50 protein-coding genes and 1 pseudogene are annotated in these 56,445 nt (G+C 66.6%); 15 read left to right on the top strand and 36 right to left on the bottom strand.

Annotation, left to right across the window (positions count from 1 at the left end; genetic code table 11):
• Positions 1-102 precede the first annotated feature (102 nt).
• On the bottom strand, positions 103-1,551 hold the full coding sequence (locus AC6LJY_RS22165; protein WP_498136778.1) for an AlkA N-terminal domain-containing protein: 1,449 nt from the start codon (positions 1,549-1,551) through the stop codon (positions 103-105).
• A 276-nt stretch (positions 1,552-1,827) separates the two neighbouring features.
• Here AC6LJY_RS22165 and AC6LJY_RS22160 point away from each other — a divergent pair, with 276 nt between their 5' ends.
• The 3 genes from AC6LJY_RS22160 to AC6LJY_RS22150 all read left to right on the top strand — a co-directional run bounded on the left by AC6LJY_RS22160 (position 1,828) and on the right by AC6LJY_RS22150 (position 5,099).
• Positions 1,828-2,769, top strand: coding sequence for a DUF3829 domain-containing protein (locus AC6LJY_RS22160; RefSeq protein ID WP_240433956.1), 942 nt, complete (start codon positions 1,828-1,830; stop codon positions 2,767-2,769).
• A 131-nt stretch (positions 2,770-2,900) separates the two neighbouring features.
• Positions 2,901-3,986, top strand: a complete 1,086-nt coding sequence (locus AC6LJY_RS22155; protein WP_104145592.1) for a tartrate dehydrogenase — start codon at positions 2,901-2,903, stop codon at positions 3,984-3,986.
• Positions 3,987-4,115: 129 nt separating this feature from the next.
• Entirely contained in the window at positions 4,116-5,099 is a 984-nt protein-coding gene (locus tag AC6LJY_RS22150; RefSeq protein WP_046805189.1) for a Bug family tripartite tricarboxylate transporter substrate binding protein, read from the top strand.
• 75 nt (positions 5,100-5,174) lie between these two features.
• On the opposite strand, the gene AC6LJY_RS22145 is transcribed toward AC6LJY_RS22150, so the two are convergent.
• From AC6LJY_RS22145 to urtA, 9 genes are all read right to left on the bottom strand, one after another.
• Entirely contained in the window at positions 5,175-5,780 is a 606-nt protein-coding gene (locus AC6LJY_RS22145; protein WP_498136777.1) for a phosphatase PAP2 family protein, read from the bottom strand.
• 137 nt (positions 5,781-5,917) lie between these two features.
• Positions 5,918-7,450, bottom strand: coding sequence for a PepSY domain-containing protein (locus AC6LJY_RS22140; protein ID WP_498136776.1), 1,533 nt, complete (start codon positions 7,448-7,450; stop codon positions 5,918-5,920).
• A gap of 25 nt (positions 7,451-7,475) precedes the next feature.
• On the bottom strand, positions 7,476-9,677 hold the full coding sequence (locus tag AC6LJY_RS22135; protein ID WP_498136775.1) for a TonB-dependent receptor: 2,202 nt from the start codon (positions 9,675-9,677) through the stop codon (positions 7,476-7,478).
• Between the two features lie 266 nt (positions 9,678-9,943).
• Positions 9,944-10,372, bottom strand: a complete 429-nt coding sequence (locus AC6LJY_RS22130) for a DUF2946 family protein (RefSeq protein WP_485858213.1) — start codon at positions 10,370-10,372, stop codon at positions 9,944-9,946.
• A 146-nt stretch (positions 10,373-10,518) separates the two neighbouring features.
• Entirely contained in the window at positions 10,519-11,217 is a 699-nt protein-coding gene (urtE, locus tag AC6LJY_RS22125) for an urea ABC transporter ATP-binding subunit UrtE (protein WP_314365005.1), read from the bottom strand.
• Positions 11,218-11,219: 2 nt separating this feature from the next.
• On the bottom strand, positions 11,220-12,059 hold the full coding sequence (gene urtD, locus AC6LJY_RS22120; RefSeq protein ID WP_498136774.1) for an urea ABC transporter ATP-binding protein UrtD: 840 nt from the start codon (positions 12,057-12,059) through the stop codon (positions 11,220-11,222).
• A complete protein-coding gene (urtC, locus tag AC6LJY_RS22115) occupies positions 12,056-13,183 on the bottom strand; it encodes an urea ABC transporter permease subunit UrtC (protein ID WP_046805196.1) in 1,128 nt (375 codons plus the stop codon). The genes urtD and urtC overlap by 4 nt, the downstream gene beginning before the upstream one ends.
• Positions 13,180-14,811, bottom strand: a complete 1,632-nt coding sequence (gene urtB, locus AC6LJY_RS22110; protein ID WP_498136773.1) for an urea ABC transporter permease subunit UrtB — start codon at positions 14,809-14,811, stop codon at positions 13,180-13,182. The genes urtC and urtB overlap by 4 nt, the downstream gene beginning before the upstream one ends.
• 14 nt (positions 14,812-14,825) lie before the next feature.
• On the bottom strand, positions 14,826-16,079 hold the full coding sequence (urtA, locus tag AC6LJY_RS22105; RefSeq protein ID WP_046805198.1) for an urea ABC transporter substrate-binding protein: 1,254 nt from the start codon (positions 16,077-16,079) through the stop codon (positions 14,826-14,828).
• A gap of 372 nt (positions 16,080-16,451) precedes the next feature.
• On the opposite strand from urtA, the gene atzF reads away from it, so the two are divergent.
• Genes atzF through AC6LJY_RS22090 form a run of 3 tightly spaced genes read left to right on the top strand, consistent with a single transcriptional unit; the run spans position 16,452 to position 22,690 of the window.
• Entirely contained in the window at positions 16,452-18,296 is a 1,845-nt protein-coding gene (gene atzF / locus AC6LJY_RS22100) for an allophanate hydrolase (protein ID WP_498136772.1), read from the top strand.
• A 27-nt stretch (positions 18,297-18,323) separates the two neighbouring features.
• Entirely contained in the window at positions 18,324-21,965 is a 3,642-nt protein-coding gene (uca, locus tag AC6LJY_RS22095; RefSeq protein ID WP_498136771.1) for an urea carboxylase, read from the top strand.
• Entirely contained in the window at positions 21,962-22,690 is a 729-nt protein-coding gene (locus AC6LJY_RS22090; RefSeq protein WP_046805201.1) for a GntR family transcriptional regulator, read from the top strand. The genes uca and AC6LJY_RS22090 overlap by 4 nt, the downstream gene beginning before the upstream one ends.
• Here the strand turns inward: AC6LJY_RS22090 and AC6LJY_RS22085 are convergent.
• From AC6LJY_RS22085 to AC6LJY_RS22065, 5 genes are all read right to left on the bottom strand, one after another.
• On the bottom strand, positions 22,687-23,502 hold the full coding sequence (locus tag AC6LJY_RS22085) for an anti-sigma factor family protein (RefSeq protein ID WP_120156771.1): 816 nt from the start codon (positions 23,500-23,502) through the stop codon (positions 22,687-22,689). The two genes, AC6LJY_RS22090 and AC6LJY_RS22085, sit on opposite strands and share 4 nt — an antisense overlap.
• Position 23,503: 1 nt before the next feature.
• Entirely contained in the window at positions 23,504-24,016 is a 513-nt protein-coding gene (locus tag AC6LJY_RS22080; RefSeq protein ID WP_498136770.1) for an RNA polymerase sigma factor, read from the bottom strand.
• A gap of 29 nt (positions 24,017-24,045) precedes the next feature.
• A complete protein-coding gene (locus AC6LJY_RS22075; protein ID WP_046805203.1) occupies positions 24,046-24,414 on the bottom strand; it encodes a COG4315 family predicted lipoprotein in 369 nt (122 codons plus the stop codon).
• A gap of 112 nt (positions 24,415-24,526) precedes the next feature.
• Positions 24,527-25,012, bottom strand: a complete 486-nt coding sequence (locus tag AC6LJY_RS22070; protein ID WP_314365015.1) for a GNAT family N-acetyltransferase — start codon at positions 25,010-25,012, stop codon at positions 24,527-24,529.
• A 17-nt stretch (positions 25,013-25,029) separates the two neighbouring features.
• Positions 25,030-25,956 (bottom strand): LysR family transcriptional regulator, encoded by a 927-nt coding sequence (locus AC6LJY_RS22065; protein ID WP_104145583.1) that lies wholly within the window; start codon positions 25,954-25,956, stop codon positions 25,030-25,032.
• Between the two features lie 61 nt (positions 25,957-26,017).
• Here AC6LJY_RS22065 and AC6LJY_RS22060 point away from each other — a divergent pair, with 61 nt between their 5' ends.
• Positions 26,018-27,139, top strand: a complete 1,122-nt coding sequence (locus AC6LJY_RS22060) for a 4-oxalomesaconate tautomerase (RefSeq protein ID WP_498136769.1) — start codon at positions 26,018-26,020, stop codon at positions 27,137-27,139.
• 143 nt (positions 27,140-27,282) lie between these two features.
• A complete protein-coding gene (locus tag AC6LJY_RS22055; protein ID WP_104145581.1) occupies positions 27,283-28,251 on the top strand; it encodes a Bug family tripartite tricarboxylate transporter substrate binding protein in 969 nt (322 codons plus the stop codon).
• 6 nt (positions 28,252-28,257) lie between these two features.
• On the opposite strand, the gene AC6LJY_RS22050 is transcribed toward AC6LJY_RS22055, so the two are convergent.
• The 9 genes and pseudogenes from AC6LJY_RS22050 to AC6LJY_RS22010 all read right to left on the bottom strand — a co-directional run.
• On the bottom strand, positions 28,258-29,664 hold the full coding sequence (locus tag AC6LJY_RS22050) for a DUF1501 domain-containing protein (protein WP_498136768.1): 1,407 nt from the start codon (positions 29,662-29,664) through the stop codon (positions 28,258-28,260).
• Entirely contained in the window at positions 29,661-31,175 is a 1,515-nt protein-coding gene (locus AC6LJY_RS22045) for a DUF1800 domain-containing protein (protein WP_120156766.1), read from the bottom strand. The genes AC6LJY_RS22050 and AC6LJY_RS22045 overlap by 4 nt, the downstream gene beginning before the upstream one ends.
• A 112-nt stretch (positions 31,176-31,287) precedes the next feature.
• Positions 31,288-31,992: an SDR family oxidoreductase gene (locus AC6LJY_RS22040; protein WP_219990937.1), complete on the bottom strand. Its 705-nt coding sequence runs from the start codon at positions 31,990-31,992 to the stop codon at positions 31,288-31,290.
• Between the two features lie 124 nt (positions 31,993-32,116).
• On the bottom strand, positions 32,117-32,566 hold the full coding sequence (azu, locus tag AC6LJY_RS22035) for an azurin (RefSeq protein ID WP_046805249.1): 450 nt from the start codon (positions 32,564-32,566) through the stop codon (positions 32,117-32,119).
• A gap of 171 nt (positions 32,567-32,737) precedes the next feature.
• On the bottom strand, positions 32,738-34,081 hold the full coding sequence (locus tag AC6LJY_RS22030) for a PQQ-dependent sugar dehydrogenase (protein WP_498136767.1): 1,344 nt from the start codon (positions 34,079-34,081) through the stop codon (positions 32,738-32,740).
• Positions 34,082-34,207: 126 nt separating this feature from the next.
• Positions 34,208-34,636, bottom strand: coding sequence for a universal stress protein (locus AC6LJY_RS22025; protein WP_498136766.1), 429 nt, complete (start codon positions 34,634-34,636; stop codon positions 34,208-34,210).
• A gap of 17 nt (positions 34,637-34,653) precedes the next feature.
• Positions 34,654-35,079, bottom strand: coding sequence for a universal stress protein (locus tag AC6LJY_RS22020; protein WP_046805212.1), 426 nt, complete (start codon positions 35,077-35,079; stop codon positions 34,654-34,656).
• 187 nt (positions 35,080-35,266) lie between these two features.
• Positions 35,267-36,301: a glutamate racemase gene (gene murI, locus AC6LJY_RS22015; RefSeq protein WP_498136765.1), complete on the bottom strand. Its 1,035-nt coding sequence runs from the start codon at positions 36,299-36,301 to the stop codon at positions 35,267-35,269.
• A 350-nt stretch (positions 36,302-36,651) separates the two neighbouring features.
• Positions 36,652-37,557, bottom strand: a pseudogene (locus AC6LJY_RS22010) (LysR family transcriptional regulator); the annotation flags it as partial.
• 161 nt (positions 37,558-37,718) lie between these two features.
• Here AC6LJY_RS22010 and AC6LJY_RS22005 point away from each other — a divergent pair.
• From AC6LJY_RS22005 to AC6LJY_RS21995, 3 genes are read left to right on the top strand one after another with little or no spacing between them, the layout of a single operon-like run.
• Complete coding sequence (locus AC6LJY_RS22005) at positions 37,719-38,294, top strand: chromate transporter (RefSeq protein WP_219990934.1); 576 nt, start codon at positions 37,719-37,721, stop codon at positions 38,292-38,294.
• Positions 38,291-38,815 carry a chromate transporter gene (locus AC6LJY_RS22000; RefSeq protein ID WP_046805214.1) on the top strand — a complete coding sequence of 175 codons (525 nt, stop codon included), beginning with the start codon at positions 38,291-38,293 and terminating at the stop codon, positions 38,813-38,815. The genes AC6LJY_RS22005 and AC6LJY_RS22000 overlap by 4 nt, the downstream gene beginning before the upstream one ends.
• Before the next feature lie 30 nt (positions 38,816-38,845).
• The gene (locus AC6LJY_RS21995) at positions 38,846-39,691 is read left to right on the top strand and encodes a DUF1345 domain-containing protein (RefSeq protein ID WP_498136764.1); all 846 of its coding nucleotides are present in this window, start codon (positions 38,846-38,848) and stop codon (positions 39,689-39,691) included.
• A 136-nt stretch (positions 39,692-39,827) separates the two neighbouring features.
• On the opposite strand, the gene AC6LJY_RS21990 is transcribed toward AC6LJY_RS21995, so the two are convergent.
• The 7 genes from AC6LJY_RS21990 to AC6LJY_RS21960 form a co-directional block, all read right to left on the bottom strand.
• Positions 39,828-40,949: a methyltransferase gene (locus tag AC6LJY_RS21990; protein WP_046805215.1), complete on the bottom strand. Its 1,122-nt coding sequence runs from the start codon at positions 40,947-40,949 to the stop codon at positions 39,828-39,830.
• Positions 40,950-41,088: 139 nt separating this feature from the next.
• Entirely contained in the window at positions 41,089-42,756 is a 1,668-nt protein-coding gene (locus AC6LJY_RS21985; protein ID WP_046805216.1) for an OFA family MFS transporter, read from the bottom strand.
• A gap of 74 nt (positions 42,757-42,830) precedes the next feature.
• A complete protein-coding gene (locus AC6LJY_RS21980) occupies positions 42,831-43,088 on the bottom strand; it encodes a formate dehydrogenase subunit delta (RefSeq protein ID WP_046805217.1) in 258 nt (85 codons plus the stop codon).
• 77 nt (positions 43,089-43,165) lie between these two features.
• A complete protein-coding gene (gene fdhD / locus AC6LJY_RS21975) occupies positions 43,166-43,996 on the bottom strand; it encodes a formate dehydrogenase accessory sulfurtransferase FdhD (protein WP_498136763.1) in 831 nt (276 codons plus the stop codon).
• Positions 43,997-44,024: 28 nt separating this feature from the next.
• A complete protein-coding gene (fdhF, locus tag AC6LJY_RS21970; protein WP_498136762.1) occupies positions 44,025-46,901 on the bottom strand; it encodes a formate dehydrogenase subunit alpha in 2,877 nt (958 codons plus the stop codon).
• Positions 46,902-46,916: 15 nt separating this feature from the next.
• Complete coding sequence (locus tag AC6LJY_RS21965) at positions 46,917-48,521, bottom strand: formate dehydrogenase beta subunit (protein WP_498136761.1); 1,605 nt, start codon at positions 48,519-48,521, stop codon at positions 46,917-46,919.
• Positions 48,518-49,087: a formate dehydrogenase subunit gamma gene (locus AC6LJY_RS21960; RefSeq protein ID WP_314365046.1), complete on the bottom strand. Its 570-nt coding sequence runs from the start codon at positions 49,085-49,087 to the stop codon at positions 48,518-48,520. The genes AC6LJY_RS21965 and AC6LJY_RS21960 overlap by 4 nt, the downstream gene beginning before the upstream one ends.
• Before the next feature lie 181 nt (positions 49,088-49,268).
• Between AC6LJY_RS21960 and AC6LJY_RS21955 the strand changes: the two genes are divergently transcribed.
• The 3 genes from AC6LJY_RS21955 to mobA are packed head-to-tail and all read left to right on the top strand — an operon-like array spanning position 49,269 to position 52,131.
• Positions 49,269-50,348: a substrate-binding domain-containing protein gene (locus AC6LJY_RS21955; protein WP_498136760.1), complete on the top strand. Its 1,080-nt coding sequence runs from the start codon at positions 49,269-49,271 to the stop codon at positions 50,346-50,348.
• 42 nt (positions 50,349-50,390) lie between these two features.
• Entirely contained in the window at positions 50,391-51,506 is a 1,116-nt protein-coding gene (gene moaA, locus AC6LJY_RS21950) for a GTP 3',8-cyclase MoaA (protein ID WP_046805222.1), read from the top strand.
• Positions 51,499-52,131, top strand: a complete 633-nt coding sequence (gene mobA / locus AC6LJY_RS21945) for a molybdenum cofactor guanylyltransferase MobA (protein ID WP_498136759.1) — start codon at positions 51,499-51,501, stop codon at positions 52,129-52,131. The genes moaA and mobA overlap by 8 nt, the downstream gene beginning before the upstream one ends.
• Before the next feature lie 18 nt (positions 52,132-52,149).
• On the opposite strand, the gene AC6LJY_RS21940 is transcribed toward mobA, so the two are convergent.
• Genes AC6LJY_RS21940 through moaC form a run of 5 tightly spaced genes read right to left on the bottom strand, consistent with a single transcriptional unit; the run spans position 52,150 to position 55,087 of the window.
• Positions 52,150-53,355: a molybdopterin molybdotransferase MoeA gene (locus AC6LJY_RS21940; protein ID WP_046805223.1), complete on the bottom strand. Its 1,206-nt coding sequence runs from the start codon at positions 53,353-53,355 to the stop codon at positions 52,150-52,152.
• 3 nt (positions 53,356-53,358) lie between these two features.
• Positions 53,359-53,880: a molybdenum cofactor biosynthesis protein B gene (gene moaB / locus AC6LJY_RS21935; protein ID WP_120156757.1), complete on the bottom strand. Its 522-nt coding sequence runs from the start codon at positions 53,878-53,880 to the stop codon at positions 53,359-53,361.
• Entirely contained in the window at positions 53,877-54,359 is a 483-nt protein-coding gene (locus tag AC6LJY_RS21930) for a molybdenum cofactor biosynthesis protein MoaE (protein WP_314365055.1), read from the bottom strand. The genes moaB and AC6LJY_RS21930 overlap by 4 nt, the downstream gene beginning before the upstream one ends.
• A gap of 7 nt (positions 54,360-54,366) precedes the next feature.
• Positions 54,367-54,618 (bottom strand): MoaD/ThiS family protein, encoded by a 252-nt coding sequence (locus AC6LJY_RS21925; RefSeq protein WP_104145566.1) that lies wholly within the window; start codon positions 54,616-54,618, stop codon positions 54,367-54,369.
• Positions 54,599-55,087 carry a cyclic pyranopterin monophosphate synthase MoaC gene (moaC, locus tag AC6LJY_RS21920; protein ID WP_046805227.1) on the bottom strand — a complete coding sequence of 163 codons (489 nt, stop codon included), beginning with the start codon at positions 55,085-55,087 and terminating at the stop codon, positions 54,599-54,601. Before moaC ends, AC6LJY_RS21925 begins: the two co-directional genes overlap by 20 nt.
• Positions 55,088-55,224: 137 nt before the next feature.
• On the opposite strand from moaC, the gene AC6LJY_RS21915 reads away from it, so the two are divergent.
• Positions 55,225-56,445, top strand: a 1,221-nt coding sequence (locus tag AC6LJY_RS21915; RefSeq protein ID WP_498136758.1) for an AsmA family protein, incomplete at its 3' end; no start/stop codon positions are given.

Here is a 56,445-nt window from a genome sequence, read left to right as displayed (position 1 = left end):
ACGCAGCACGCAGCACGCAGCAGACAGCACGCACGCAGCAGACAGCACGCAGCAGACAGCACGCCCCAGACAGCAGGCCGCCCGGTCCTCAACCCGCCGCGCTCAACCCGCCGACCACAGATGCTGCGCGGCATACGCGCGCCATGGCCGCCATGAGTCGGACCGCGCCAGCAACTGCGCGGGCGTGTAGGGCCGCGCTTCCAATTTCTCCAACGCACGGATCAAGCCGATGTCCGCGCTGGGAAACGCATCCGGTTCACGCAACTGGCGCAACGCAATGTACTGCGCCGTCCACTCTCCGATGCCGCGTATTGCGCGCAGCCGCTTGACCGCGTGTTCCAGACTGCTGCCCGGATCGAACAAACGTGGGTCCGCCACCGCCGCAGCCGCCACCGCCGACAGCGTGGCCGCGCGGCTGCGCGGCATGCCCAGACCGGCAAGCTCCGCGTGGGCCAACGCTGGCGGCTCGGGAAAACAATGGGTCAGGCCGTCCTCGGGCTGCGTCAGCCATGCGCCATGCGCGGCCACCAGCTTGCCCGCCAGCCGGATAGCCGCCGACACGGTGATCTGCTGGCCCAGCACCGCGCGCATCGCCAATTCAAAACCGTCCCAGGCGCCCGGCACGCGCAAGCCTGGGCGCGCCGCGATCAACGCCGCCATCACCGGGTCATGCGCGAACTGCGCCGCCAGCGCAACGGGGTCGCTGCCCAGGTCGAACAGCCGCCGGATCCGCGCAATGATCGTCGGCAATGCATTCACGCGCGCCACGCGCACCGTGGCCTGCAACGCGTTGCCCGTGCCCGGCCGCACGCTGATCGTGCCCTGCATGCCATCCACGCTGACCGTGCGCGCATAGCTATCGCCATCCACGCGCTCCATGCCGGGTATGGCCCGCATCCGCAGAAAATCCAGCATGGCCGCCCAGTCGTAAGGCGGCCGGTAGCGCAGCAACAGCTTGATTTCGCCTTGCGCGGCATAGGGCACATCGGGCCGGGCCGAACGCCGCAGCGCGCCGGGCGCTCGGCCGAATAGCGCCAGGAAGGTTTCATTGAAGCGGCGAATGCTGCCAAAGCCGGAAGCGAAGGCAATGTCGGCCATGGGCAGCTGGGTTTCGTGGATCAGTTGCTTGGCCAGCAGCACACGCCGGGTTTGCGCCACGGCCACCGCCGACGCACCCAGATGCTGGCGAAACAGCCGGCGTAGTTGCCGGTCGCCCACGCCCAGCCTGGCGGCCAGCGCGTCCACGCCGGCATCGTCCAAGGCGCCCGCCTCGATCAGCGCCAGCGCGCGCGCCACGCTGTCCGGTAGTTCACGCGGGGGGCCAAGGTCGGGCGCGGTTTCCGGGCGGCAACGCAGGCAAGGGTGAAACCCCGCTTCTTGCGCGGCGGCGGCGCTGCCGAAAAACGTGACGTTGCGAGATAGCGGCGTGCGCGCCGGGCACACCGGGCGGCAATAAATGCGCGTGGTCTTCACCGCTGTGAAGAAGCGCCCGTCGTAACGGGCGTCGCGCACGCTGATGGCGCGGTAGCAGGCGTCGTGATCCAGATTCATGCCGCCATGCTAGCGCCGCCGGCAGGCGGGCATCTAGCGGTTTTCGGACAGTGTTGTGCCGATGATATTGCTGTCCGAAAACCGCCGGCGCATGCGCCGCGCGGCACGCCTGCGCTTGGCCAAAAGCGCGGGCATGAGCGGGCGTGTAAAGAAGTCGTCGTGCTTTGCAAAGGCTTGTGACAGCTCTGAATGACTTTGTAGCGTGTTAAGCAACACGGCGGCATATGATGCGTTCCCTTTTTCGGAGAACAGATTTTTATGTCGCGCCCCTTGTGCATGTCCGCTATTTTGGCCGCCACGTTGATGCTCGCCGCGTGCGGTGACGACAACGCCAAGCCGCAAGCAAAAGCCGCTGAAGCCAGCACCGCCCAGGCCGAGATCGTCAAGTACAACCAGTACGTTGACGCGGCCAACAGCATCAGCCAGTCGTTTGATGAAACGCTGGACCAGTACAACAAGTACATGGTGCCCAAGATGGCCGACAAGAAGCCCGTGAAGGACTACGTCATCGGCAACGACATCATGGTGCTGCGCACCAAGGAAAAGCTGGAAAAGGCCCTGGCCATGAAGCCGGCCATCCCCGAGATCGACGCGCCCGCCAAGAACTTTGCCGACGCGCTGGGCAAGCTGGCCCCGCTGTCCACCGAGCTGCAAAACTACGCTGCCGCCAAGACCTTCCTGTCGGACAACGGCGCGCTGGCACGCGAGAAAAGCCCGGCCTACGTGGCCGCGCTGACCGAAGTGGCCAAGGCCGAAAGCGCCTTCTACCATGGCATTTCCGTGAAGGACACGGCCAACACCAAGGAAGCGTTCGAGAAGGCCAAGAAGGACACCGTGGCCTACTACCGCGCGGGCATGGTCTATTACGGCAAGTCCACGCTGGACCAGGCCACCGGCATTTTCGAAGGTACCGGCCTGGGCGACAAGAAGGACGCGTTCAAGCAGCAGCTGGACAAGCTGAACGAGATGACGCTGGGCTTTGACAAGAAGACCCGCGAGGCCGATCCCAAGGGCTGCGCCAGCACGATGATGCAGGCCAACGCCTTCCTGGCCGCCGGCCGCAAGGTGCTGGAAAACACGGACAGCGGCCGCTACAAGCAGGACGCCGAACGCACCGGCGCCTTCAAGATGATGCGCCCCACCATCGTCGATGACGCCTACAGCCTGCGCCAGACGTTCAACAACCTGATCAACAACCTGAACGTCAACCGCTGCTGATCATCGCTGCGGATCACCGCCGCGCCATCTTCAACTTCAGGTTGAAGATGTTGTGAACGGCGCTGCGCGCACGGCGCGCAGCGCTCGGTACATTGCCGACAGACCCTTACCCGCAAGGAGCCTGTCGGCTTATGAAGACCTACCGCATCGCAACCATCCCCGGCGACGGCATCGGCAAGGAAGTGATTCCGGCCGGCCAGCGCGTCATGCAGGCCATTGCCGACGAAGGCGGCCTGCAATTCGAATTTCAGAACTTCGATTGGGGCGGCGACTATTACCGCCAGCACGGCGTGATGATGCCCGCCGATGGCCTGGACGCCTTGCGCGACAAGGACGCCATCCTGTTCGGCTCGGCCGGCGACCCCGACATTGCCGACCACATCACCCTGTGGGGCCTGCGCCTGAAGATCTGCCAGGGCTTTGACCAGTACGCCAACGTGCGCCCCACGCGCATCCTGCCCGGCATCGACGCGCCGCTAAAGCGCTGCACGCCCGAGCAACTGAACTGGGTCATCGTGCGCGAAAATTCCGAAGGCGAATATTCCGGCGTGGGGGGGCGCGTGCATCAGGGCCATCCCATCGAGGCCGCTACCGACGTGTCCATCATGACGCGGGCCGGCGTTGAACGCATCCTGCGCTTTGCCTTCAAGCTGGCGCAATCGCGCCCGCGCAAGCTGTTGACCGTCATCACCAAATCCAACGCGCAGCGCCACGCCATGGTCATGTGGGACGAGATCGCGCTACAAGTCAGCCGCGAGTTTCCCGACGTCACGTGGGACAAGGAACTGGTCGACGCCGCCACCGCGCGCATGGTCAACCGGCCCGCGTCGCTGGACACCATCGTGGCCACCAACCTGCATGCCGACATCCTCAGCGACCTGGCCGCCGCGCTGGCCGGCAGCCTGGGCATCGCGCCCACCGGCAACATCGACCCGGAACGCCGCTACCCCTCCATGTTCGAACCCATCCACGGTTCGGCCTTCGACATCATGGGGCAAGGCCTGGCCAACCCGGTGGGCACGTTCTGGTCGGTGGTCATGCTGCTGGAACACCTGGGCGAGACGGACGCGGCGGCGCGTTTGATGCAAGCCATCGAACGCGTCACGGCCACCCCGGCGCTGCATACTCGCGACCTGGGCGGGCAGGCGCGTACCGATGACGTCACCGAGGCCGTCTGCGCGCAGCTGGCGCAGGGCAGACAGGTCAAGGCGGCGTAGCGGCACGCGCCGCCCGCAGCGATACCCGGACACCGCGACAGGGCGCAAGACCCCGAGGCAGCAAGCTTCACGCGGTGACCCGGCAATACAACAAGAAGCGAAGTCCATTCGTATTCCAAGGAGACAAGCATGTTCAAGCAACGATTCCGCGTGCGCGCGTTGGCGCTCGCCTGCGCGATGGGCCTGCCCTTGATGGGCGGGGCCGCCATGGCGCAGACGTATCCGGCCCGGCCGATCAGCCTGGTGGTGCCATTTCCGGCGGGCGGCACCACCGACGTGTTGGCGCGCGCCCTGGGGCAGGAACTGTCCAAGAGCCTGGGCCAGCCCGTGGTGGTGGAAAACAAGCCGGGCGCGGGTTCGACGCTGGGCGCCGACTACGTGGCCAAGGCAGCGCCCGACGGCTACACGCTGCTGATGGGCGCGGTGCATCACACCATCGCCACCAGCGTCTACAAGAGCCTGCACTACGACTTTCAGAAGGACTTCGCGCCGGTGACGACGGTGGCGCTGGTGCCCAACGTGCTGGTCGTCAACCCCAAGCTGGACGCCACCACCGTGCAAGGCCTGCTCAAGCTGGCGCAGGCTGCGCCGGGCAAGCTGACGTATGGGTCCAACGGCATGGGCACGGGGCAACACCTGATCGGTGCGCAGTTCGAGCAGCAGGGCCACGTCAAGCTGTTGCACGTGCCGTACAAGGGCAGCGGGCCGTTGACCACCGATTTGCTGGGCGGCCAGATCGATATGTCGTTCGACACCATCACGCCCGTGCTGGCGCACATTCAAAGCGGCAAGCTGCGCGCGCTGGCTGTCACTACCGATCAGCGCTCGGCCGCGTTGCCGAATGTGCCGACGATGCAAGAGGCGGGCATCAAGCCCTTCAACATGGGGACGTGGTTTGGCGTGTTGGCGCCGGCCGCCGCGCCCGCCGAGGTGGTGACGCGGCTGAACGCCGAGATGGTGAAGATCATCCATTCGCCCGACTTCTCGCGCCGGATGGCCGAGATCGGGGCGGTGCCGATTGGCGACACGCCTGAGCAGATGCGCGCCCGTATCGGCGCGGACACCACCAACTACGCCAAGCTGGTCAAAGACGCGAACGTTGCGATCAACTGAGCGATCCGCCTCACGCGGGCGCCAGGGGAAGCGGACCCCGGCAGGCGCGCTGCGCCGGGTTGATCCGCCGACCGCCTACGCGCGGAACCAGCCGCGTGCAATCGGCAAGGCCAACAGCTTGCGGTAAATGCCTTGCGTGGCCAGCGTCAGCGGTGCGCCGACGCGATTCCACACCGCCGCGGTAATCGCCGCGGCGATGGGCGCCAGCACCAGGCCGCCCGCGATGTCCAAGGGGAAATGCACGCCCAGATAGACGCGCGCCGTACCGACGACGGCGGCGCCCAGCAACGCAAGCCAGCCCCAGGCCGCCCAGCGCCGGTCCAGGATCAACGCGAACGCAAAGGTGGCAATGATGATGGTGTGGTTGCTGGGAAAGGACGAGGTCGCCTTGTGCGCAAAGAACGCATGGCCCAGCCCCAGCACGAACGGACGTGGCTGCGGCCACAGCGCCCCGCACAGATAGCTGATGAACAGCGCGGCGCCGATGCTGGCCAGCACCTTCAGCGCCAGGCTGCGTTGCGGCTGCCCGCCCCACAACCACAGCGCGGCCAGCGCGCCGGGCACCAGCAGGATCAGCCGGTTGGCGATCAGCATGGCGGCGTGGATGCGCCAGGCGGGCGAAGCCGGGTCGGCGTTGATCGAAAGAAACAGGGAATGGTTCAGGCTGTCCAGGAAATCCATGACACGTCATCGCAGCGTAATAAACAATAGCCGCGATGGTAATGGGGTTTCCCGCCAGTCCGCTTACAAAGTGCGTCGCCGTGCTGGGTTTTACTTCTGGACACGCGAGGCCGGCCGCAGCCTGATTCGGCCAAACCTCATCCTTTCAGCTTCTTGCCCAAGCGCCGCCAACCGATTACCACGCCGGTCAGGCTCAACGCCGCGCCGCCCAGGCTCAACACAATCAGCAGCACGTCCCACACCGGCCGGCGCGACAACAGGCCGGTCCAGTCCCAGCTATGCAAGAAGGCGAACAGCCAGCGGCTGACGCGATTGCTGCGGTCTTGCCGGCCCACGATCTGGCTGGTGGCCGGGTCCAGATACACCCAGGTCGCCTGCGGGTTGTCGTAGACGACGCGCCACATCGGCAGCGGCTTTTCGACGTGGCCCAGCATCGCGTGCGCGTCTCGCGCGTAGTAGTAGAAATCGTAGTCGTGCAGAACCTGAACCTCGCGTATCGCCGCGTCGGGCAACAGGCGCGCGGCCGACTCGCGCAGGTCTGCTTCGGCAAACGCGGTGGGCGTGGCGGCCGTGGCCGACAGCACGCGCGGCGCGCTCACGCTGCTGCGGGCCAACGCCACGTCCTGGCCGGCGGCGCGCGTCCAGGTCAGTTCGCGCGGGGCGGCAGGCAGCGCGGCAATCAGCTCGCGCGGTGAGGCCAGCGGCGTCTCGGCGGCGGGGCCGGCGTACGCGCTGTGCGCCAGCGGCGCGGCCGTGCTGGTGAACAACTTCCACGGGTTCATCGACATCAGGCCGCTGAAGATCCATGTGATGGTGATGGCGGCAAACAGCAGCCCGCTGATGTGATGCCATCGCATCATGCGTTCGCGGTAGGGCGAACGGCTGCCCGTGGCGTACGGGCGCGAAAAGCGCCAGCGCAGGATGCCCACCACCGTGCCCGTCAGCGCCACCAGCACGCCCGCCACCGACAGCCACACCACCACGTCATGCCACCAGCGGTCCAGCACGTTGCCGCGCAGCGGGTACAGCCAGTGGATCCACGCTCCCGCGTAGTTCCAGGCGCGCTCGTTGCGCGTGGCGTCCAGCACCACCGCGCCCGTGGCCGACGACACGTACAAGCGCGTGCGCGCCGGGTCGTCCATGTCCACCCGATGCAGCGGACGGTGCACGTCCAGCGAACCCGAATGCGTGTAGACGTCTTCGTCCACGGTTTCCTGATGGCGCGCGGCGTACTGCCCGCCGAACCATGCCAGCGCCGAGGCCTTCGCCACCGACGCATCGGCGGGCGGCAGCAGCGCGCCGGTGGCCGCATCCACCACCTTGGGCGGCTTGCGCGGCGCGCCGGGCACCAGATAGACCGGCGCGCCGGCACGTGTGGCGGCCAGGCTCAGGCCGATGGCATCGCTTGCCCCGGCCGCCGCCAGCGCCTGGCCGGGCGTGACGGCAAGCGTGGCCGCGTCCAGCGGGGCCAGATGCGTCAGCCGCTCGTGCGGCGTCAGCTTGGGGTAGCCCACGTACATCATCACCACGCCGGAAATAAACCACATGGCGAAGAACAGGCACAGCACAATGCCGGCCCAGCGATGGATCAGGTACAGCCAACGCTTGGCGCGCGTGGACAGTGGCGGCCCGGCGTGGCGCGCGGGCGCGCGGCTGGATGTGGTGCTCATGGCATCCCCCTTGGTCGCGCGTTCGTCAAAACCGCATTTGCAGCGTCAGTTCCACCGAACGCGGCGCGCCCAGGTAGAACATGGTCGGGCTGGCGTTGGCGGCGTAGACCTTGTCGGTCAGGTTGCGCACGCGCACGGTGGCGTTCACGTTGCGGTTGATCCGGTGCGACAGGGCCGCATCGAACACGGTGTAGGACGGCGCCCACACGGTGTTGGCCGCGTCCGCGTAGGAACGGCCCACGTAGCGCGCGGCGACGCTGGCATTCCAGTCGGGCACGAAGGCGTAATCGACCCATACGTTGGCCAACCGGCGTGGCGTGTTGGTCGGCACGTTGCCATTGCGCGATACCGGCACGCCACCCGCGGATTGCGAGAAGTCGTCGTAACGCGGGTCGACAAAGGCCACGTTGCCTTGCACGGACAGCTTGGGCGTCAATTGCAGGCCGCCCGCCAGTTCCACGCCGCGCGCGGACTGCGCGCCCACCGGCACGCTGACGCCGGGGTTGTCGGGGTCGGACGTTGCCATGTTCTTGCGCTTGATCTCGTAGACCGCCACGGTGGCCGCGCCGCGCCCGTCCCAGAAGCTGAACTTGCCGCCCACTTCGGCCTGCGTGCCGGTGGTGAGCTTGTCGTTGTTCAGCACGTCGGCGAAGGATGCGGTGGCCAGCAAGCCGGAAGGGGGGTCCGCCGCCGTCGCGTACTGCGCGTACAACGCGGCTTCAGGGCTGACTTCCCAGTTCACGCCCAAGCGCCCGGTCAAGGGCGAATAGCTGCGCTGCGCGCCAGCGGGCGACGTGGCGGTCACCGCGCGGCGGTTGGTCAGGTCCAGGTCGATAAAGTCCTTGCGCAGCGCCGACACAATGGCCACGCCGGGCAGCACCTGCGTGCGGTTTTCCACCGTCAGGGCAAAGGTGCGGATGCGGTTCTCGCGGTCGGGCTTGTGGCCGCGCGTCATGCCGGGAATATCGTAGAAGTCACCGGGCGAAAAGTCGTACGGGTCCACGGCATCGACCTGGCCGTTGATGCTGGTCGGAAAGCGCGTGACCTTGTTCTGGCTGATGTCGGCGCCAAACGACCAGTCGCTGGGCAGCCCGGCAAGCGTCGAGCGGTACAGCCCTTCGATGCGGTTGCCGGTCAGCGTCTGCTCGTGCCGTTGCAGCAACGCGCCCGAGCGCAGCACCAGGCTGTTGCCGGCATTGAAGCGATAGCTTTCCAGGTTACGAAAATCGCGTTCAGCACGATAGTGGTACAGCGTGTTCTTCAGCGTGAGGTTCGAGCCCGCGCGCCATTCGGTGATCGACCGCGCCCAAAGAATGGATTGCTCGTACAGGCCGTCGTTGACGTTGTAGTTCTTGAAACGCGTGCCATCCATGATCTGGCCTTCGCCTTGCACCACGCCGTTGGCGTTGGTTTTTAGCGGCGTGCCCCAGTAGGGGCGGTCGACCTGTTCGCGCTGGTATTCAAAGGCGAAGGTCTGGGTCAGGTCCGCGCCCAGGTCGGACAGCAGCGATGCCGCCACTTGCGTGGCGCGGCTATGGTTGCCGTCCACCCAACCGTGGCTGGAGCCGGTGTTGGCGTCGATGCGCAGGTAGTGGCCCTGGCCGCCGGCGTCACCCGCCAATTGCTGGTTCAGGCCGATGGAATATTGGCGGCTGTCGAACGAGCCCAGGCGGAATTGGCTGTCGTAGAAGGTGTCGCGTTCGGGCAGCTTGGTGACAACGTTGATGGCGCCGCCGACCGCGCCCGCGCCGAACAGAAACGTGGACGGGCCGCCGATGGCTTCGACGCGATCGTAGATCCAGCTGTCCACCGGGCGCCCGGCAATGGCGTCGTACTGCACCGAGATGCCGTTGAACAATTGCGATACCTGGCCACCGGCGAAGCCGCGATAGCTGACCGCGCCGGCATTGCCGGGGGGCGAGGCGTTGTCCACGCCCGGAATGCCGCGCGCGATGTCCTGCGTGTTGAGCGAGCCACGCGCTTCGATCTGCTCGCGCGTGATGACGGTGACGCTGGCCGGCGTTTCGCGCAGGGTCAGCCCCAGGCGGCTGCCGGTGCTGTCCTTGATGTCCAGGTCGATGGGGCCGTTGGGCGCCGGCTCAACATGGCCCGCGCCGTAAATGGTGGTGGGCGCCAGGGTCGTGACGGCGGGTTCGGCGGCCAGGGACAGGGCGGGAGCGCTGGCCATGACGCCCAGCAGCAAGGTGTACAGAGAAGTGTGTTTCATGAAGCATGCCTGCAAACGGGCGAGCGCGTCCGGCACGCCGCCGGAATGCAGGCGGTGCGCGGGGAAGGCTCAAGGTCTGGATGACGACGTCGCCATGCCTCGCGCATCAAGGCGCGAAGACGGTGGGTCGGCTAAAGACGGCAAGCTGGGCGATGGGTCGTGCTGCGCACTCAGCGGGCCACGAGGGGCCACGACGGGACACCAAGGGGCCAAGAAGGGACCACCAAGGAAGCTGCGAACGTGTGGGCGGTTGACTCAGCGCCAGCTTAGTTGGCGGGCGGTGCGCGCGGCTGAACCGCGCTCCAGGCATGAAGGGGGTTTGCCGCCAGGAAGAACAGCGGCGGGTAGGTCGTGGCGCGGCCCACGGGAACGGGCAGCACCGGCACGGGCGTGGGCAGGATGCCGACGTCGGCATGGGGGTTACGGCACAGCGGACAATGGTGGTTGTCACCATGGCCGTCGCCGGCATGACTGTCTTGCGAAGCGTCGTGCGGGCCATCGTGCACGACGTCCAGCGTCATCGTGGCGCTGTCATCCGCGCCACCGGCGCAGACATCGACCTGGATGCGATGGATGTGATGGCCGTCGGGAGACAGGCTCAGGGCATGGGCTAGCGACGGCGCCAACGACGCCCACAGGATCGCGGCAAGCGCGATCCACACGGTGGGGCGGGTCAGGAAAGTAGCGAAGCACATGGAGCCGGATTATATCGGAGCAGTTTTCCGATGCGCGCGCAAAATCAAAAGAATCTCAACGCGCTTTGCTCCGGCGCTTTGCCTGCGGCGCGGCCAGGTGCACGGCCGGGAGGATGGCCCGCCGCATGGCCCGGCGCGGGGCCGGTTCAAACCGACAGATGCCGCCGCACGTCGTCGCCGTCGATGGCGCTACGGTCGCCGCTGGCCACCACTTCACCGCGCGACAGCACCACGAATTGATCCGCCAGCTCGCGCGCGAAATCGAAGTACTGCTCGCATAGCAGGATGGCGATGTCGCCGCGCTGGCGCAGCATGTGGATCACCCGCGCGATGTCCTTGATGATGGACGGCTGGATGCCTTCGGTGGGCTCGTCCAGGATGATGAGCTTGGGCTCGGCCACCAACGCCCGCGCAATGGCCAGCTGTTGCTGCTGGCCGCCCGACAGGTCGCCTCCGCGCCGCGACAGCATGCTTTTGAGCACGGGAAAAAGTTCAAACACCTCTTCCTTGATGCGACGCGCGCGCGCGGCGGGCTTGGTGGCCATGCCCATCAGGATGTTCTCTTCCACCGTCAGCCGCGCAAAGATGTCGCGGCCCTGCGGCACATAGGCCATGCCGCGCGCGGCGCGCTGGTGCGGCGCCAGCCGTGTGATGTCCGCACCGTCGAAAGCGATGTTGCCGCTGGCCACGGGCAACACGCCCATCACGCATTTCAGCAAGGTGGTCTTGCCCACGCCGTTGCGGCCCAGCAGCGCCAGGCATTCGCCCTGGCGCACCGACATCGATACGCCGCGCAGCGTGTGGCTGCCGCCGTAGTATTGGTTGATCGTGCTTACGTCCAGCATCTTTAGCGCCCCAGGTAGACTTCGATCACGCGCGGGTCGGCCTGCACCTTGCTCATCGGCCCTTCGGCCAGCACCGAGCCTTCGTGCAGCACCGTCACCTTGCCCGTGCCCGCGATCTGGTTGACGAAGTCCATGTCGTGTTCCACCACCATCAAGGAATGGCGGCCCCGCAGCTCGTTCAGCAGTTCGCCGGTGCGTTCGGTTTCGGCATCGGTCATGCCCGCCACGGGTTCGTCCAGCAACAGCAGCTGCGGCTCTTGCATCAGCAGCATGCCGATTTCCAGCCACTGCTTCTGCCCGTGCGACAGCAGGCCGGCCGGGCGCCGCACTTCCGTGCGCAGGCGGATCAGGTCCAGCGTTTCGCCGATCTTGTCGGCCTGCTCGCTGCTCAGGCGCGAGAACAGCGTGGGCCGTACGCGCTTGTCCGTCTTCATCGCCAGCTCCAGGTTTTCAAACACGCTGTGCTGTTCGAAGACCGTGGGGCGCTGGAACTTGCGGCCGATGCCCGCGTGCGCAATCTGCGCTTCGTTCAAGGTTGTCAGGTCTATGCTCTGGCCAAAAAACGCGGTGCCCGCCGTGGGCCCCGTCTTGCCGGTGATGACGTCCATCATCGTGGTTTTGCCCGCGCCGTTGGGGCCGATGATGCAGCGCAGTTCGCCCACGCCGATGTCCAGCGTCAGGTCGTTCAGCGCCTTGAAGCCGTCGAAGCTGACGGTGATGCCTTCCAGGTACAGGATGGCGCCGTGGCTGGTGTCCAGGCCCTTGGGGCTGACGCGGCCGTAGCCGGCATCGCCGCTGGGGCCGCCGTCCAGCATGGCCTGTTCGGTGTGCGTGCTGGTCATGCCTTCTTCTCCTGCAAGCGTGCCATGATGCGGCGGGCCAGGCCCACGATGCCGGTGGGCAGGAACAGCGTCACCAGCACGAAGATCAGGCCCAGCGCATACAGCCAGAATTCCGGCAGCACGCTGGTGAACCAGGTCTTCAAGCCATTGACCGCGCCCGCGCCGATGATGGGGCCGATCAAGGTGCCGCGCCCGCCGGTGGCCACCCAGATCACCATTTCAATCGAGGTCTCGGTCGACATTTCGCTGGGGTTGATGATGCCCACCTGCGGCACGTACAGCGCGCCGGCGATGCCGCACAACACGGCCGACAAGGTCCACACGAACAGCTTGAATCCCAAGGGGTCGTAGCCGATGAAACGCAGCCGGCTTTCGGCATCGCGCACGGCGGTCAGCACGCGGCCCAGCTTGGATTGCGTGACCACGCGTGCCAGGATCAACGCGCCCGCCAACGCGGCCAGCGTGATCCAGTACAACGCGGCGCGCGTACCCGGCGCGGTGATGTCAAAACCCAGGATGCGCTTGAAATCGGTAAACCCGTTATTGCCGCCAAAGCCCGTGTCGTTGCGAAAGAACAGCAGCATGGCGGCGAACGTCAGCGCCTGCGTGATGATGGAAAAGTACACGCCCTTGATGCGTGAGCGGAAGGCGAAGTAGCCGAACACAAAGGCCAGCACGCCGGGCACCAGCACCACCAGCAGCATCGCGTACCAGAAGTGCTCGGTGAAGGACCAGTACCAGGGGTAGCTCTTCCAATCCAGGAACACCATGAAGTCGGGCAGGTTGCTTTGGTAGACGCCGTCTCGGCCGATGGCGCGCATCAAATACATGCCGTGCGCGTAGCCGCCCAGTGCAAAGAACAGGCCGTGGCCCAGCGACAGGATGCCGGCGTAGCCCCACACCAGGTCCAGCGCCAGCGCCGCCATCGCGTAGCACATGAACTTGCCCAGCAGCGCCACGGCATACGCGGACACGTGCAGCGCATGGCCGGGCGGAAACACCAGGTTCAGCAGCGGCAGCAGCGCCAGCAGTGCGGCCGCCACGGCCAGGGCCGTCCACGCGCGGCCCGAGAACAGGGGGCGGCGGGTCAGCAGGGTCAGATCGGTCAGCGCGGTCTGTTTCATTCAACGCTCCGGCCGCGAGGGGCGAACAGGCCTTGCGGCCGCTTTTGGACAAACAGCACGATGAGCACCAGGATGGTGATCTTGGCCATGACGGCGCCCGCATAGGGCTCCAGGAATTTGTTGACGCCGCCCAGCCCCATGGCCGCGATGACGGTGCCGGCCAACTGGCCCACGCCGCCCAGCACCACCACCATGAAAGAGTCGACGATGTAGCCGCGCCCCAGGTCGGGCCCCACGTTGCCCAGCTGCGACAAGGCCACGCCGGCAAGGCCCGCAATGCCCGAGCCCAGGCCGAAGGCCAGCATGTCCACGCGTCCGGTCGGCACGCCCACGCAATCGGCCATGCGCCGGTTCTGCGTGATGGCGCGCACGAACAGCCCCAGGCGCGTGTGGTTCAGCAGCACCCACACCAGGAACACCACAAAGAAGGCAAAGCCGATGATGACCAGCCGGTTGTAGGTCAGCACCAGGCCGCCCAGCACCGTGATGCCGCCGGACATCCAGCTGGGGTTGCCCACTTCCACGTTCTGCGCGCCGAACAGCGTGCGCACGCCTTGCATCAGCATCAGGCTGATGCCCCACGTGGCCAGCAGCGTTTCCAGCGGCCGGCCGTACAGCCAGCGGATCACGGTGCGTTCCAGCGCCATCCCGACCAGCGCCGTCACGACGAAAGCCAGCGGCAGCGCCGCCACCACGTACCAGTCCAGCCAGCCCGGCAGCCAGGCGCGAAACAGCGACTGCACCACGTAGGTCACATACGCGCCGATCATCAGCAATTCGCCGTGCGCCATGTTGATGACGCCCATCAGACCGAAGGTGATGGCAAGCCCCAACGCCGCCAGCAGCAACACGCTGCCCAGGCTGATGCCGTAGAACAGGTTGCCCGCCCATTCAATCGTGGCCAGGTGGCGGTCGATCTGTTTAAGCGCGGTGGCCGCGGCCTCGCGCACGCCGGCATCCGGCTCGGTGTATGCGCCGTCGCGCTCTTGCATCAGCGCGGCAAGCGTCGGGCGGAACGCGGCGTTGCGCGTGTTGCCCAGCAGTTCCACGGCATGGCGGCGCTTGGCCGGGTCGGCGCTTTTCAATTCCAGGTTGGCCTGCGCGATCAACAGCGCGTCGCGCACGGCGTCGTTCTTTTCGGAGGCCAGCGCCTTTTCAAGCATGGGCAGGCGGGCGGGGTCGCCGGTCTGCTGCAAGCGGCGCGCGGCGTCCAGCCGTTCATCGGGCTTGTCTGAAAACAAGCGGGAACCCGCCAGCGCGGCCTCGATGGCGCGGCGCAGGCGGTTGTTGATGCTGACGGTGCCGGAACCCGAAGGCAGGTCCACGGCCGCGCCGGTTGTCGGATCGGTGGCGCGCGCGCTGTCGATGCCGATCAGCACGCGTCCATCCGGCGTGGCATAAAGCTGGTCATTGCCCAGCGCCTGCAAGACGGCCGCGGCGCCGGGTTCGGGCAGCTGGCCCAGCGCGGCAATCGCTTGCAGCTTGGCGTCCGTGTCGTCGCCGGCCAGCGGCGCAAGCAGGGCCGGGTCCACGCCCGCTGCCGCCGCGGGGGCGGCCAGCAGCGGCATGGCAAGCAGCCACGCAAGAAGAAGACGACGCAAAACGTGTGCGATTGCCGCGATGTGCATGGCTGCTGTTTCCCTTAGAGGCCTTGCTTGCCTTCGTTACCCGGGATGTACGGGCTCCAGGGTTGAGCGCGGATCGGACCCTTGCTCTTCCACACCACGTTGAACTGGCCGTCCGCCTTGATCTCGCCGATGTAGACGGGCTTGTGCAGGTGGTGGTTGGTCTTGTCCATTTCGATGGTGTAGCCGTCGGGCGCGTTGAACTTCTGGCCGCCCATTGCCGCAATCACCTTGTCCACATCGGTGGTCTTGGCCTGTTCCACGGCCTGCTTCCACATGTGGATGCCGACGTAGGTGGCTTCCATCGGGTCATTGGTCACGACCGTGCTGGCGTTGGGCAGGTTCTTGGCCTTGGCGTAGGCCTTCCACTTCTTGATGAATTCCTCGTTGACCGGGTTCTTCACCGATTGGAAGTAGTTCCACGCGGCCAGGTGGCCGACCAGCGGCTTGGTGTCCACGCCGCGCAGTTCTTCTTCACCCACCGAGAACGCCACGACCGGCACGTCGGTAGCCTTCAGGCCGGCGTTGCCAAGCTCCTTGTAGAAGGGCACGTTGGAATCGCCGTTGATGGTCGAGATGACGGCCGTCTTGCCGCCGGTGGCGAACTTCTTGATGTTGGCCACGATGGTCTGGTAGTCGGAATGGCCGAACGGCGTGTAGACCTCGTCGATGTCGCTGTCCTTGACGCCCTTGGAGTGCAGGAAGGCGCGCAGGATTTTGTTGGTGGTGCGCGGATAGACGTAGTCGGTGCCCAGCAGCACGAAGCGCTTCGCGCCGCCGCCGTCTTCGCTCATCAGGTATTCCACGGCCGGAATCGCTTGCTGGTTGGGCGCGGCGCCGGTGTAGAACACGTTCTTCTCAAGCTCTTCGCCTTCGTACTGCACCGGGTAGAACAACAGGCCGTTCAGTTCCTTGAAGACCGGCAGCACCGACTTGCGCGACACCGACGTCCAGCAGCCAAACACCACTGCCACCTTGTCCTGCGACAGCAGCTGGCGCGACTTCTCGGCGAACAGCGGCCAGTTCGACGCGGGGTCCACCACCACGGCTTCCAGCTTCTTGCCCATCACGCCGCCGTTGGCATTGATTTCGTCGATGGTCATCAGCGCGACGTCTTTGAGCGACGTCTCCGAGATGGCCATGGTGCCCGACAGGGAATGCAAGATGCCGACCTTGATGGTGTCTTCGGCGGCGAATACCTGCGGCATCCAACCGGACATGGCCAACAGGCTCATGGCGGTCAGTTGCTTCAAGGCTAGTCTGCGTTTCATGGTGACTCCTGGATGGAATGTGCCGGACGCACCGGCAGGAACGATCTCTAACAACACCTGACAACAAGGACCTCAAAGCAAAAGGCATGCCAAGTGCGTGGCGCGCGTCGGGCCGCTGTATGAAGAGGGGGTGTTTACGCGAATGCCGGCGTGCGTGGCTCGGCGGTCGCGGCCGGATCAAAACAGTGCCGCGTGCACAAAACAGGTGCGTGTCCTGCCCGCTTGCGGTGCGCGTGATGCGAGCGCAGTGGGTGCGCGACGGCCATTGCGTGGGGCCATGCGCCGCGCGCCAGAGGGAAACGCCGCCAGTCCGCCAACATGGCACGGCTATTGCTTGGGAATCCGTACTTGTATACAAGAAAGGATTCCAGCATGAATGCCGCAGCAACCCAGACGAGCCCCATTGGTTGGACCATCGCGCAATGGCAGGCCGCCTACCGCGACACCGGCGCGCAGCCCGACGTGCTGCTGGCCGATTACGCCGCGCCGCAAGACGGGCCTGTGGACAATGCCTGGATCTGCCGCGTGGACCGCGCCACGCTGGATGAGCAACTGGATGGCCTGCGCCTGATGTTGGCCGCCGTGGGCGGCGACATGACGCGCCTGCCGCTGTACGGTGTGCCGTTCGCCATCAAGGACAACATCGACGCGGCGGGTTGGCCCACGACGGCGGCCTGCCCGGAATTTGCCTACACCGCACAGGAAGACGCGACCGTGGTGCAGCGCCTGCGCGCGGCCGGCGCCATCCTGATCGGCAAGACCAATCTGGATCAGTTCGCCACCGGCCTGGTGGGCACGCGCTCGCCGCATGGCGCGGTGGCCAACACGTTCAACCCCGACTATGTCAGCGGCGGTTCCAGCTCGGGGTCCGCCTCGGTGGTGGCGCGCGGCATTGCCGCGTTTTCGCTGGGCACCGACACCGCCGGCTCGGGCCGCGTGCCGGCCGGGTTCAACAACATCGTGGGCCTCAAACCCACCAAGGGCTGGCTCAGCACGGCGGGCGTGGTGCCGGCGTGCCGCACGCTGGATTGCGTGTCGATCTTTGCGCTGACCGTGGCCGACGCCGAACTTGTTGCTGAGGTTGCGGGCGGCTACGACGAACGGGATCCGTATTCGCGCCAGATGCCGGCCGGCGCCTCGCTGCCGTGGCCGCGCGCGCCCAAGCTGGCGGTGCCCGCCACCTTGGAATTTTTTGGCGATGCGCAGGCCGCCGCCGTGTTCGAGGACGCCGTACGCGCCTTGAAGGACACGGGCGCGCAAGTGCAGGCCATTGACTTTGCCCCCTTCAATGAGCTGGCCGCGCTGCTGTATCAAGGGCCGTGGGTGGCGGAACGTTTCGCGGCCGTGGAAGACTTGTGGCAAACGCAGCCCGACGCGATCAACCCCGTCGTGCGCGGCATTGTCGAGCAGGCCGCGAACTACACCGCGCTGGATGCGTTCAAGGCGGAATACCGCCGCGCGGAATTGACGCGGCAGATTCATCAGGCACTGGCCGGGTTCGACGCGCTGGTCGTGCCGACCTCGCCGTCGATCTACACCATTGCCCAGTTGCAGGCCGACCCCGTCACGCTGAATTCGCGTCTGGGCGTGTACACCAACTTTGCCAACCTGGCCGACCTGTCGGCGCTGGCCTTGCCCGCCGGCATGCGCGCCGACGGCTTGCCGTCGGGCATTACCGTGATCGGCCTGGCCTGGCAGGACCGCGCGCTGGCACAGTTTGGCCGCTTGTGGCAAGCGCAACGCGGGCTTTCCCTGGGCGCTACCGGCGCACCGCTGCCCGCCGGCATCGACGCCGCGCGCGCGCCCGCCGATACGGTGCGCGTCGCGGTCGTGGGCGCACACCTGACCGGCATGCCGCTGAACCATCAACTGACCTCGCGCCACGCAGTGCTGGTGGAAAAGACGCGCACCGCAAGCGACTACCGCTTGTATGCACTGGCCAACACCACGCCGCCCAAGCCCGGGCTGGTGAAGTCCGAGTCCGGTGCCCCCATCGAGGTGGAACTGTGGGACGTGCCGGTGACGGCGTTCGGCGCCTTCGTGGCCGAAATCCCCGCGCCCCTGGGCATCGGCACGCTGGAGCTGGAAGACGGCCGGCTGGTCAAGGGCTTTATCTGCGAACCGCGCGGCCTGGACGGCGCGCGTGACATCACCGCGTTTGGCGGTTGGCGCGCGTATCTGGCCAGCCTGTCCGCCAACGCCGCTACCCCCCGCTAACCCCATCAAGCCACTGGGAGCCGAACCGTGTTCGATACCGTTCTGATTGCCAACCGAGGCGAAATCGCCGTCCGCGCCATCCGCACCCTGAAGCGCCTGGGCATCCGCAGCGTGGCCGTGTATTCCGACCCCGACCGCAACGCCGCGCACGTGCGCGAAGCCGACGTGGCCGTGGCCCTGGGCGGCGAAAAAGCCGCCGACAGCTACCTGCGCATGGACCTGCTGCTGGCCGCCGCGCGCGAGCACGGCGCACAAGCCATCTACCCCGGCTATGGCTTCTTGTCGGAAAGCGCTGAATTCGCCGAGGCCTGCGAGGCGGCCGGTATCGCGTTCGTGGGCCCCACGCCCTTGCAGATTCGCGAGTTCGGCTTGAAGCACCGCTCGCGCGAACTGGCCGCTGAAGCGGGCGTGCCGATGACGCCGGGCACGGGCTTGCTGGCCAGCTTGGGCGAAGCCTTGTCGCAGGCCGAGCGCATCGGCTACCCCGTCATGCTCAAGAGCACGGCTGGCGGTGGCGGCATTGGCTTGTCGCGCTGCGAGAACGAAGCGGAACTGACCGTGGCGTTCGACAGCGTGCAGCGCATGGGCGAACATTTTTTCCGCGATGGCGGCGCGTTTATCGAACGCTATGTGGATAACGCGCGGCACGTGGAAGTGCAGATCTTCGGGGACGGCGCGGGCCGCGTGTTGGCGCTGGGCGAACGCGATTGCTCGGTGCAGCGGCGCAATCAGAAAGTGATCGAAGAAACGCCCGCGCCGCTGCTGCCGGCCGCAACGCGCGCGGCGCTGCTGGCCGCCGCCGTACAGCTGGGCGAGTCGGTGAACTACCGGTCCGCCGGCACGGTTGAATTCATCTACGACCCGGCGCGCGACAGTTTTTATTTCCTGGAAGTGAACACGCGTCTGCAAGTCGAACACCCCGTCACGGAAGCCGTCACGGGGCTGGACCTGGTGGAATGCATGCTGCGCGTGGCGGCAGGCGAAGCGCTGGACATCGCCGCGATGTCGCGCGCGCCGCAAGGGGCGTCCATCGAGGTGCGCCTGTATGCCGAAGACCCGTTGCGCCAATTCCAACCGTCGCCGGGCGTGCTGACCGAAGTGTTCTTTCCCGAGGGCGTGCGCGTCGATGGCTGGGTGGCGACCGGCACCGAGGTGCCCGCGTTCTACGATCCGATGCTGGCCAAGCTAATTGTGCATGCGGACACGCGCGATGCGGCCTTGGACAAGCTGGCCGACGCGCTGGCGCGCACGCGTCTGCACGGCATCTCCACCAACCTGGACTACCTGCGCCAGATCGTGGCCGACGAACGTTTCCGCGCGGGCATGCTGTCTACGCGTTTCCTGGAGAGCTTTGCGTATCGGCCCGCCGCCATCGAAGTGCTGGAAGCGGGCACCTACACCAGCGTGCAGGATTATCCAGGCCGCACGGGCTACTGGGACATCGGCGTGCCGCCGTCCGGCCCGATGGACGACTACGCGTTCCGGCTGGCCAACCGCATCGTCGGCAACGCGCCGGACGCGGCGGGCATCGAGGCCACGCTGGTCGGCCCGACGCTGCGCTTTCATGGCGACACCATCGTGGCGTTGACGGGCGCCGAGTGCGCGGCCACGCTGGACGGCGAACCGGTGCCGATGTGGCAACCCATTGCCGTGCGTTCGGGCCAGGTGCTGGCCACCGGCCGCGCGCTGTCCGGTTGCCGCAGCTATCTGGCCGTGCGCAACGGCCTGGACGTGCCCGTCTACCTGGGCAGCCGCTCGACCTTTGCGCTGGGTCAGTTCGGCGGCCATGCCGGCCGCACGCTGCGCGTGGGCGACATGCTGGCCATCGTGCGTCCCGAGCTGGATGCGACGGCCACTGCGCCGCTGGCCGAACCCAAGCCCGCACCAGCCGACTTGATCCCCGCGTATGGCAACACCTGGGAAATCGGCGTGTTGTACGGCCCGCATGGCGCGCCGGATTTCTTCCAGCCCGAAGCGATGGACACGTTCTTCGCGGCGGATTGGGAAGTGCACTACAACTCGAACCGCCTGGGCGTGCGCCTGATCGGCCCCAAGCCGACCTGGGCGCGCGAGAACGGCGGCGAGGCGGGCTTGCACCCGTCCAACATCCACGATTGCGAATACGCCATCGGCAGCATCAACTTCACTGGCGACAGCCCCGTCATCCTGACGCGCGACGGCCCCAGCCTGGGCGGCTTCGTGTGCCCCGTGACCATCGCCAGCGCCGAGCTGTGGAAGGTGGGGCAGGTCAAGCCCGGCGACCGCATCCGCTTCGTGCGCATGGACTATCCGCGGGCGGTGGCGCTGCAAGCGGCGCAGGTCCAAAGCGTGGCTGCGCTGGCGGGCGTGGCGCCCGCCGCGACCCAGCCCAGCCCCGTGCCGTCCACCGTGTCCGAGACCATCGTGGCGGCGCTGCCTGCCGAGGGCGCGCGCCCGTCAGTGTCGTATCGCCAGGCGGGCGACGGCTATCTGCTGCTGGAATACGGCGACAACGTGCTGGACCTGGCGCTGCGCATGCGTATCCACCTGCTGATGGAAGCGCTGAACGCCGATCCGATTCACGGGGTGGAAGAGCTGTCGCCGGGCGTGCGCTCGTTGCAGATTCGTTATGACAGCCGTCAGATCCTGCAAGGCGCGCTAATCGAGCGCCTGCTGAAGATCGAAGCGGGGCTGGCGGACGTGGCCACGCTGAAAGTGCCCACGCGCGTGGTCTACCTGCCGATGGCGTTCGAGGATACGGCCACGCTGGGCGCCGTGCAGCGCTACCAGGAAACCGTGCGCGCCAACGCGCCGTGGCTGCCGAACAATGTGGACTTCATCCAGCGCATCAACGGGCTGGCCAGCCGCAACGATGTGCGCGACATCGTGTTTGACGCCAGCTACCTCATCATGGGCTTGGGCGACGTGTACTTGGGCGCGCCATGCGCCGTGCCGATCGACCCGCGACACCGCCTGCTGACGTCCAAGTACAACCCCGCGCGCACCCATACGGCCGAGGGCACGGTGGGCATCGGTGGCGTCTACATGTGCATCTACGGCATGGATTCGCCCGGCGGCTATCAGCTGGTTGGCCGCACCTTGCCGATCTGGAACAAGTTCTTGAAAAACCCCGTGTTCCAGGACGGCAAGCCGTGGCTGCTGCGCTTTTTCGACCAGGTGCGTTTCTACCCGGTGACCGAAGCAGAGCTGGACGTGTTGCGCGAAGACTTCCGCGAAGGGCGCGCCACGGTGCGCATCGAAGAAGAAGTCTTTGACTTCGCCGCGCACCAGCGCTTCCTGGCCGAGCAGGCCGACAGCATCGCCTTGTTCCAGACGCGTCAGAAAAGTGCGTTCGATGCCGAAGTGGCCTTGTGGAAAACGGAAGACGTGGCGGCCGAGCAACCCGCCGCCGCGCCCGAGCCCGAGGCCGACACCGCGCTGCGCGAGGGCGAACGCCTGGTCAGCGCCGACATGTGCGGCAACATCTGGAAGATACCGGTTCAGGTAGGGCAGAGCGTATCGGCCGGCGACACGCTGGTGGTCGTCGAAGCGATGAAGATGGAGCTGTCGGTCATCGCGCCCGCAGCGGGCACGGTCACGGCGATACGCTGCGTGCCGGGCAAGCCCGTCAACGCGGGCGACCCGCTGGTGGTGCTGGCCGAAGACGCCACTTGCACCGTGGCGGGATGATGCGGCTGGAATCCGTTCAGGTCAGCCCGGCGATCCGGCCCGCGCCGGCGCTGGCCGGATCGCTGGCCGACCAGGTGTACCAGCGCATCAAGGACGACCTGTTCGACTTTCGCATGCTGCCGGGCGAACGCTTTACCGAGGCCGATCTGGTGACGCGGCTGGGCGTCAGCCGCACGCCGGTGCGGCTGGGTCTGGCGCGTCTGGAGCGCGAAGGCTTCGTGCTGGCGCGCCCGCGCAGCGGTTGGCAGGTGCGGCCGTTTGATTTCGAACGCTTCGAGGCGCTGTACGACGTGCGCGTGGTGCTGGAGCAGGCGGCGGTGGACAAGCTATGCACGCGCGAGCCGATGGACGACTCCGGCATCCTGGGTGCGTTGAAAGACGTGTGGCTGGTGCCGCCGCCGCAGCGCATTCTGGATGGCCGCTTGGTGGCGCAGCTGGACGAGGCGTTTCATTGTTCGCTGGTAGCCGCCGCCGGCAACCCCGAGATGGCGCAGATACACCGCGACGTCACCGAGAAGATCCGCATCGTGCGGCGGCTGGATTTCACCAAGGATTTTCGGGTGGATGCCACCTACGACGAACACGCGGCGATCCTGCGCGCGGTGCTGGCAAGGCGCGGCGACGAGGCCGCGCGCATGCTGCGTTCGCATATCGAAATGAGCAAGGCGGAAGTGCGCAAGATCACGCTGCACATGCTGCATGAAGCGCGCCAGGGCGGGGGCTAGCCCTGCAACTGCCGGTAGACCTCTTGCGATACCCGTTGCAGTTCGTCGCGGCTGACCGCGCCGGACAGGGCATAGCCAAACTGGCCTTCCACCCAATAAAACACCCGGACCGGCCCTTCCTGCGTGAACTGGAAGGCGGTCTGCCCGCCCGCGGCTTCGCGCGTAACGTACAGCGTCAGGCGTTGCCCATCGGCCGCGCCGTACATGAACTGTGCGACCGGACCCGAGCCGCCGGGCAGCAAGCGGCCGCCCACCAGTTCATAACCCGCCTGCGATAAGGACGGCGCGCGCACCGGCGCGCCCATGCGCTTGGTCAACCACGTAACCAGGCCTTTTTCGTTGTCGGCGCCCACTTCAACCGGGCGGCCCATGTCCGGCGCGTACACCGCGTGCGCGATGGCGGCGCGTTGGGCATAGCCGCCCGCCGCGCGTTCCGGGCTGGCGGTGGCCAATACCGTTTGCATGCGCTGGGCGTCCATCGCGCCGCGCGCCGTCCAGGCCGCGCCGGCGCTCACGGTGGCGATCAACACGCTGGCCGCCAGCGCGCGCCATGGGAACTGCCGCGCGGGCGCTTTCAAGGGCAGCCGCAAGGGCAGGGGTTCATCCAGCACCGGGTCCAGCAGCGCGTGCAGCGCGCGGCGCTGCGCCTGCCAGTCAGACACTCGGGTCTGGTCCTGCGGATGCGTGGCCAGGAACGCGTCCACTTCGGCATGCCGCGCGGGCGGCAGTTGGCCATCCGCATAGGCATGCAGATCGGCTTCGGTGATGGGGCTGCCGGTGTTCGGAACCGGATGAAGGGATTTGTCGTTCATGTCATTTCACGCGATGCAGCCGGTTGACCGTGTCTCGACCCTGCATCAACGCGCCCAGTTTTTCACGGGCGCGTGACAGGCGCGACATGACGGTGCCCAGGGGCACGTCCAGCACCTGGGCCGTTTCCTGGTAGGACAGGTCTTCCACGCAAATCAGCAATAGCACTTCGCGCTGCTCGGGAGGCAAGGCTTGCAGGCAGCGGTCCAGATCACGTACCTCCAGATGGTCGGTCTGCGTGGCGCGCACCGGCGCGTCGGGCAAGTCGCCCGGCGCGGTCTGGTCGGCCCGCCGGTTGGTGGCGCGCACGCCGTCGATGAAGTGGTTGTGCATGATGCCGAACATCCAGGCGCGTAGCTCGCCGCGTTTTTGCCAGCGGGAAAAGCGGCTCCATGCGCGCTCCAACGTGTCCTGCACCAGGTCATCGGCCCGGTGCGGGTCGCCCGTCAGCCCGCGGGCGTAACGCCGCAGGCTGGGGATGCAGGCCAGGATCAGGGCCTCGTCGTCGGCGCGCATGGTCAAGCTTGGGCGGCGTCAGGCGCGGGTCAGGGCTTGATGACGTGCCAGACGTCCTTGAAGTTGTCGCCGGTCTTGTCGCCCGGCTTGGTGTCCTTGGCGTACAGGTAGACGGGCTTGCCCTTGTACGCCCATTGCTTGGAGCCGTCGTCGCGGGTGATGACGGTCAGATCGCCCATGGGCTTGGCGTCGGCGGGCGCGGCGACGGGCGGCCAGATCTTGGCGCACTGGTCGTTGCAGGCGCTTTTGCCCCCGCTGTCTTTGTCGAAGGTGTAGAGCGTCATGCCCGCGCTGTTGACCAGCATGCCGTCTTGCGTCTTGACGGCTTGGGCGTGGGCGCCGGCCGTGAACAGGGCGGCGGAGCCAAGAACCAGGGCGGCGGCGATATGTTTGCGCATGTTGAGCCTCGTACGATGTGGGGGAAGGGGTGACTGCCCACTACAGACGCCTGCCGCCGGGGCTTTATTCCAGGCGGGCAAAAAGAAATTGCATCGGTCGTTGCTGCAAGGGTCAGCCGGCCGGCCGGACCGCGCCGGGTTCGTAACGCATTTCATATTCCAGGTCGGTCTCCTTGACGCGGGTGAAGCCCAAAGCGGCGTACAGCCGCTGGGCGGGGTTGCTCTTGAGTACGTTCAGCGTCACGGGCGCGCCTTGCGCATCGGCCTGATCCAGGATGCTTTCCAGCAGGCGCCGGCCCAGGCCACGGCCCTGGAAGTCCGGCGCGATCTGGATCTGCACGATGTGCCAGCCGGCAGGGTCGCGGTAGTGCTTGAACAGCCCGGCGGGGCGGCCGTCCACCCAGACGATGTGCGCGTCGTCGAAGTGGTACTGGATGCGGGCCAGGTGGTCGGCGTCAGCCGTCGGCGCGCCGGCGCGTTCCAGGTGTTCCTGCATGGTGGCCTTGCGCAACGCCAGCAGAAAAGGCACGTCTTCTTCGGTGGCGGGCTGCAAGGCCAGGGAATGATCAGGGGCGCGGGGCGCTTGGGACGTCTTCATGGGGCTTCGGGGTGATTTCAGGGCGGGGTCGGGGTTTTGCGTTTGGCCAGCTTGCCGGTCTGATGAATCAGGTTATAGAGCTGTTGGGCCGCCGGCGCCAGCGGCCGGCCGCGCCGCGCGATCAGGCCCAGCGTGCGCGTGACGCGTGGATGCTCCAGCTTGACGCTGGTCAGCGTGGCGTGGCCGGCCAGCGGCATCGCCAGCTGCGGCACCGCCGCCACGCCCAGCCCGGCTTCCACCAGGCCCAGCAGGGTCATCACGTGACTGACTTCGAACGCGCTGACGGTGCGCTTGCCGCTCTTGGCCAGCGCATCGTCGATCAGCAGGCGGTTGCCGCTTTCCTTGGCGACGGTCATGAAGCGTTCTTGCGACAGGTCTTCCCACGACACGCTGCGGCGAGTAGCCAGCGGATGGTCGCGCCGCACCGCCAGCACGAAGTCTTCGCGCAGCACCGCCTTGAAGTCCACATCGGGTTCCTGCGTGCCGAAAAAACTGATGCCGAAATCGGCGCGGCCCGTCACCACGCTGTTGAGCACGGTGTTGGCGGTTTCGTCGATGATGCGCACGCGGATGCGCGGGAAGCGTTCGGTGTAGTCGCGAATGACCGAGGGCAGGAAGTAATACGCCACGGAAGGCACGCAGGCCACGGTGACCAGGCCGCCGCGCTGCGCGGCCAGGTCGCCGATGCTGAGCACGGCGCTTTCCAGTTCATCGATGGCGCTGCGGGCACGCTCCAGGAAGATGCGGCCCACCTGGGTCAGCGATACGCGGCGCGTGGTGCGTTCCAGCAGGCGCGCGCCCAGGATGCTTTCCAGCTTGTCGATGCGGCGGCTAAGTGCCGGCTGCGACAGGTGCAGGTCATCGGCCGCCGCGCGAAAGCTGGCGCGCTCGGCCACGGCCACGAATGCCTGTAATTCCTGTAAGTCGAAATTGATGCGCGCCATGCATTAATCCATCCGTAAGTTGCAATTCACATCATAGCCATGCCCGCGCAGAATGGCTTGCATGGAAACCATCATCCCTTGCGTCCTGATGCGCGGCGGCACGTCGCGCGGCCCCTTCTTCCTGAGCGACTGGTTGCCGGCTGACCCCGTGCAACGCGACCGCCTGCTGTTGATGGCCATGGGCTCTCCCCACGCGCTACAGATCGACGGGCTGGGCGGCGGCAACTCGCTGACCAGCAAGGTGGCCATCGTGTCGCGTTCGACCCGGCCCGACTGCGATATCGACTACCTGTTCGCGCAGGTGTCGGTGGAGAAGGCCAGCGTGGACACCCGGCCCAATTGCGGCAACATGCTGTCGGGCGCGGCGCCGTTCGCCATCGAGGAAGGCCTGGTCCAGGCGCAGGACGGCGTCACCTCGGTGCGGGTGCACAACGTCAATACCGGCGCCGTCATCGAAGCCGTGGTGCAAACCCCGGGCGGCCACCTGACTTACGAAGGCGATGCGCGCATTGACGGCGTGGCCGGGTCGGCGGCGCCCGTGCGGCTGAACTTCCTTGACGCCTGGGGCGCGGTCACCGGCCGCTTGTTTCCCACGGGCCGGCGGCAGGACACCGTGGATGGCGTGGCGGTCACCTTGATCGATGCGGCCATGCCGATGGTGCTGATGCAGGCGGCCGACTTTGGCCTGTCGGGCAGTGAAAGCGCCGCGCAGCTGGACGGCAACGCCGACCTGCTCCCGCGCATCGAGCGCATCCGGCGGCAAGCCGGCCTGCTCATGGGCCTGGGGGACGTCTCGAACAGCGTCATTCCGAAACCGGTGCTGGTGGCGCCGTCCCCAACCCAAGATGGGCTGGCATTGCAATCGCGTTATTTCACGCCGCGCGCCTGCCATCGGGCGCATGCCGCCACGGGCGCGGTGGGCGTCGCCAGCGCCTTCCTCATGCCCGGCACGGTGGCCCACGATTGTGGCGGACCGCCGATACAGGCGGGGTATCGCAGCGTGCGTATCGAACACCCATCGGGCGCGATGAGCATCGATGTCGACCTGGACCCGGCCAGCGGCGTGGTGCGCAGGGCGGGCCTGGTGCGCACCGCACGCAAGATCATGAAAGGGCAGTTGTACGTGCCCGGCCAGTACACCGATGCCCCCGTCTGCGTGGAGGAATCCCACGCAATGGCTTAGCCCGTTGATACCAGTCAACGGGTAATCGGGTCCGACAAAAAGGGCAAAACCGCCCCGGACCCTTGATCTTTCCCTACCGTCGAAGCGACCCGTGGCTATGACACAGAAGTGCCGCACGACGACCCCTGAATCAGGAGACAACCATGAAGCACCCTCACGTCAAGACCGCCTGCGCGGCCGCCATGCTGTTTGCGTTCAGTGCGTTTGCGCACGCCGAATTTCCCGAGCGTGCCATCACGCTGGTCGTCCCCACCGCGGCGGGGGGCGGCAACGACGTGCTGGCGCGCGTGGTGGGGCAGAAGATCGGCGAGCTGCTGGGCCAGACCGTCATCGTGGTGAACAAGCCCGGTGCGCAAGGGGCCATTGCGTCCGACTACGTGGCGCGTCAGCCGGCTGACGGCTACACGCTGATGCTGGGCTACATCGGCACGCACGGCATCAATCCCGCCATGCAGAAACTGAACTACGACCCCGTCAAGGACTTCACGCCAATCGGCATGGTGGCCGATTCGCCCACCATCATGGTCGTGTCCACGCGCATCCCGGTCAAAGACGTGGCGGCGCTGGTGAAGTACGGCCACGAGCATCCGGATGGCTTGAACTATGCATCGGCAGGCCCGGGCACCGCGCCGTCGGTGGCCGGCGAACTGTTCAATCAAGCCACCGGCACCACCATGCTGGACGTGCCGTACAAAGGCTCGGCGCCGGCGCTGACCGACACCTTGGGGGGCGTCACCCAGGTCATGTTTCCCAGCCTGTTCAGCGTGTACCCGCACCTGAAGTCGGGCATGATCCAGGCCCTGGCGGTGGCCGGGTCGACGCGCTCGGCGGCGTTGCCGGACTTGCCCACGCTGGCCGAAGCGGGCGTCAAGGGCGTGGACGTGCCGCAGTGGTACGCCATCTTTGCGCCCGCCAAGGCGGCGCCTTCGGTGGTGGTGACGCTGAACAAGGCGCTGAATCAGGCCCTGGCGGACCCGGCGGTGGCGCAGAAAATCGCGGAGCAAGGCGCCGAGGTGCGCCAGAGTACGCCAGCCGAATTGGGGGCGTTCGTGGAGAGCGAGGCACTGCGTTGGAAGCAGTTGCTGGGCAAGCGCAAGCTGGCTTCGGGCTGACGGCCGTTACGCCTGCATCAGCATCAGCCGGTCCGCGTCGAAGTTCTTCAAGTTTGGGAACACCAGGCCCAGGTCGTCGCGGCCGGCGCCAAACCATGCGCACAGCGAGGCGCCCAGCTGGTCCACCGCCAACGTGGGCAGCAAACGGCCGTTGTCTACAAAGCCGGGGCCGTCCAGGGCGATCTCGGGGTGCGTACCGTAAAAGCGCCCGCCATTGACCGCCCCGCCCATGACCAGATGATGCGCGCCCCAGCCGTGGTCGGAACCATTGCCGTTGGACCCCAGCGTGCGTCCGAACTCCGACGCCGTGAAAGTGGTGACGCTTTCGGCCACGCCCATCGACGCCAAGGCCTGCTGGAACGTGGCCATGGCCTGGCCCAGCTCGCGCAACAGCGCGGGGTGGGTGTCATTCAAGCCGGTGTGATTGTCATAGCCGTTCTGCGACACAAAGAACACCTGGCGCCGCGCGCCCAGCGCCTGCCTTGCGCCGATGATGCGCGCCACGATCTTCAATTGCTGCGCCAGCGGAGACGCGAAATCACCCGGCACCGCGACGTCGGCCAACGCCGCGCGCAGCTGCGTGTCTGCATCGATGGACTGCGCGGCGATGCGCGATAGCTCGCGTTCCATCAGATGCTCGCGCGGCTGCGTGATCAGTTGGCGCAGCAGCGCCGTGCACGCGCTGGACCCGTACATATCGCGGTGCAGCAGATCAATGGACGTGGACCCGTTGATGCCGACCCGATAGGCCGCGACCTTGCGCCCTGCCAGCAGCACCGTGCTGCCGCCCGCCGTGATGCCGGTGAACGTGCGCTGGGCGTTGGCGCTAGCAAACAGGTCGGTCAGCCGGCCGCCCCAGCCCGACGATGCCCCCTCGGGCGCGAGGGCCTGCCAGTAGGCCTGCTGGTCGTTATGCGAAAACAGCTTGGGCGGCAAGGGCACGCGCGCGCTGATGTATTCGGCCTTGGTCGTGGGCGCCACCAGCGGCCCCACGTTCAATAACACGGCCAGGCGTCCGCTTTCGTACAGCGGGGCCAAGGGGGCCAGCGCGGGCGCCAGCGCAAATTGCGCACCGCCTGCGGCGGGTGCCTTGCCGCGCAAGACGGTGGCTTGCAACGCGTCGCGTGGCAGGGCGATGTCGCCGCGCGCGGCGGCGTAGGCGCGATAGGCGGGCGAGTCAAAGGGAACGATCGTGTTGTAGGGGTCGTTGCCGCCATACAGGAAGACGCATACCAGCGCCTTGTAGGAAGATGGCGACCCCGACCCCGATGCCGATGGCTCCGGCAGGGATTGCGCGGCCGCGGCACCCAGGGCCGCCAGGTTCAGCGCCAGCGGCGCGGCCGCACCCGTCGCCCCCAGCGCGCAGGCGCGAAGCAGGAAGGCGCGGCGGTCGGCGTCGTGGCTTCGTTTCATTTTTGCACCAGGTATTCGGGGCTGGCGGCCACCAGCATGATCGCGGCGCGCACGCGGTCGCGCGGCCGGTGGGCGGGCAGGGTAGCCACCGCTTGCGCGATGGCGCTGGCGGTTGTTGCGCTGAAGGCATCGCCCGCCAGCAGCAGCACCACGCGCGCCACCAGCGCGTCGGGGTCGCGCGCCAAGGCAATTTCGGGCGCATACGATGTCTGCAAATCCTCCCAGCCGCGATCGGCGTAGACCGCCAGAAAATTCAGGTAGCCGGCAATGCTGGTCTCATCCGTGATCTGTAGTTCGGGCGCGACCAGATGCCGACGGGCCAACTCGGTGACGGGTGGCGTATAGCGCGGCCGAAAAAAGTTGAACACGGTGGCCGACCGCATCGGGCTTTGCGCCAGCCGTATCGTGTTGTCGGTGGTGTCCGGCATCGCCCACGCGCCATTGGTCGACGTGGCGCCGAACGCGCGCGCCCATCCCGAAAAGCGCAGGATGGGTTCGCGCACCTTGCCCCAGCCGGGGTTCGCCAGATCGGGGTTGCGCGCCTCCGGGTCCAGCAAGATGGCGCGCAGCACCGCCTTGAGGTTGCCGCGCGCGCCGCTGCCGTCGTCGTCAAACACGGCCGATACGCGCCGCACATACGCCGGGCTGGGGTTGCTGGTGACCAGCCGCTGTATCAGTTGCATGCCGATGAAAGGGCCCACGTTCGGATGCGCACAAATGACGTCCATGGCGCGCTTGAGCGACAGGTGCCCATCGGTGCCCGCGGGAATCACCGTGCCCAGGAAGCGCTTTTCCGCCATGGAGTGCTGCGCGTTGTTCAGCGCCATGGGGCGGCGATGAAATTGCACGTCGGTCTCGGGGCCGTTGATGTCCCAGCCGGTGAACACGCGCGCCAGCCCCTGCACATCGGCGTTGGTATAGGTTTCGACCGGCGCGCCGTTGACCTTCCTGACGGTGCCATCGGGCTCCAGTTCCAGCAGCCCGATGCTGAACAGCTGCATGACCTCGCGCGCGTAGTTCTCGTCGGGATGGCGGCCGGTCTTGGGGTCTTCCTTGCGGTTGCCGCGATAGGTCAGCATGCAGCCCATCGACAGGTTCTTGGTCACGGCGGTCAGCAGCGCCTGGTAGCTGCCCAGCGCGTGCTCGGCCAGCAGGTCCATGAAGCCGGCCGCGCCGAACAGCGGCCACGAGGCGGTGATGGACTGCACGCCCACCACGAATATTTCCGATAGCGCGAAGGCCATGCGCGTGCGCACCTGGTCTTCGGCGCTGATGAACTTGCGCCACAGCGTGGATTCCAGCGGCGCGTTGATGCCGTTGCCCTTGAATGCCTCGGTGTTTTTCTTCTGCTGTAGCAGCCAGTCGAAATGCGTTTGGGATGGCGGCATCGCCAGCTGCGCGTCCAGCCACGCAGCGTAGCCGTCGCGCACCACGGCGTCGATCAGGGCGGGGGTGGGCCCGAACGTGGCCTGCGCCAGAAAGCGCGAGGCCTGGCCGGGGGTAACTGTCATCGCAAGCCTCTCGTCGAATGCGAAAAACTACGGTACTGAACCGCGCGGCGCGCTTCAATACCGTCATTCGGACGAGAGGATTAATCCTTAAGCATGAGGCCCGGGCCGGGGCTCAGACCGAGCGCGTGATGCCGCCGTCGATACGGATGTTCTGGCCGGTGATGTAGGACGACGCGTCAGACGCCAGGAAGGCGATCAGGTCCGCTACTTCCTCGGCGGTGCCGTAGCGGCCCATGGGGATGCGCGCGCGGCGGTCTTCCTTTTCGGGCAGGCTGTCGATAAAGCCGGGCAGCACGTTGTTCATGCGCACATTGTGTTCGGCGTATTCGTCGGAAAACACTTTGGTGAAGGCGGCCAGGCCGGCGCGGAACACGCCGGAGGTGGGGAACAGCGCTTCGGGTTCAAAGGTGGCGTACGTGGAGATATTGACGATGGCGCCCGACTGTTGCTGCTTCATCACCGGCGCCACCAGGCGCGCGATGCGCACGACGTTTAGCAGGTAGTACTCCATGCCCAGGTGCCAGTCGTCGTCGCTGATGGACAGAAGCGGGCCCTTGGGACCGTGGCCCGCGCTGTTGACCACCGCATCGACTCGGCCCCATTTTTGCAACGTGGTTTCCACCAGCCGTGCCAGGTCTTCGGGCGAGCGGTTCGAGCCGGTAACGCCCAGCCCGCCCAATTCACCCGCCAGGGATTCGCCCTTGCCGGACGACGACAAGATCGCGACGCGGTAGCCGTCGGCCGCCAATTTGCGCGCTGCCGCAGCGCCCATGCCACTGCCGCCCGCCGTCACGATCGCTACTTTTTCCGTGCTCATGCCTGCTCCCTGTCGGTGTGTACGAGAAAGCGGCCATTGTAGGGGGAACGCACCCAATGGAAACGGGCTGTCGCCCCTAAAGAATGGGGGGCGACAGCCCGTGTCGGCCGCGGCGTCAGGCGGGTCAGTCGACCAGCTTCAGGCTGCCTTTCATCAGGGCGAAGTGGCCGGGGAACGAGCAGAAGTAGGTGTAGTCGGTGCCGGCGGCCAGCTTGCTGACATCGAAGGTGACGGAGTCGGACTGCCCGCCACCGATCACCTTGGTGTGCGCGATGACGCGCGCGTCGCCCTTTTTGACGTAGTCGTTGTCCAGGCCGGCGGCCATGCCGTCGTTGACGGCGCCCTGCATGTCGGCGGAGGTGGTCAGCACCCAGTTGTGGCCCATGACGTTCTTGGCCAGGTTGCCCGGGTGCTTGAGGTTCACGGTGAACTGCTTGCAGCTTTTGCTGACCGTGATTTCCTTCTTGTCGAACTGCATCTGGTCATTGCCGGCGATATCCACCGAGCATTCGGCAGCCAGGACCGGAGCGGATGCGGCAGCCAGGATCGCGGCCACGCAAAGTTTCTTGAACATCATTTCTTGCCTCCAACGTTTCACTACAAGCGGATTTCCGGCCTGCGCTTGCGCGCCATGACCGGTTTCACGACATTCTGACTCCGCTACCGGCCAGAATGCCAACACCCGCGCAAGCGGGCTTGATGCAGCGCAAGCCAAGGCGATTGAGTTGCGTGAAAGCGTGGCCGGTCAGGGCTTGGGGCTGACGCGCCAGATTACGTTGCCGACGTCATCGGCCACCAGCAAGTCGCCTTGGCCATCAATGGCGACCCCTACCGGGCGCCCCTGCGCCTGCCCGTCCTTGTTCAGAAATCCGGTCAGCACATCGCGTGCCGGGCCATTGGGCGCGTTATTTTCAAAGGGTACGAAGATGACTTTGTAGCCACTGCGCGGGTCGCGATTCCAGGAACCGTGCTGGCCGACAAACATGCCGCCGGCGTAGGGGGCGGGCAACCGCGCGGCGCCGGACCAGGCCAGCCCGAGCGAGGCGGTGTGCGGGCCCAACGCATAGTCGGGCACGATGGCGCGCGCCACCAGGTCCGGGCGCGGCGGCGTGACCCGGGTGTCCACGTGCTGCCCGTAATAGCTGTAGGGCCATCCATAGAAGCCGCCGTCTTTTACCGACGTCATGTAATCGGGAACCAGGTCGCTGCCCAGCTCGTCACGCTCGTTCACGGCCGTCCACAGCGTCTTGCCATCGGGTGCCCAAGCCATGCCGACCGGGTTGCGCAGGCCCGTGGCGTAGAGCCGCTTGTTGCCGGTGGCCACATCAATTTCCCAGATGGCGGCGCGCCCCTCTTCGATGTCCATGCCGTTTTCCGCCACATTGCTGTTGGACCCGACCGACACGTACAGCTTGCTGCCGTCCGCGTTGGCGATCAGGTTCTTGGTCCAGTGGTGGTTGATGCCGGCCGGCAGGTCGGTGACGTGCACGCCGGGGGCCTGAATCTGCGTCTGGCCGGGCTGGTACGGAAAGCGCAGCACGGCGTCGGCATTGGCCACGTAAAGCTGGTTGCCGACCAGCGCCATGCCGAAGGGCGAGTTCAGGTTTTGCAGCAGCACGCTGCGCGTTTCCGCCACGCCGTCGTGGTCGGCATCGCGCAGCAGGGTGATGCGATTGGCGCTGGGCGTCTTGGCGCCGGCGCGCTTCATGACGATGCCCGCCGCCCATTCCTTGATGCCGCCGCCCGCCCCTTCGGGCTTGGGCGGCGCATTGGTTTCCGCGACCAGCACATCGCCGTTGGGCAGTACGTAAAGCCAGCGCGGATGGTCCAGGCCGCTGGCGTACGCGTTAACGGCCAGGCCGGCGGCGGCCACGGGCTGTGCGCCGTCGGACCAGCCGACGGCCTTTGCGGTGTTGACGGTGGGGATCAGCGTGGAGTTGGGCGCAGGCAGCGTCGGGTTGGGACCCATGCCGGATTCCACGGGCAGGGTGGCGATTTCACCGCAGGCGGCAAGTGTGGCCAGGGCGGCCATCGCGCCGATTGTCAGGCCGGCCTTCGCCAGGGGGCGCGTGGTACGCGGGGTGGGCATGATGCGACTCCAGGCTGTGGATTCGCATCATCATACCTAGCTGGATGCGCCGGGCATCGGCTCGGCCCGGGCGGGGCCTCGGATTGCCGTTGCCACGAGGGATCGCGGCCGGGCCCGCGTAGCCATTCACTTCACCAGCGTGACCGGTACCTCGGCAAGTTGCAGCACCTGGTTGGCGACGGACCCCATCAGGATGTTGACCAGCGTACCGTGACCGCGAGTGCCCATCACGATGCGAGCGCAGTGCTGGTCGCGGGCGTATCCGGCGATCTCGGTGGCGGGGTGGCCAAACAGTACCTGGCTGGTGTGGTCGGTGCCCGTCGCGTCCAGCAGTTGCCGCGCATCGTGCGTGGCCTCCTGGCCCTCGCGGGCGTAGAACTGGTCGATCATGTCTTGCGTGATCAGGCGCGACACGCCCGCGCGGCCATGCGTGGGTGTCTGGACGTTGACAAGGTGGATGCGCGCGGACGCCGCGCCTTCGGCCAATTGACGGGCATAGAGCACTGCGCGGTTGGCATTGTCGGAGCCGTCGACCGGGACAAGGATGTTCAACATGGTTGCTCCTGTGTGCGTTACTTGACCAACGTGACGGGCAGGTCTGTCAGGTGCACAACGCGCGTGGCGATGGACCCCATGAACAAAGACGATACCGAGCCCAGGCCGCGCGAGCCCATGTAGATTTCGTCCGCATCGGATTCCGCCGCCACGCGGATGATGGTGTCGGCGGGTTCGCCGACTTCGATGCGTACGTCGAACGGCACGCCGGCTTTGGTGAGCAGGTCGCTGCTGGCCCGAAGCGCGGCGCGGGCTTCGTCCTGGTGGTACGCATCAATGTCGGCTTGCGCCAGACCGCGTCCGATCTTGCCCGACTTGAGCGGAATCTGAACCGTCAGCAACTCGACGTGCGCGACGGGATCGTAAGCGCGTGCCGCCAGCAAGGCTTGGACGGCGTGCAGCGCGGGCGGCGAGCCGTCGACGGGTATCAGGATGCGTTTCATGCGCGTCTCCTTGGGTGCGAGCCTGGGCAGGCGGATTTTTCTACTGTATTCGAATTATTCGCCGGTTTCGGGCCGGGGAAGATGCGCTGGATCAAGCGGGGCGCAGACAGGGAGGTTGCTGCGGTGCGGGATGCTTGGGGTTTTTTCACCCCGATTTTTCGCCTGCAATGTCGACCGAGGGCCGCCGCTACCGCCAGCGCGCGGGAGTTTGAGCGACTGCCACGCCCGGCGCCCAAAGCCGGTCCGCCAGGGCGGCCACGGCCGGCGCATGGCCGGTCGTCTCCAGTTGGCAGATGGCGTGGGGGTGGTGGCCGGTGGCGGGGTCGCCACGGTCCGAGCGGCCTTGGCCCGAGGTGCCTTTGTCCGAGCCGCCTTGGTCCAAGCCGTCTTTGTCCGAGGCGCCTTGGTCCGAGCCGCCTTGGTTCGAGCGGCCTTTGTCCGAGCCGCCTTGGTCCAAGCCGTTTTTGTCCGAGCCGTCTTTGTCCGAGCCGCCTTGGTCCGGGACGGTCTTGCCCGGGTCGGCTGTGCCAGGGGCGCCAGAGCGCAACAGCCGGCGTTGCTGCAACTGGTGCTTGAGCCAGCGGGCGACGGGCGCGCCCGTTTCCAGCAACGGCACGCCAGGGCCGGCCGCCGCCTGGATCGCGTCGCGCAAAAAGGGAAAGTGGGTGCAGCCCAGCACCAGCACGTCGGCCCCGGCCGCGCGCAGTTCCTCGACGGGCGCGCGCACCGCCGCGTCCACCTCGGGGCCTGACAATATGCCTTGTTCCACCAGCGCCACCCATTCGGGGCAGGGCCGCAATACGATGCGCACCTCGGGCGCCTCGCGCTGGACCAGCGTGGCGAACTTGGGGCTGGCCAACGTGCCGGTCGTGGCGAACACGCCGACCACGCCGCTATGCGTCAGATGCGCAGCCGGCTTGATGGCGGGCTCTACGCCGATGATGATCAGGTCGGGGTATCGCGCGCGTAGCGGCGCGATGGCGGCGGCGGTGGCCGTGTTGCATGCCACGACCATGGCCTTGGCCTGCCGCGAGACAAAATAGTCCGCCATGGCGTAGGCGCGCTGCAACACGAAGTCCTGCGTTTTGTCGCCATACGGCACGTGGGCCGAGTCGGCCACGTACAGCAAGGATTCATCGGGCAGGGCGTCACGAATGGCGCGCAACACGCTCAGGCCGCCAACGCCGGAATCGTATACGCCGATGAGGGAATCACAAGACATGGTGGCAACGCAAAAAGGAAAGACACGTGCCGCGCAGTGTAGCGCCGCGAGCAGGGCGTCTGGCCCGTGGTCCGGCCCGTCTCCGGCCCCTAGTCCGAGTCCGATCCTGGACCTGTACCCGATCCCAGACCTGAAGCCGATCCTGTGCCCGAGCCCGAACCCGAACCCGAGCCCGAGCCCGAGCCCGAACCCGAACCCGAACCCGAACCCGAACCCGAACCCGAACCCGAACCCGAACCTGAACCCGAACCCGAACCCGGAGCTGAACCCGAACCCGAGCCGGAAGCTGGCGCTGAACCCGAACCCGACTCCGCGCCTTCGACCCCACCTTCGCCCGCGCCGACGCCATCCGCGCGATGCCGGCGCACTTCGTCGATCAGCTTGCGGGTCGCGCCCGACAGCGGCGCATCGCGCCAGATCAGCTTCAGCGCGGCGCGCAGCGCCACGGGGCCGGTCACGTTGACGTACACCACGCCTTCGATGTTCACGCGCCGCAATGACGCGGGCACAAGCGACACGCCCAGCCCCGCCGCCACCAGGCTCAAGGTGGACAGCATGCGCGGCGCTTCCTGCACCACGCGCGGGCTAAAGCCCGACGCGCTGCATGCCGTGATGATGGCGTCGTACAGGCCCGGGCCGCTGTGCCGCCGATACAAGATCAGGGATTCCTCGGCCAACTCGGACAGCGCGATCTGCTGTCGCGCGCGCCCCTTGACGGCGGGATGGTCGGCGGGAAAAGCGGCCAGCATGGTTTCTTCCAGCACCGTTTCCTCGGCCACGCCTGGCGTGCTGGCATACGCGCCGCGAATGAAGGCCACGTCGACCCGGCCTTCACTGACCGCGTCGCGCAGTTCGCCCGAACTGCTTTCTTCCAGCACCAGCCGCACATTGGGCGCGCTTTCCCGAAAGCGGCGGATGACCGAAGGCACGAAGGGATGGAACGCCGCCGACCCGGTAAACCCCACCGTCAGCCGGCCGGCTTCCCCCTGCGAGACCCGGCGCACGCCGTCCACCGCCTGATCGACCAGCGCAAGAATGCTGCGCGCGTCTTCCTTCAAGGCACGGCCGCTTTCGGTGAGTTCCATGCCGCGCGGCAGGCGGTGAAACAGGGTCACGCCAAGCTCCTGTTCCAACACGCGTATCTGTTGGCTGAGCGGAGGCTGGCGGATGCCCAGCCGTGCCGCGGCCTTGGTCAGGTGAGCTTCCTCGGCGACGGCCAGGAAGTAGCGCAGCAGGCGCAGGTCTACAGATGCCATATGCAGTGAATATGATTGTTTGCGTGGTCATATATTAGACATTATCCAAGCCGAAGAGTAGGCTGCGAGCCTTGGTTTTCCGCTGTCGCCGCGCGCGTTTCGCGTGGTGTGAACGACGCGCCAGCCCTTGCCCCGCCGGCCTTGCCCCGGCTTACGACCCTATGAATGCAGCACCCTTGACCCCCGACGCCGCCACGCGGCCGCCGCCCACTTGCGGGCAATTGTTCACCGGTTTCCTGATGCTTGGCCTGACCGCTTTCGGCGGCGCGTTGCCCCTGGCGCGCCGCATGGTCGTTGAAAAGCACGGCTGGTTGAGCGGCCCCGAATTCACCGACCTGCTGGGGCTGTGCCAGTTTCTGCCCGGCGGCAACATCATCAACCTGTCGGTGGCGCTGGGCATGAAGTTTCGCGGGCCGCGTGGCGCGTTCGCCGCCTTGATGGGGCTGATTCTTGCACCGTCGGCCATCGTCATTTTGTTGGGCATGGTGTACGACCGCTTTCAGAACGATCCGCATATCCAGCACCTGTTCGCCGGCCTGGCCGCGGCGGCGGCGGGGCTGCTGATTTCGATGGCGGTCAAGATCGGCGTGCCCGTCATCAAGCGCCGCGACTGGCTGGCGGGCGTGGTGGCAACGCTGTGCTTCGTGGCCGTGGCGGTGCTGCGCATTCCGCTGTTGCCGACCATGGCGGTGTTGACGCCGTTGAGCATCCTGCTGGTCTGGAGGCAACGTCGATGATCCACACACTGATTGCCCTGGCCCTGATCTTTTCCCAGCTATCGGTGCTGGCGTTCGGCGGCGGCAACACGATCCTGCCCGAGATGCAGCGCCAGGTCGTGGACGTGCACGGCTGGATGACGGCGGCCGACTTTTCGGCGCTGTTCGCGCTGGGGCAGGCCGCGCCGGGGCCGAACCTGATGGTGGTCACGCTGGTGGGCTGGCATGTGGCCGGTTGGTGGGGCATGTTGGTCACCACCATCGCCAAGTTCGGCCCGTCGTCGCTGATCACCATCGTGGCGCTGGGCTTGTGGGAACGCTTCAAGGACCGCCCATGGCGGGGCGTGATCCAGGCGGGTATTTTTCCCATGACGGTGGGGTTGGTCGCGGCCAGTGCGGCGCTGATCACCGAGGCGTCCGTGCACTCGTGGCTGCTGGCCGCCATCACCACCGTCGTGGCGGTACTGGGCAGCACCACGCGCATTCACCCGCTATGGCTGTTGTTTGGCGGCGCGCTGGTGGGTTTGTTGGCGATCGGTTAGCGTAGGCGCTTGCCTAGCGCAGGAGCCCCCATGACCCAACCGAGTACGACCAAACCTCGGATTGAAGAACCAAAGGACGGCGAACAAAAGGTTCGGACGGCGCAGCCCGACGAAGCGGACCGGGGCGATACCGATCGGGACCACGGTGAGCCGGACGACGCAGAGCCGGGCGACGCAGAGCCGGGCGAAGCCAAGCCCGACCACGCCAAGCCGAACGACGGCCACAGCGCCTCAGTTGAGCGCCTGCCCTTTTTCCACGCGCATCGACGCCTGATGTTGTGCGGCATGCTGTTCCTCGCGGTGGGCGGCGGCGCGTACGCGTGGGGGCGTTCAGTCAGCCTGGCGCTGTTGCTGGGCTTCGATGCCGCCGCGCTGGTGTTCCTGGTGCTGACGGCGCGGGTGTTCGGCAAGGCCAGCCCCGCCTCAATGCGCGTGCAGGCCAGACAGCAGGACGTGGGCCGTTTCGGCGTGCTCTGGAGCAGCGTGGCCTTGTCCTGCATGGTCTTGATGGCGCTGTGGGTCGAACTGCACGGCGAAAGCAGCTCGGGCGGCGCACTGGATATCCTGGCGGCGGGCGCGACCATCGTGCTGTCGTGGCTCTACATGAACATGATTTTTGCGCTGCACTATGCGCATGGCTACTACGGCCATCGGACCGGCGCGCACAAGGGCCTGGATTTTCCCGGCACGCAGGAACCGGACTACTGGGACTTTGCGTATTTTGCGTTGGTGCTGGGCATGACGTTCCAGGTGTCAGACGTGCAGATCGTCAACCGCCGCGTGCGCCGCATGGCGTTGATGCACAGCGTGATCGCGTTCTTCTTCAACGTGTTCATCATCGCAATCAGCGTGAACGTGGCGGCGGGAAAAGCATAGCGAAAGCGGAGAGGGAATGCCCCCACGCGGCGCACGCTACGCGCGCTTGCTGCCCCCCGAGGGGGCGTCTCCCGCCTTGGGGGCGGCCCGGCGGCGGGAGGGGTGCCCCGCGCCGCAGGCGTCGGGGCCTTCGCGATCAGGCGGCGGCGCCCAATCTCCACAGCGAGGTGACTTCCTTTGAGCGCGCGGCGTACAGCGGGTCGCTGGGGTCTTTGGCGCGGGCGTGCGTGGGGCGGGTGTCCAGGCGTTCGATGACGCGCAGGCCGGCCGTGTCGATCATTTCAAGCAGCTGTTCGCGCGTGCGCAGGCCCAGGTGCTCGGCCAGGTCAGACAGGATCAGCCAGCCTTCGCCGTTGGGCGTCAGGTGCGCCGGCAGCCCGTTCAAAAAGCCGCGCAGCATGCGGCTGTCGGGGTCGTACACGGCCTGCTCCACCGGCGAGCTGGGGCGCGCCGGCAACCACGGCGGGTTGCAGACCACCAGCGACACTCGGCCTTCGGGGAACAGGTCGGCGTCAACCACGTCGACCTGTTTGTCCAGGCCCAGTCGTTCCAGGTTTTCGCGGGCGCACGCCAACGCGCGCGGGTCCTGGTCGGTGGCGATGACGCGCTTGCCGCCTCGGCGTGCAATCACGGCCGCCAGCACGCCGGTGCCTGTGCCGATATCGAACGCCACGCTACCGCGCGGCATCGGCGTATTCGCCACCAGATCCACATACTCGCCACGCAGCGGCGAGAACACGCCGTAGTGCGGATGGATGCGGTTGTTCAAAGCGGGGATCTCAACGCCCTTCTTGCGCCATTCAAACGCGCCGATCAGGCCCAGCAGCTCGCGCAGCGACGCCACATAAGGCTCGTCGGCCGGGCCGTGCGCTTCTTCGCAGGCCTGGCGCGCATCGGGCGCGCGGCGCAGCGAAATGCCGTGGCCGGCGTCAAACGGAATCAGCAGCATGCCCAGGATGCGGGCGCGCTGCGATTGGATCTGGCGATGCTGGTTGAACGCTTCCAGCATGGTCTCGACCGGCTTGCGCGGGCGCTTGTCCACGCGCCGCGTCATGGCCAGCAGCAGCTGGCGGGCGTTCTGGAAATCTCCGCGCCACAGCAGGCCCACGCCTTCGCACGCTTGGCGGTACGCCATGTCGGCGGTCAGTTTGTCGTCCACCACCACCACGCGCTTGGGCGGCGTTGCGCCGGTTTCAGAGCGCCAGCGGGCGGAATGGGGGACATCGTTTTCAACCCAGTGCAATTCGGGGGCGCTCAATGTGTCGCTCCAGCAAGGACGGGGGAAGGGGTAAGGATCATGGGGACCAATAAAAAAAGATAGGGCGCGGGCTGCCAATGTAGCAGCTTCGCGCCCCGGGGCGGGCGCGCGGCACGCCGGCCGCCGCGCGCAACACGCATCAGTGGAAAAGGACCACCGCCTTTTGCAACGTGATCCAGATGCCCCAGGCCAGCGGGATGCCCACGCAGGCCCAGGCAAACAGCACCAGCACGGCGGGTGTGCGGAACGTGGACGCGCCCACGCCGTGCGTTTCGGCGGCGGCCGCGCGCTCGTGCGCCAGCGCTTTTTCATGCGCCAGCTCGTCATCCGACATGAAGTACTTCGGATTGACCGGTCGTATCGCCAGATTGCACAGGAAGCCCAGCACCAGCATGCCCGCCAGGATGTACATCGTGATGTCGTACACCTGCGCGCGCGGCACGCCGATCGACAGCTGGTACTCGCGGATATAGTTCACCAGCACCGGGCCGAAGATACCGGCCGCCGACCACGCCGTCAGCAGGCGACCGTGAATGGCGCCCACCATCTGCGTGCCGAACAGGTCCGCCAGATACGCCGGTACGGTGGCGAAGCCGCCGCCGTACATGGACAGGATCACGCAGAACGCGGCCACGAACAGCGCCAGCGCGCCGATGTGGGCCGTCCAGGGAATGGCGGCGTACAACACGAAGCCCAGCACGAAGAAGATCAGATACGTCATCTTGCGGCCCAGCTTGTCCGACAGGCTGGCCCAGAAGAAGCGGCCGCCGATGTTGAACAGGCTGAGCAGGCCCGTGAAACCGGCCGCAATGGCGGCGATGGCGGCCAGTTGATCCTTGTCCAGCTGGCCAAAGCCCAGTTCCGGCTTGTTGATCAGCCCGCCGCCGAACACCTCCTGCAACAGCGGCGACGCCATGCCCAGAATGCCGATGCCGGCCGTGACGTTCAGGCACAGCACCAGCCACACCAGCCAGAACTGCGGCACGCCCCAGACGCGCTTCACGTGCACGTGCCCCTTGGTGATCATGGCGTTGTTGGCATGCTTGGCCGGGGCGGTCCACCCTTGCGGCTTCCAGCCCGTGGGCGGCACGCGGTAACCCAACGCACCCGACATCATGAACACGAAATACACCACGGCCATGGTCAGAAACGTTTGCCACACGCCCGGCGAGGTCGGCGTGGCAAAGTGGCGCATCAGCAAGTCGGCCAACGGGGCGCCGATCATCGCGCCGCCGCCAAAGCCCATGATGGCCATGCCGGTGGCCATGCCGCGCCGGTCGGGAAACCATTTGATCAGCGTGCTGACGGGCGAGATATACCCCAGCCCCAGCCCGATGCCGCCGATGACTCCCGAGCCCAACCACAGCATCCACATCTGATGCAGGTACACGCCGATGGCGGAAATGACCAGGCCGCCGCACCAGCACACAGCCGACACCACGCCCGCCTTGCGCGGGCCGGCGCGTTCCAGCCAGCCGCCCCATAGCGCGGCCGAGCACCCCAGCAGCACGAAGAACAGGGTGTACATCCACCCCATGGTTGAAATTTTCCAGTCGCAGCTGGTGGTGAACAACTCGGCCACCAGGCTCATGTCGGCCGGGCAGGCCAGCGGCTTGGCGCCGCCCACCACTTTGGACAGCGGCAGCCAGAACACCGAAAAGCCATAGGCCATGCCGATGCACAGGTGGATGGCCAGGGCGGCCGGCGGCACCAGCCAGCGCGAGAAACCCGGCCCGGCGATGGTGCGTTCTTTGTCAAAAAAGCCCGGCTTAGCGCCGGGCAGGTCCAAGGTGGCGGTGCTTTCCATGTAGTCTCCTCGATGGGTGCGGCTTTATCGCCGCTATGTTTTGTTTTGACTGCGGGTAAAGCGGTGGCGCCCGGCTAGTTCACGCGGGGCGCGGGCGTCAGGCGCTGGCGGTTCTGCGTGACCGCGTCCAGCACCAGCGGATGCAATTGTTCGTCGCCGGCATCGCCGTCCGGGGTGGCCGCCAGGAAGCCCAGCAGCTCGTTGCGCATGCGCGGTTCCCAGAACTTGTGGATATGGTTGGCCACGCCTTCCAGCGCTTCGTGGCGGTCCGGCATGGCGTCAAAGAACTGGCCGATGCGGTTGGCCATGCGGATCAGGTTGCCGATTTCCATTGCGAGTCAGGGTCCGGTTCAAGTGCGATTCAGGATGCGATTCAAGGTGCGATTCAAGGTGCGCTTTAACCCGCGCTTCAGGCGATGAATCGTTCGGGGTGCGAATACAGCGTGGCGTCGTCGCCGCGTAAAAAGCCCACCAGGCTGACGTTGGCGTCTTGCGCCAGACGGATGGCCAGCGCCGTGGGGGCGGACACCGCGGCCAGCACGGCCACCCCGGCCGCCGCCGTCTTCTGCACCATTTCAAAACTGGCGCGGCTGGACACCAGCACGATGCCGTTACCGCCGTGCATCGCCTGTCGTGCCAACGCACCGATCAGCTTGTCCAGCGCGTTATGGCGGCCCACGTCTTCGCGCAGCAGCGCCACGGCGCCGTCGCTGCCCGCCCAGCCGGCCGCGTGCGTGGCGCCCGTGATGTCGTGCAGCGCCTGGCGCGCGCGCATGTCGCGCATGGCGGCCAGCACCGCGCGGATGCGCACGGCCGACCCGTTCGTCACGGGCGCCACCGGCCGCAGCACTTCCGGCAGGGTTTCCACGCCGCACAGGCCGCAGCCGGTGCGTCCGGCCATGGCGCGCCGCCGCGTTTTCAAGCGCACTTCGCAAGCGCTGGAAATTTCCACCTGCACCACGATGCCATCGCATTGCGGCAGCACGTCAATGCCGCGCACATCGCTGACGCTGTCGATGATGCCTTCCGACAGCGAAAAGCCCACGGCAAAGTCTTCCAGGTCGGCCGGCGTGGCCAGCATGGTGGCGTGGCTGATGCCATTGAATTCCAGCGCCACCGGCGTTTCCTCGGCAACAAAATCCGATTCGGCGGCGGGGGCGATGGTCCCGCCCCGCACGCGCGTGACCTGGGTCGGCGTGCAGTCGGGGCGGGGCGGCGGGGGCGTTGTCTGGGAAGTCATGGCATCCGGGGCAGTGGCTGGCAGGCGGTCATTTCCCGGTCAGCGCCGCTTCGTTCTCGCGCGATCGCTCGCGCAGCAGCTTTTGCTGGATGTCGGCAAAGCGCGACCATTGGCGTTGCCATTCCGAAGGCTGGGACACGCGCGTCACCTGCACGGCCGTGACCTTGTATTCGGGGCAGTTGGTCGCCCAGTCCGAGCTGTCCGTCGTGACGACGTTGGCGCCTGACTCGGGAAAGTGGAACGTGGTGTATACCACGCCCGGCTGCACCCGGTCGGTCAGCGTGGCGCGCAGCACCGTTTCGCCGGCGCGGCTCTGGATGCCGACCCAATCGCCTTCGGCCACGCCCCGATCCTCGGCGTCTTGCGGATGCAGTTCCAGCACATCCTCGCCATGCCACATCACGTTGGGCGTACGCCGTGTCTGCGCGCCCACGTTGTATTGCGACAGGATGCGGCCCGTGGTCAAGAGCAGCGGGAAACGGCGCGTGCTGCGTTCGTCGGTGGGCACGTACTTGGTAATCATGAACTTGCCCTTGCCGCGCACGAACGTGTCGATGTGCATGATGGGCGTGCCGTCCGGCGCATCGTCATTGCACGGCCATTGCAGGCTGCCCAGCTTGTCCAGCTTGTCGTAGCTGACGCCTGCGAACGTGGGCGTCAGCCGCGCGATTTCCTCCATGATTTCGCGCGGGTGCGTGTAGTTCATGGGGTAGCCCAACGCGTTGGACAACGCCACCGTCACTTCCCAATCCGACTTGCCGTTCTTGGGTTCCATCACCTTGCGCACGCGCGAGATGCGGCGTTCGGCGTTGGTGAAGGTGCCGTCTTTTTCCAGGAACGACGAGCCCGGCAGGAACACGTGCGCGTACTTGGCGGTCTCGTTCAGGAACAGGTCCTGCACCACGATGCACTCCATGGCCGCCAGCGAGGCCGCCACGTGCTGCGTGTTGGGGTCGGACTGCACGATGTCTTCGCCCTGGCAGTACAGGCCCTTGAACGAGCCGCCCAATGCCGCTTCGAACATGTTGGGAATGCGCAGGCCGGGTTCCGGTTGCAGCGTCACGCCCCAGTCGCGTTCGAATTGCGCGCGCACGGTGTTGTCGGAAATGTGGCGATAGCCGGGCAACTCGTGCGGGAACGAGCCCATGTCGCACGAGCCTTGCACGTTGTTCTGGCCGCGCAAGGGGTTCACGCCCACGCCCTCGCGGCCGATGTTGCCGGTGGCCATGGCCAGGTTGGCAATGGCCATCACGGTGGTGGACCCTTGGCTGTGTTCGGTCACGCCCAGGCCGTAGTAGATGGACCCGTTGCCGCCGGTGGCGAACAGCCGCGCCGCGCCGCGCACGGCTTGCGCCGGCACGCCGGTGATTTCGGCCATGGCCTCGGGCGAGTTCTCGGGCAGCGATACAAAGTCGCGCCATTCGTTGAAGGCCTTGGCTTCGCAGCGTTCGGCCACAAAGGCCTCGTCGATCAGCCCTTCGGTGGCGATCACGTGGGCCAGCGACGACAACAGCGCCGTGTTGGTGCCCGGCCGTACCTGCAAGTGATAGTCGGCCTTGATGTGCGGCGAGCTGACCAGTTCGATGCGGCGCGGATCAATCACGATCAGGCGCGCGCCCTGGCGCAGGCGGCGCTTCAAGCGCGAGGCAAACACCGGGTGCCCGCTGCTGGGGTTGGCGCCCATCACGATGACCACGTCGGTGTGCATGACCGAATCAAAGGTCTGCGTGCCGGCCGATTCACCCAGGGTCTGCTTCAGGCCGTAGCCGGTGGGCGAATGGCAGACGCGCGCGCAGGTGTCCACGTTGTTGGTCCCGAAGGCAGCGCGCACCAGCTTTTGCACCAGCCAGGTTTCTTCGTTGGTGCAGCGCGACGACGTGATGCCGCCGACCGCGTCGCGGCCGTACTGGCTTTGGATGCGGCGAAATTCCGACGCCGCGTAGTTGATGGCCTCGTCCCAGGACACTTCCTTCCAGGAATCGGTGATGTGCTTGCGGATCATGGGCTTGAGCACGCGTTCCTTGTGCGTGGCGTAGCCCCATGCAAAGCGGCCCTTCACGCACGAGTGGCCGCGGTTGGCCTGCCCGTCTTTCCAGGGCACCATGCGCACCACTTCCTGCCCCTTCATCTCGGCCTTGAAACCGCAGCCCACGCCGCAGTACGCGCAGGTGGTGATGACCGAGTGTTCGGCCTGACCCATCATGATGACGGTCTTTTCCTGCAACGTAGAGGTCGGACAGGCCTGCACGCAGGCGCCGCAGGACACGCATTCGCTATCCAGGAACGGCTGGTCCTGCCCGGGCGACACGCGCGATTCAAACCCCTTGCCCGAGATCGTCAACGCAAACGTGCCTTGCGTATCTTCGCAGGCGCGCACGCAGCGGTTGCAGACGATGCACTTGGACGCGTCGTAGCTGAAGTAGGGATTGGAATCGTCGACCTTGGCGTCCAGGTGGTTGGCGCCGTCATAGCCGTAGCGCACGTTGCGCAGGCCCACCACGCCGGCCATGTCCTGCAATTCGCAGTCGCCGTTGGCGGGGCAGGTCAGGCAGTCCAGCGGGTGGTCCGAGATGTACAGCTCCATCACGCCGCGCCGCAGCTCGTGCAGCTTGGGGGTTTCGGTGACCACCACCATGCCGTTTTCCGCCGGCGTGGTGCAAGACGCGGGATAGCCGCGCCGGCCCTCGATCTGCACCAGGCAAAGGCGGCACGACCCAAAGGGTTCAAGGCTGTCGGTCGCGCACAGCTTGGGGATGTTGATGCCGGCCTCGGCGGCCGCGCGCATCAACGACGTACCCTCGGGCACGCAGATTTCCTGGCCGTCGATGGTCAGGGTAATGGTGTTGGCGGACTCGCGCGCCGGGGTGCCCAGGTCGCGGTCGCGCTTGATGACGGTCTCTAGCATGGTCGTCTCTCGGGTTCAGGCCGCGTGCGCGGCAGACTGCGAGGACTCGATGCCGAAGTCCTGCGGAAAATGGTTCAGCGCGGAAAGCACGGGGTAGGGCGCCATGCCCCCCAGCGCGCACAGCGAACCGCCCATCATCGTGTCGCACAAGTCACGCAGCAGGTGCACCTGTTGTTCGCGCTGCGCGGGGCTGACCCCGCCTGCCGCGATCTTGTCGATGGTTTCAACGCCGCGTGTGGAACCGATGCGGCACGGTGTGCACTTGCCGCAGGATTCAATCGCGCAGAACTCCATGGCGTAGCGAGCCATGCGCGCCATGTCCACGGTGTCGTCAAACGCGACGAGCCCGCCGTGGCCGATCATGGCCGAGATCTGTATGTAGGCTTCGTAATCCAGCGGCACGTCCCATTGCGATTCGGGCAGATAGGCGCCCAGCGGGCCGCCCACTTGCACGGCGCGCAACGGCCGGCCGCTGGCGCTGCCGCCGCCGAAGGTGTAGAGCAGGTCACGCAGGCTAAGGCCGAACGCCTTTTCCACCAGGCCGCCTTGCTTGACGTTGCCGGCCAGTTGGAACGGCAAGGTGCCATGCGAGCGGCCCACGCCGTAATCGCGGTAGTAGGCGGCGCCCTTGGCCAGGATGATGGGCACGGTGGCCAGCGATATCACGTTGTTGATGACGGTGGGCTTGCCGAACAGGCCCGAGATCGCGGGCAGCGGCGGCTTGGCGCGCACCACGCCGCGCTTGCCTTCCAGGCTTTCCAGCAGCGAGGTTTCTTCGCCGCAGATGTAGGCGCCCGCGCCCTTGCGCACTTCCAGGTCGAAGCGGCGTCCGCTGCCGTGCACGTCGGCGCCCAGCCAGCCGACGCTGCGCGCGCGGGCGATAGCGGCTTGCAGGGTATCGATGGCGTGCGGGTATTCCGAGCGCACGTAGATGTAGCCGTAGGTGGCGCCCACGGCCAGCCCGGCAATCGTCATGCCTTCGATCAGCACATAGGGGTCGCCCTCCATCAGCAGGCGGTCGGCGAAGGTGCCCGAGTCGCCTTCGTCGGCGTTGCACACGATGTACTTCTGGTCGCCGGGCGTGCCCGCCACCGTTTTCCATTTGATGCCGGTGGGAAACGCCGCGCCGCCGCGTCCGCGCAGGCCGGAGGTGACCATCTCGTCGATGATGGCGGCCGGGTCCATTGCCAGCGCCCGCTTCAGGCCCGCCAGGCCGCCGTGCGCGGCGTAGTCCTGCAAGGACAGGGGGTCGATCACGCCCACGCGGGCGAAGGTCAGGCGCTCTTGCTGTTTCAGGTAGGGGATGTCTTCGGTCAGGCCCAGGCACAGCGGGTGTACGGGGGCGGCGCCTGCGGCGTTGTCGTGGTGCGTCAGCCAGCCGGCATCGAACAAGCCGGCCACGTCCTCGACCGCCACGGGGCCGTAGGCGACGCGGCCGTTGGGCGTGGCCACTTCCACCAGCGGTTCCAGCCACAACAAGCCACGCGACCCATTGCGCACGACCTGCACGGCCAGGCCGCGCGCATCGGCGATGCGTTCAACCTCGCGCGCCACGGCGTCCGCGTCCATGGCCAGCGCGGCCGCGTCGCGCGGCACGTAGATGACGACGGGGGCGCTCATGGGGTGGTCTCCTGCGGTTGGGCCAACGTGCGCGCCAACAAGCGGTCCAGCTTCTCGGGCGTGACGCGGGCATGCGGCCGGCCATCGATCATGACGGCGGGCGACTGCGCGCATAGCCCCAGGCAGTAAACGGGTTCCAGCGTGAAATTGCCGTCGGCGGTGTGGGCATGAAAATCGCAGCCCAGATGCGCGCGGGCATGGGCGGCTAGCTGGTCGCCGCCCATCGCCTGACAGGACTCGGCGCGGCACACTTCCAGCGTGTGGCGCGCGGCCGGCTGGCTGCGAAAGTGCGGGTAGAACGTGATGACGCCGTGGACTTCGGCGCGGGACAGGTTCAGGGCCTCGGCGATGGTTTGCACCGCTTCGGCCGGGATACAGCCCAGTTCATGCTGCACCTGATGCAGCACCGGCAACAAGGGGCCGGGCAGGTCTTTCAGCCGCGCAACGATGCGGGCGGTGGTGGCAATGGCGGGGGTGGTGGACGCCTGGGCGGCGTCTAGAGCCAATTGGCCGCCCCGGGCGCCGCCGCTGGACGCCAAGTCGGATGTTGCCTCGCGCTGATGCACGGTGGTCTCCTCCAGTGTTGCTGGGCCCCTTGACGGGGTCTGTTGTGGCGGTCGGATGTTCGGGTATTCCCAGGCAATTAATAGGCTTTTAAAAACATAATAAAAACCAGTCCGCCGCGTTATTTGTGTACTCTAACCACGTACTTGAACGCCTTCAATAAGAAATAAATGACATATAAAAATGACGTATAAGTTCCGAATCGGGCTGCGGCCGCAATGGACCTTGGGCGGGGGCGACGACACGGCTCCTTTGCCCTTGCAGGACATGCTGGCGCTGTTGGCCGCCATCGACGCCACGGGCAACATCACCGGCGCGTGCCGCGCATGCGGGCTGTCTTACCGCCATGCCTGGGGCGTGCTGCGGCGCTTTGAAACGCTATTTGGCACGCAGCTGCTGGTGACGAACCGGCGCCAGGGCACGCAGTTGGCGCCGTTCGCGCAGCGCCTGCTGTGGGCCAACCGACGCATCGAAGCGCGGCTGATGCCCACGCTGGACAGCATGGCGTCGGAATTGCAGGAAGAACTGGAAAAGCTGCTGCCCGAAAGCGGCCCGCATCTGCGGCTGCACGCCAGCCACGGCTTCGCGGTGGAATCGCTGATGCAGCACATGGGCGGCAGAAAGCCCGGGCTGGAACTGCGCTATCGCACCGCCATCGAGGCGCTGGCTTCGCTAGAGCGCCACGAATGCGATCTGGCCGGTTTCCAGGTGCCGCTGGGCGACTTTGAAGCGCCCATCATGGAACGCTACGCGCAGTGGCTGCACGCCGATGAATACCTGCTGATCCATCTGGCCGTGCGCAACACCGGCTTGTTCGTCACGGCGGGCAACCCCAAGCAGATACGCGGCATGGCCGACCTGGCGCGCCCGGACGTGCGCTTCGTCAACCGCCAGATCGGGTCCAGCACGCGTTACCTGGTCAGCTTGATGCTTCAGCGCGCAGGCGTGTCGATTGGCGAAGTCCAAGGCTACGAAACCAACGAATTCACCCATATGGCCATTGCCGCGCATATCGCCAGCGGCATGGCGGACACGGGCGTGGGCGTGGAAACCGCCGCCTGCCGTTTCGGGCTGGACTTCATCCCGCTGGTGCGCGAACGCTACTTCTTTGCCATCCGCAAGTCGTCACTGGAAACGCCCGCCATGCAAGACCTGCTGTCGATCATGCGCAGCGCCGACTATGTCGGCTACGTGGGGCAGCTGGTGGGTTACGACGCCAAGGACACCGGCCGCCTGCAAACCCTGGAAGAGGCCTTCGCCTAGGGCCGCCGCCCGGGACGCCGCTTGCCGATATATGATCGCCCCATGAGCAAAGTGATTTTCCTTGCCGACCGCCGGTCCGACCGTTCGGCCTGGCCCGCGCCCGGCGAACTTCCGGCCGACGGCCAGCCCGCGCTGGACCGGCGCGCGCGTCCGCTGCGCGACCTGCGCATTTCCGTGACGGACCGCTGCAACTTCCGCTGCACCTACTGCATGCCGCGCGAAGTGTTCGACGCCAGCTATACCTTCATGCCGCATTCGGCGCTGTTGTCGTTTGAAGAAATCAGCCGCCTGGCCGGCATCTTTACGCAACTGGGCGTGGAAAAGATCCGCCTGACGGGCGGCGAACCGCTGCTGCGAAAACATATCGAAAACCTGGTCGGCCAATTGGCGGCGCTGCGCACGCCGGCGGGCCAGCCGCTGGACCTGACGCTGACCACCAACGGCAGCGTGCTGGCGCGCAAGGCGGCCGCGCTGAAAGCCGCCGGGCTGACCCGCGTCACTGTCAGCCTGGACGCGCTGGACGCGTCGATGTTCCAGGATATGAGCGACAGCGGCTTCACGCCCGACGACGTGCTGCGCGGCATCGACGCCGCCGCGGACGCGGGCTTGGCGCCGGTCAAGGTCAACATGGTGGTGCGGCGCGGCCTGAACGACGGCCAGATCCTGCCCATGGCCGAACGCTTCCGGCACAGCGGGCACATCCTGCGCTTTATCGAATACATGGACGTGGGCAACACCAACGGCTGGAACCTGTCTGAAGTGGTGCCCAGCCAGGAAGTGCTGGACCGCATCGGCGCGGCCTACCCGCTGGAACCGGTGCAGTCCGCCGACATGGGGCGCGTGGCCGAGCGCTGGCGCTATCTGGACGGCGGTGGCGAAATCGGCGTGATTTCCAGCGTCACCCACGCATTCTGCGGCGGCTGTACGCGCGCGCGCCTGTCGCCGGAAGGCAAGCTGTTTCTGTGCCTGTTCGCACACGAAGGCTTTGACCTGCGCGCGCCGCTGCGCGATGGCGCCACCGACGCCGAACTGGCCGCGATGCTGGCCGGCATCTGGGGCGGGCGCGCCGACAATTATTCCGAACTGCGCGGCCGCAACATGGCGGACCCAACGCCGGACCCGGGCCGCAAAGTCGAAATGAGCTACATCGGTGGGTGACGCGTCGTTGCTGGCCCCTTGCATCGCCGGCTTGATCCTGGCGGGCGGGCTGGGCTCGCGCATGGCCCATCAGGATAAGGGGCTGGTGCTGTTGAACGGTGAGCCCATGGTGGCGCATGTCGCGCGCCGGCTGGCGCCGCAAGTGGCGCGGCTGATCATCAGCGCCAACCGCCATGCTGACCACTATGCGCGCTACGGCACGGTGGTGGCGGATAACGAACCGGGCTTGGAAAAATACCAGGGTCCGCTGCTGGGCATCGCGGCGGGGTTGGCCGCTGTGGCCGCAGTGGCGGATGTGGAGTGGGTGGTGGTGGCGCCGTGCGACACACCGTTTCTTCCCGCCGATCTGGCCGCGCGCCTGGTCGACGCCGCGCAATCCGCGCAGGCGCCCATGGCCTATGCAATGGCAGGCGAACAGCGCCATTCGGCCTGCATGGCGCTGCGCCCATCGCTACTGCCGGGCTTGCGCGCCTACCTGCACGGCGGCGATCGAAAAGTCGGTCTGTGGCAGGCGCGCGTGGGCGCCGTGGCGGCGCGCTTTGACGACGCGCCGCATGCCTTCATGAACGTGAATACGCCCGAAGAATTGGCCGAGGCCCAGCGCTACGCCAGCCAGGGCCGCTGATCCGGCCAACGCCCGGCGCTACGCCAGCCAGTGGCGCAAGTCGTAATACGGCACGCGGTCGCCATCGTTGACCAGCACGTCGGCCGGCAGGCGCGCCAGGCCCGTGGCCCACGGCATCGAACTGATCACGCCCGAGCCTTGATGGCCGTAGGGCACCAATTCGGCGGTGCCTTCGGTGGCGACACGGCGCTGCACCCGCAGGAATTCCTCGCGTCCGTCCTTGCGCGGATTCTCGGTGCGCAGCGGCAGCAGGCTGACGGGCGGGAAGATCTCTTCGCGGCCTTGCATGCGGCGCACCAGCGGCGACACCAGCATGGCGAACACGGCGTAGGCCGACACGGGGTTGCCCGGCAGGCTGACGACGGGCTTGCCGTTGATCTGTGCCAAGGCCACCGGCTTGCCCGGTTTCATGCGCACTTTCCATAGCGATAACTCGCCGCCCAAGGTGGCCAGCGCGGGCTTGACCAGATCGCGTTCGCCCACCGACACGCCGCCCACGCTCAATACCAGATCGCAGTCGGCCAGCAGCGTCTTGAACGCGGCCAGCAGGTCTTCTTCGGTGTCGCGCGCGTGCAGCACGTGCACGGGCACGGCGCCCAGGCCGCGCGCCAACGCGGCCAGCATCGGGCCGTTGGAGTTGTAGATCTGTTCGGGGGCGCGGGGCGAGCCGGGCGGGACGAGTTCATCGCCCGTGGTCAGGATGCCCACGCGCAGCTGGCCGACCACCGGCACGGTGGCAAGCCCCTGCGAGGCCAGCAAGGCCACGTGCGCGGCTTGCAGCATGGCGCCGGCCGCAAGCAAGGGTGCGCCAGCCATCGTGTCTTCACCCCGGCGGCGGATATGCTGGCCGGGCGCGGGCTCACGCGAGATTTCCACGTGGTTGTCGGCTTCCACCGTGTCTTCCTGCATGACGACGGTATCGGCGCCGTCGGGAATCAGGCTGCCGGTGAACAGGCGGATGGCGTGGCCGGGCTTGAGCGGTTCGGGCACGTCGCCGGCATAGCAGCGTTGCTGGATCGGCAGGCGCGCGCCGGCTTGCCAATCGGCCACGCGCAAGGCGTAGCCGTCCATGGCGCTGTTGTCGGCGGGGGGGATGTCCACCGTGGCTTGCAGGTCGGTGGCCAGCACGCGGCCGGCGGCCTCGGTCAAGGCGATGTCTTCGCGGCGTTGCAGCGGCCCGGCCGCATTGGCCAGCAGGGTCTGGGCGTGATCAAAATCCAGCATGGGTCAGTGGTCTTCTTTCTGAGGCTTGAAGTGCGAGGCGAAATTGCACGGGCGGTGGGCGCTGTCGAACTGTTCACGCAGTATCTGCGCCCAGGCCGTTTCGCAGGCGTTGTTTGAACCGGGCAAGCAGAAGATCAGCGTCTGATTGGCCGACCCCGCGAACGCGCGCGACTGGATCGTTGAACTGCCGATCTCGGTGTACGAGAGTTGCCGGAACAATTCGCCAAAGCCGGGAATTTCGCGGTCCAGCAGCGGCAGGATGGCAGCCGGCGTGTGATCGCGATGCGAAAAGCCCGTGCCGCCGGAGGTCAGGATGACCTGCACTTCGGGGTCGGCAATCCAGTCGCTGATCACGCGGCGGATCTGGTAGATGTCGTCGCGCACGATGTCGCGGCGCACGCACTGGTGGCCCGCATGCGCCAGGTTGTGGGCAAGCAGATTGCCGGAGGTGTCGTCGCCCGCGCTGCGGGTGTCGCTGACCGTCAGCACGGCGCAGGCCAGCGAGACAGGAATTTCTTCGCTCATTTGCTTTCCTTCGGTGGGGCGGTGTCTTCATCCCAGGCGTCGGTGCGGTCCTGGTCGGCCTGGCGTTGTTCTACCCAGAAGCTGTTGCCGCCGGCCAGCGTCTCGCGCTTCCAGAACGGCGCGCGCGTCTTGAGCGCGTCGATGATGTATTCGCAGCCGCGAAAGGCATCGCCCCGGTGGGCGCTGGCCGCCGCCACGAACACGATCTGCGCATTGCGCGACAGCGCGCCCACGCGGTGCACGATGACGGTGCCGTCCAGCTTCCAGCGCTGGCGCGCGGTGTCGGCAATGGCTTCCAGCTCGCGCTCGCACATGCCGGGGTAGTGTTCCAGGTAGAGCGTGTCGGTGGGCGAGTCGGGCGCGTAGTCGCGCACATAGCCCACGAAGGTGACAATGCCGCCCACGCCGGACCCGGCGTTATCGCGTAGCGCCGCCGTCAGCGCGGCGGCGTCGAAATCGGCTTCCTGGACGCTGATCATGGCGTTCTCAGCCTCCGGTGACGGGTTCGAACACAGCCACTTCGTCGCCGGGCCGGATCGTTGCCGTGGGTTTGGAATGGGTTTGGTTGATGGCCAGTTTCAGGCGCGCGGCGGGCGCCAGCTGCGGGTAGCGTTCCCCCAGCGCGGCCAGCAATTGCGCGCCGGTGGACTCGCTGTCCAGCGGCCAGTCTTCACCGCGCTTGCCGACCAATTCCGCCACGCGGGCGAAGTACAGAAGATTAATCGTTGCGCCATTCACCGCTTTTTCCTCCGGCCTTGTACTTAAGGCGAACTTGTTCAACCACGATGCCCTTGTCGGCGGCCTTGCACATGTCGTAGATGGTCAGCGCGGCCACGCTGCACGCCATCATGGCTTCCATTTCCACGCCGGTCTTGTAGCTGGTGCGGCAGGTGGCCTGGATGTCGATGCGGTGCGCGGCGTCGTCCAGCGAGAAGTCCACGCCCACAAACGCCAGCGGCAGGCTGTGGCAAAGCGGGATCAGTTCCGCGCAGCGCTTGGCGGCCAGCACGGCGGCCACGCGGGCGGTGTTGAGCACTTCGCCCTTGCCCTTGCCCGGCTGCGTCAACAGGCCATAGGCCACGGCATTCATGCGCACGCTGGCCACGGCAATGGCCACGCGTTCGGTGTCCGTCTTGGCGATGACGTCGACCATGCGGACCTGGCCGGCTTCGTCCAGGTGGCTCAGGGTGGGGGTGGCAGATGACATTGGGAATCGGGATCGAGAATTGTTAATGTTTGAAAAGGGCGGTCCCGGCAGGCCGGGCAGGCCGCTGTTCCGCCTATGATAGACGAGCCCTAATCGGGGCGCGATAATCGCCATCAACTCGTCTCAGGAGACTCGCGATGCCCTTGCGGCGCCCCAAGCTTCGGTTCACCCGGCGCGCCGGCAAAATCTTGTTGGGCATAGTGGCGGTTGTGCTGATCCTTTGCGCAATTGCCGCCTGGCAAGTCCCAAAGGTGCTGCACAACGTGCTGACGGACGACGTGGCCAAGATGATTGGGCGCGACGTTTCCGTCGGCAAGATCACCTTCAACCCGTTCACGTTGACCATCCGCGCACGCGACCTTGCCGTGGCGCAACCGGGTTCGCAGACGCCGCTTCTGGCGCTGGCTGAAATGGATGTCAGCGCCGCGTGGAGCTCCTTGTTCTGGTTCGCGCCCGTCGTGGATCGGCTGACGCTGCGCCAGCCTACCATCGCCATCGTGCGCGAAGACGTCACGCGATTCAATTTCTCTGACATACAGCAACGCGTCGCGCAATTAACCGCCGCCCAGCCCGAAGAACCGCCCAAGCCCGATACCGGTCTGCCCCGGTTTTCGCTGAACAACATGGTGATCGAGGGCGGCGCCATCACGCTGGACGACAAGGTCACCGGGCGCAAACAGGTAGTGGACGAACTGGGCCTGGGCGTGCCGTTCATTTCCACCTTCGGCTATGCCACGGATATCGACGTGCAGCCGCGCGTGCACCTGCGCATCAACGGCAGCCCGTTTGACCTTACGGGCGTGGCGCGGCCGTTCGACAAGGTGCCGTCCTCCACCTTGCGCGTTGCGTTCAATGGCCTGCAACTTGAAAAGTGGGCCGACGTGTGGCCCATGCCGCTGCCGTTCAAGCTGGACAGCGCGCTGCTGGATTCGAACCTGCAAGTGGTGTTTGAACAGCCCAAGGACGCGCCGCCCAAGATACGTGTGGTGGGCGATCTGGCGCTGCGCCGCTTCGATCTGCGCGATACCGACGGCGACACGCTGGCCGCCTGGAGCGCGTTGACCGTCACGCGTCTGGAACTGGAACCCATCGCGCGCCAGGTGTATGTGGGCGAAGTGGGCCTGTGGGCGCCGCAGGTGCATGTGCGGCGCTACGCCAATGAACACCTGAACTGGCAGGACGTGGTGGTCAAGCTGAAGGCGCTGGGCGGCGTGGCCGCGACCGACACCCCCGTGGCGGACAAGCTCAAGCGCGACCTGGGGCTGAAGGTCGCGCCGAAGGCGCAGGAGGGCGCCGCGCCCGGCGCCGGCACCGGTGCTGCGCCTGCCACTGGCACCGGCACGGCACCGGCCACCGGC

Source organism: Achromobacter sp. RT286_PF, assembly GCF_059760425.1.
The sequence above is the reverse complement of the archived record's forward strand: the minus strand, read 5'-3'. Positions and strand labels throughout refer to the sequence as shown.

Coding starts and splice junctions, on each gene's coding strand:
- AC6LJY_RS22165 (WP_498136778.1), bottom strand. CDS start 1,551: ATGAATCTGGATCACGACGCCTGCTACCGCGCCATCAGCGTGCGCGAC.
- AC6LJY_RS22160 (WP_240433956.1), top strand. CDS start 1,828: ATGTCCGCTATTTTGGCCGCCACGTTGATGCTCGCCGCGTGCGGTGAC.
- AC6LJY_RS22155 (WP_104145592.1), top strand. CDS start 2,901: ATGAAGACCTACCGCATCGCAACCATCCCCGGCGACGGCATCGGCAAG.
- AC6LJY_RS22150 (WP_046805189.1), top strand. CDS start 4,116: ATGTTCAAGCAACGATTCCGCGTGCGCGCGTTGGCGCTCGCCTGCGCG.
- AC6LJY_RS22145 (WP_498136777.1), bottom strand. CDS start 5,780: ATGGATTTCCTGGACAGCCTGAACCATTCCCTGTTTCTTTCGATCAAC.
- AC6LJY_RS22140 (WP_498136776.1), bottom strand. CDS start 7,450: ATGAGCACCACATCCAGCCGCGCGCCCGCGCGCCACGCCGGGCCGCCA.
- AC6LJY_RS22135 (WP_498136775.1), bottom strand. CDS start 9,677: ATGAAACACACTTCTCTGTACACCTTGCTGCTGGGCGTCATGGCCAGC.
- AC6LJY_RS22130 (WP_485858213.1), bottom strand. CDS start 10,372: ATGTGCTTCGCTACTTTCCTGACCCGCCCCACCGTGTGGATCGCGCTT.
- urtE (WP_314365005.1), bottom strand. CDS start 11,217: ATGCTGGACGTAAGCACGATCAACCAATACTACGGCGGCAGCCACACG.
- urtD (WP_498136774.1), bottom strand. CDS start 12,059: ATGACCAGCACGCACACCGAACAGGCCATGCTGGACGGCGGCCCCAGC.
- urtC (WP_046805196.1), bottom strand. CDS start 13,183: ATGAAACAGACCGCGCTGACCGATCTGACCCTGCTGACCCGCCGCCCC.
- urtB (WP_498136773.1), bottom strand. CDS start 14,811: ATGCACATCGCGGCAATCGCACACGTTTTGCGTCGTCTTCTTCTTGCG.
- urtA (WP_046805198.1), bottom strand. CDS start 16,079: ATGAAACGCAGACTAGCCTTGAAGCAACTGACCGCCATGAGCCTGTTG.
- atzF (WP_498136772.1), top strand. CDS start 16,452: ATGAATGCCGCAGCAACCCAGACGAGCCCCATTGGTTGGACCATCGCG.
- AC6LJY_RS22090 (WP_046805201.1), top strand. CDS start 21,962: ATGATGCGGCTGGAATCCGTTCAGGTCAGCCCGGCGATCCGGCCCGCG.
- AC6LJY_RS22085 (WP_120156771.1), bottom strand. CDS start 23,502: ATGAACGACAAATCCCTTCATCCGGTTCCGAACACCGGCAGCCCCATC.
- AC6LJY_RS22080 (WP_498136770.1), bottom strand. CDS start 24,016: ATGCGCGCCGACGACGAGGCCCTGATCCTGGCCTGCATCCCCAGCCTG.
- AC6LJY_RS22075 (WP_046805203.1), bottom strand. CDS start 24,414: ATGCGCAAACATATCGCCGCCGCCCTGGTTCTTGGCTCCGCCGCCCTG.
- AC6LJY_RS22070 (WP_314365015.1), bottom strand. CDS start 25,012: ATGAAGACGTCCCAAGCGCCCCGCGCCCCTGATCATTCCCTGGCCTTG.
- AC6LJY_RS22065 (WP_104145583.1), bottom strand. CDS start 25,956: ATGGCGCGCATCAATTTCGACTTACAGGAATTACAGGCATTCGTGGCC.
- AC6LJY_RS22060 (WP_498136769.1), top strand. CDS start 26,018: ATGGAAACCATCATCCCTTGCGTCCTGATGCGCGGCGGCACGTCGCGC.
- AC6LJY_RS22055 (WP_104145581.1), top strand. CDS start 27,283: ATGAAGCACCCTCACGTCAAGACCGCCTGCGCGGCCGCCATGCTGTTT.
- AC6LJY_RS22050 (WP_498136768.1), bottom strand. CDS start 29,664: ATGAAACGAAGCCACGACGCCGACCGCCGCGCCTTCCTGCTTCGCGCC.
- AC6LJY_RS22045 (WP_120156766.1), bottom strand. CDS start 31,175: ATGACAGTTACCCCCGGCCAGGCCTCGCGCTTTCTGGCGCAGGCCACG.
- AC6LJY_RS22040 (WP_219990937.1), bottom strand. CDS start 31,992: ATGAGCACGGAAAAAGTAGCGATCGTGACGGCGGGCGGCAGTGGCATG.
- azu (WP_046805249.1), bottom strand. CDS start 32,566: ATGTTCAAGAAACTTTGCGTGGCCGCGATCCTGGCTGCCGCATCCGCT.
- AC6LJY_RS22030 (WP_498136767.1), bottom strand. CDS start 34,081: ATGCCCACCCCGCGTACCACGCGCCCCCTGGCGAAGGCCGGCCTGACA.
- AC6LJY_RS22025 (WP_498136766.1), bottom strand. CDS start 34,636: ATGTTGAACATCCTTGTCCCGGTCGACGGCTCCGACAATGCCAACCGC.
- AC6LJY_RS22020 (WP_046805212.1), bottom strand. CDS start 35,079: ATGAAACGCATCCTGATACCCGTCGACGGCTCGCCGCCCGCGCTGCAC.
- murI (WP_498136765.1), bottom strand. CDS start 36,301: ATGTCTTGTGATTCCCTCATCGGCGTATACGATTCCGGCGTTGGCGGC.
- AC6LJY_RS22005 (WP_219990934.1), top strand. CDS start 37,719: ATGAATGCAGCACCCTTGACCCCCGACGCCGCCACGCGGCCGCCGCCC.
- AC6LJY_RS22000 (WP_046805214.1), top strand. CDS start 38,291: ATGATCCACACACTGATTGCCCTGGCCCTGATCTTTTCCCAGCTATCG.
- AC6LJY_RS21995 (WP_498136764.1), top strand. CDS start 38,846: ATGACCCAACCGAGTACGACCAAACCTCGGATTGAAGAACCAAAGGAC.
- AC6LJY_RS21985 (WP_046805216.1), bottom strand. CDS start 42,756: ATGGAAAGCACCGCCACCTTGGACCTGCCCGGCGCTAAGCCGGGCTTT.
- AC6LJY_RS21980 (WP_046805217.1), bottom strand. CDS start 43,088: ATGGAAATCGGCAACCTGATCCGCATGGCCAACCGCATCGGCCAGTTC.
- fdhD (WP_498136763.1), bottom strand. CDS start 43,996: ATGACTTCCCAGACAACGCCCCCGCCGCCCCGCCCCGACTGCACGCCG.
- fdhF (WP_498136762.1), bottom strand. CDS start 46,901: ATGCTAGAGACCGTCATCAAGCGCGACCGCGACCTGGGCACCCCGGCG.
- AC6LJY_RS21965 (WP_498136761.1), bottom strand. CDS start 48,521: ATGAGCGCCCCCGTCGTCATCTACGTGCCGCGCGACGCGGCCGCGCTG.
- AC6LJY_RS21955 (WP_498136760.1), top strand. CDS start 49,269: ATGACGTATAAGTTCCGAATCGGGCTGCGGCCGCAATGGACCTTGGGC.
- moaA (WP_046805222.1), top strand. CDS start 50,391: ATGAGCAAAGTGATTTTCCTTGCCGACCGCCGGTCCGACCGTTCGGCC.
- AC6LJY_RS21940 (WP_046805223.1), bottom strand. CDS start 53,355: ATGCTGGATTTTGATCACGCCCAGACCCTGCTGGCCAATGCGGCCGGG.
- moaB (WP_120156757.1), bottom strand. CDS start 53,880: ATGAGCGAAGAAATTCCTGTCTCGCTGGCCTGCGCCGTGCTGACGGTC.
- AC6LJY_RS21930 (WP_314365055.1), bottom strand. CDS start 54,359: ATGATCAGCGTCCAGGAAGCCGATTTCGACGCCGCCGCGCTGACGGCG.
- moaC (WP_046805227.1), bottom strand. CDS start 55,087: ATGTCATCTGCCACCCCCACCCTGAGCCACCTGGACGAAGCCGGCCAG.